Here is a 57088-nt window from a genome sequence, read left to right on the forward strand (position 1 = left end):
CCATCCGTTCGCCTGTGGCGAGCCGGAGCTCGACGACTGGCTCGCTCGGTTCGCGGGGCAGAGTGAGCGACGGGACAACGTCCGCACGACGCTGCTCCTCGACGAGCAGGCGGGACGCATCGCGGGGTACTACTCGATGCGGACGTTCGAGCTGTCGGCCGCCGACGCCTCGTCCGCGATCGGCCGCGCACGCCGCTACCCTGCGCCGGCAATGCTCCTCGCGCGGCTCGCGGTGGACGTCGATTACCAAGGGAACGGCGTGGGCCGCGTGCTCCTCTTCGACGCCCTGCAGAAGCTCGTCGACGCCGCAACCGCCATCGGGTTCGAGATCGTCGTCGTACATGCCCTCCACGAGGACGCAGCCTGCTTCTACCTGAAGCACGGATTCCGCCGCTTCCTCGATCACGACCTCAGCATGTTTCTCACCACTAAGGACCTTCGCGCGACGTTCGCTGCGGCCGATCCGAGTTGATCCGTACGTACCACGTGCGTACAGTGGATGTACGCCACGAGACCGCCACGTCACCCGACGCGTGACACGAGGAGCCACCATGCCTGCCGCAAACGTGCGGTCAGAGCGCCTGAACATGCGCCTGTCCCCGGAAGCGCTGACCACCATCCGCGAGGCCGCCGCCATGCAGCAACAGGACGTGTCCGCGTTCGTCCTGGGCGCCGCGATGGAACACGCTCGCGACGTCCTGCTCCGCGACCGCGTCATCCACCTCACGCCGCAAGAAATCGACCAGGTCGAAGCCGCCCTCGGCGAAGAGCCCCGGGTCGTGCCCGAGCTCGCGGCGCTCATCGCGGCGGTGCGGCGCGACGCGCCGCAGCACGGCACACAGAAGCTCGCGACGCACTGAGCGGCGCCGTCACGACGCGAAGGGCGGCCCCCAACCTGATCTGGGGCCGCCTTTCGTCGTCCACGGATCCGGTCGGCGGGTGGGGGTTCACGCAGCAAGTGCGAACAGAGCGCAGGCTCCCACCCGCCTGGCCGACCACCGCGACGAAGCCGCGCTCAGTCACACCGACGAGGGCACGACCGTCCGGCACTACGTGAAGCGCACCCACGTCGCCCCGGACCTGCGGGTCGTCATCGACCAGCTGATCTCGGCGGCGGGGTCGACGTCCACCGAGCACGAAACAGGTGAGTTTCCGGTGACCTCCACATGACGAAGGGCCCCACATCCGCATGACTCTGCGGGTGGGGCCCTTCGTGTGGCGGTAGCGGTGGGATTTGAACCCACGGTGGACTTTCACCCACACACGCTTTCGAGGCGTGCTCCTTAGGCCGCTCGGACACGCTACCTCGCCGGGATACCCGGCCCAGGAAGGATACCTGGTCACACCCCCGGACACCGAATCGGCCGGTCAGCCGGTCCTGCGCCGGGTCACTCACGCCTCGCTCGACACCCGCGCGGAGCCGGACCACCCGGCCCGCCCCACGCCGTCGGGCATCACCCGCCGCCGGACCGCGCGGGCATCGCGCACCCCGCCGCAGGGCACGGGCGTCACTTCCCGGCGAGCGCCTCGGCGAACAGCGGGGTGACGTTGTCGATCGCGTAGATCACGGCCGTGGGCGTGCCGAGCGAGAAGGCGTTGGAGAGGTCCTTGTCGTCGAACACGACGTAGCGGCCGTCGGCGACGGACGGCACGGTCTGGAAGATCGGGAGGGCCTCGACGTCGGCGGCGGTGAAGCCGATGGGCTGGATGACGGTGAGGTCGGCGTCGAGCAGGTCGACGTTCTCGGTGCCGAGGGTGGCGGAGAACTCCTCGCCGGCGGCCTCGTCGATCTCGGGCTTGGTGTCGAACCCGAGGCCCTGCATGAACTCGCCGCGACTGGACGTCGAGACGTAGGCGCCGAAGCCCTCGGCCCAGTAGGACCCGATGACGGCGGTCTTGCCCGCGAGCTCGGGGTGCTCGTCGCGCGCGGCGGCGAACGCGTCGTCGACCTCGGCGAGCAGCTCGTCGCCGGCCTCGCTGCGCCCGAGAGCGGCGGCGATCATGCCGACCTGGTCCTCCATAGGCGTGAGGTACGCCTCGCCGCCCTCGGGGATCGCGACGGTCGGGGCGATCTCGGAGAGCCGCTGGTACCGCTCGGGGTCGCCGGACGACTTCACGTCGAGGATGACGTCGGGGTCGAGCACGGCGATCTGCTCGTACGACGGCTCGAGGGTGCCGATGATCTCGGGCGACTCGTCGTACGCGTCGGCGAGCCACGGGCCGACGCCGTCGCCGCCGAACGCGAGCCAGTCGCTCGCGCCGACGGGCTGGACGCCGAGCGCGAGGGCGGTCTCGGCGTCGCCCCACCCGAGCGCGACGACACGCTCCGGCTCCTCGGGGATCTCGACGTCGCCGAACGCGGTGGGGATGGTCACCGGGAAGGTGTCCGCGGCGCCGTCGGTGGTCGCGCTGCCGGACGGCGTGGGGTCGCCGGAGCCGTCGCCGGACGAGCACGCGGCGAGCGCGAGGACGGCGAGCGCGGACACGGCCGCGAGCGCGCGGCGGGGACGAGTGGGGCTGGTGCGGTGCATGGGACTCCTCAGTCCTCGAAGATCTGGCCGACGGGCTCGCGCTTCTCCGCCTGGAAGCGGTCCTCCGCGCGGCCGTAGGCCCAGTAGCCGGAGAGCGACAGGTCGGTGCGCGGCACGCCGCGCTCGGTGAAGACGCGGCGCAGGGCCTTCATGGCCCCGCGCTCGCCGTGCGCGAAGACGTGGACGCGGCCCTCGCGCCACGGGAGGTCGGCGACGGCGTCGGGCAGGAGCGTCGTCGTCCCGGCGGGCGCGTCGCCGCGCAGCACCCAGGTGACCTCGACGCCGTCGGGCGCCTCGAGCGGCAGGCGGTCCGCCTCGGTCCCGACCTCGAGCACGGCGTGCCCGAAGGCGTCGCGCGGCATGGCCTCGAGCGCGGCGGCGATCGCGGGGAGCGCGGAGTCGTCGCCGGCGAGCAGGTGCCAGTCGGCGGCCGGGTCGGGCAGGTACCCGCCGCCGGGGCCGGAGAGGACGAGGCGGTCGCCGGGCTTCGCGCGCGCGGCCCACGGCCCGGCGAGGCCCTCGTCGCCGTGCACGACGAAGTCGATCGCGAGCCGCTGCGCCGCCTCGTCGACCCAGCGCACGGTGTACGTGCGGGTGACGGGCACGTCCTCGGGCGCGAGCGTGTCGCGCAGCGCCGCGACGTCGTAGGGCGGCTCGAGCCCGAGCTCGGGCTTGGCGAAGTAGATCTTGACGTACTTGTCGGTGTGCTCGTTCGTCGTGAACGCGGCGAACCCGTCGCCCCCGGCCACGACGCGCACGAGGTGCGGGGAGAGCCACGCGGTCTCGAGGACCTCGAGGACCGTCTGGGGGCGGGCGCGCCGCGGGGCGGGCGCGGTGGTGGTCGACATGACAACCTCTCGTCGGTGACTTAGGTGAGGCTAACATCACCGCCTGGGCGCGGCGGTCGTGACGCCGGTCACCACCCTGCGGAGCAGCGCGAGTCGCGCGCTCGTGGGGCCCGAGGGAACTCATACACGCACCCTGTGCCCTCCACAGCGGCCGCACAGGCTCGCCCGGCGGAATGGGGACGTCCTCGACCACGGCGCCCAGCGCCCCGGCACCCGGAGGCCTCGTGTCCCAGCCCGTCCTGTACCTCGTCGACCTCGTCGCGGTCACCGTCCTCGCGTTCGGCCTCTACTTCCCCCGGCACCGCCGCCGCGACCTCGTCGTCGCGTACCTCGGCGTCAACGTGGGGGTGCTCGCGGTCGCGGCGACGCTCGCGACGAGCAGCGTCGGCGCCGGGCTGGGGCTCGGGCTCTTCGGCGTCCTGTCGATCATCCGCCTCCGCTCGACCGAGCTCTCGCAGACCGAGGTCGCCTACTACTTCGCGGCCCTCGCGCTGGGTCTCCTCGGCGGCCTCGGTGCGGCCACCGGCTGGCTGTCCCTCGCCGGCATGGCGCTCGTCGTCGGGGTGATGGCCGTCGTCGACCACCCGCGCGTCCTGCGCCGCGCGCAGAGCCAGACCGTCGTCGTCGACCGCGCCCTCGCCGACCCGACCGAGCTCACGCGCTACCTGGAAGGGCTGCTCGGCGCCGAGGTCCGCGGGGTGAGCGTGCAGCGGCTCGACCTCGTCAACGACACGACCTGGGTCGACGTCCGCTGGACCGCCCCACGGACGCCGCGCCGGGGCGCGCGCCCCGCCCGTCCCGCCGTCCTGCCCGACGCCGTCCCCCGCCCGCGGCCGACGCCGCGCCGCTCCGCGTGGCCGCCACGGCCCCGGACGGTCTGCCCGCCCGGACGGTGCGCGCATGAGCCCGCAGACCCTCCCGGCCGACGACCACGTGCGCGCCGCCCTGCACCCGCTCGCCGGGGTGGACCTCGACGAGCTCGTCGGGACCGCCGCGCTGCTGACCCGGGTCGACCGGAAGTACGTCCTGCCTGTGGACGACGCGGTCGCCGTGCTCGACGCCCTCGCCCGCACGACCGCCGCGCGCGTCCTGGAGATCGACGGCGCGCGCAGCGCGGCCTACGAGTCGGTCTACTTCGACACGCCCGACCTCGCGTCGTTCCGCCTCACGGCGACGCGCCGCCGTCGGCGGTTCAAGGTCCGCACGCGCACGTACCTCGACTCCGGGACGAGCTTCCTCGAGGTCAAGACGCGCGCCGCGCGCGGCACGACGCTCAAGCAGCGCGTCGCGCACGACTGCCCGACGGCGCTCGACGGCGGGCAGGAGTTCGTCCACCGGACGCTCGCCGCCGAGGGCATCGACGGCGTGTCGGAGCACGCGCTGGCACCCGGCCTCGTGTCGCGGTACCGCCGCACGACGCTCCTGCTCCCCCGGCCCGACGGCGCCGCGCGCGCCACCGTCGACACCGGGCTCACGTGGGAGCTCGACCGGCCCGACGGCGCCCGGCCCCTCTCCCGGCCCGTCGCCCACCTGGCGGTCGTCGAGACGAAGGGCGGCTCGACGCCGTCGGACCTCGACCGGCTGCTGTGGCGGCACGGCCACCGCCCCGAGCGGATCTCGAAGTACGGCACCGGGCTGGCGCTGCTGCGCCCCGACCTGCCCGACGGCCCCTGGCGGCGCGTGATCCGCCGCCACCTCACCCCCTCCCCGGGCGGCACGACGTCCGGCCGGACTCCCGCCCACCACCTCGCCCGAAACCCCGCCCGCACCCCCGGGCACGACGACAGGAGCCTGTGATGCGCATCCGACGACCCCTCACGTACCTCACCGCGGCCGCGGCGGCCGCCCTCCTCGCCGGCTGCTCGGTCCTGGGCAGCGACGCCGCCACGGACGACACGTCCGCGAGCGCGAGCACCACAACCTCGACCGCCGCGTCCGACGCCGTCGCCGGCCTCACCCCCGAGGAGGCGCGCGCCGACAACACCGAGGTGACGATGGACGACGCCGACCTCGCGGTCGACGAGGCGTCGGCGACGACCGTCGCGCTCGACGGCGGCACCGCCACCGTGGACGGCGACGGCGTGGCCGTCGACGGCGCGACCGTCACCGTGACCGCCCCCGGCACGTACGTGCTGAGCGGCACGCTGGAGGGCCAGGTCGTGGTCGACACCGCCGAGGACGGGCTCGTCCAGCTCGTGCTCGACGACGCCGACATCACCTCCCCGACCAACGCCGCCGTGAACGTGCAGGACGCGGAGAAGGTCGCGGTGGTCCTCGCCGACGGCTCGACGAACAGCCTCACCGACGCCGAGGAGCCCTCCGAGCTGGACGCCGACGGCGAGCCCGACGGCGCGCTGTTCTCGACGGCCGACCTCGTGATCGGCGGCGACGGCGCGCTCACCGTCACGTCGCACGCGGACGACGGCATCGTCTCGAAGGACGGCCTCGTCGTGGCGGGCGGCGACCTGACCGTCGACGCGGGCGACGACGGCCTGCGCGGCAAGGACTACCTCGTCGTCACGGGCGGGACGCTCGACGTCACCGCCGCGCAGGACGGGCTGAAGTCCACCGAGGACGGCGACGCGGCCCTCGGGTTCGTCGACGTGCGGGGCGGCGACGTCACCGTCACGTCGGGCGACGACGGCGTGCAGGCGGTGACGGACGCCGTCGTCTCCGGCGGCACCCTGACCGTCACCGCGGCCGGCGGTGCGGGCGCCGACGTGAGCGAGGACGCCTCCGCGAAGGGCCTCAAGGGCGACGTGGGCGTCGTGGTCGGCGACGACGCGACGGTCACCGTCGACGCCGCCGACGACGCGCTGCACTCGGACGGCGCCGTGTCCGTCTCGGGCGGGAGCGTCGAGCTGTCGTCCGGCGACGACGGCGTGCACGCCGACGGCGACGTCACCGTCTCCGGCGGCGACCTCACGGTCACGACGTCCGTCGAGGGCATCGAGGGCGCGACCCTCACGATCTCCGGTGGTGACGTCGACGTGACGGCGAGCGACGACGGCCTCAACGCGACGGTCGGGTCGACGACGGGCACCGGCGAGGGCGACGCGGCATCAGGCGACGCAGCCGCGGGCGGCTCGGCAGCAGGCGGCTCGGCAGCAGGCGGCTCGGCGGCGGGCGGCTCGGCCGACGGCTCGGCCGACGGCTCGATGCCGGAGGCGCCGGACGGTGCACCGGGCGGCACGACGGGCGGCACCCCACCGGAGATGCCGGCGGACGGCGAGATGCCCGAGCCCCCGCAGGGCGGCGACCTGCCCGACGGTGTCGAGCCCCCCGACGGCGCCGACCTGCCGCAGGGCGGCCCCGGCGGTGGGGCGGGCGGCATGGCGGGCGGCGGCATGGACGCCGACGATGGCTCGTCGCTGACGATCTCCGGCGGCACGCTCACGATCGACGCCGGCGGCGACGGGATCGACTCGAACGGGTCGCTCACGGTCACGGGCGGCGAGACGGTCGTCCAGGGCCCGACGAACGACGGCAACGGCGCGCTCGACGTGAACGGCACGTTCGCCGTCTCCGGCGGCTCGCTCGTCGCGGCGGGCAGCGCGGGGATGGTCGTCGTGCCGGCCACGGACTCCGAGCAGGGTTGGCTCGCCGCCGACGTCTCTGCGAGCGCCGGCGACACCGTCACCGTCACGGCGGCCGACGGCACCGTCGTCGCCGAGCTCACCGTCACGAAGGCGACGGCGAACGTCGTCGTCTCCTCCCCCGACGTGACGACCGGTGAGACCTACACGGTGACCGCCCCGTCCGGCTCGGTGACCGCCGTCGCGGGCGAGTGGACCGGCGGCGGCATGGGGGGCCGCCCCACCCGCCCGGGCACGCAGGACGGCACCACAACCCCGGACGGCACGGGCCAAGACGGCACCACGGGCCAGGACGAGACCACCGAGTCCTGACCGCGCGTCGTCCGGCCCGGGATCCCAGCCCGAGCGCCCTGCCGAGGTAGAGCCCCGGTCCCGCGAGGTAGAGCCGTGGTTCCCCGACGTACAGCTGAAGTCACGCGAAGTAGAGCCGAGGTCATCCGAGAGAGACCCGCGGTCGGGCACCGGCAGGAGCGCGCCAAGGATCTTCCCCACTCCGGTCCGTGCGGCCACCTGGTCGCGAGGAGCCCTTGCCGTGCTCGTGCCGCGTCCTCGCGTTGGAGCACCGTCGTGCCCGACGGCGGTCGGTCGCCCGCGGCGAGGGCGCCTCAGCCGGCCATCAGCGAGGCGGCACCACCATCCAGACCCGACCCGCGCCGTCGGGCACAAGACCACGGCTCTACCTCACAGAACCACGGCTCTACCTCGCGTGGACCACGCCTCTACCTCGCCGAACCACGCCCCTACCTCGTCCAACCACGGCTCCACCTCGCGGGACCACGGCTCTACCTCGCCCAACCACGGCTCTACCTCGCGGGGCCTCGGGTCTCCCTCGGGGTGACCAGGGCTACCACGGCGGGCCGGGGTTCTGCCCCCGCTCTCGTCGTACCGTGGGAGACGTGCCCACCGACCCGACCGCACCGTCCCCGACCGACCCGGCCGACCCGACGACCGCCTCCCCCGCGCACGTGGCGACGTCGGCCGCCGACCTGCCGTCCGCCGTCCCGACCCTGTCGTCGCGGCTCGCGTGGCGGCCGAGCCAGCCACCGGCGGGCGCGGAACCGGCGCCGCGGACGGGAACGGTCGAGGACGCGGTGGAGCTGCTGCGCGGGCTGCGGGTCACGGCGCTCACGGGCGCGGGCGTGTCGACGGACTCGGGGATCCCGGACTACCGCGGCCCGGACTCGCCGCCGCGCAACCCGATGACGTACCAGCAGTTCGTGCAGGACGAGGCGTTCCGCCGCCACTACTGGGCGCGCAACCACGTCGGGTGGCAGCACGTGCACCGCACGCACCCGAACGCGGGCCACCGGGCGCTGGCGCGACTGGAGGACGCGGGCGTGCTCGTCGGGCTCGTCACGCAGAACGTGGACCTGCTGCACGAGGACGCGGGCAGCCGCAACGTCATCGACCTGCACGGCCGCTACGACCGCGTGATCTGTCTGCAGTGCGGGCGCGTCATCTCGCGCGAGCACCTGGCCGAGCGCCTGACCGCCCTCAACCCGGGGTTCCTGGAGAGCATCGGTGACGTCGGCGACGTGGAGATCGCGCCGGACGCGGACGCCGTGATCGAGCAGACGTCGCACTTCCGGCCCGCACCGTGCGAGTTCTGCGGCGGGGTCCTCAAGCCGGAGATCGTGTACTTCGGGGAGAACGTGCCGCGCGAACGGGTCGACCGTGCGTTCGCGATGGTCGACGAGGGCGACGCGCTCCTCGTCGCCGGGTCGTCGCTCACGGTGCTGAGCGGGCTGCGGTTCGTGCGGCACGCGGCGAAGGACGGCAAGCCGGTCGTCATCGTCAACCGCGGATGGACGCGCGGCGACCCGCTCGCGACGCTCAAGATCGAGGCCGGCACCACGGAGACCCTCACCGCCCTCGCCGAGGCGCTCGCGCGCTGAGGCCACCGACCCAGCGGTGGGGAGGAAGGACGGCGCCGGGTCGTGGCGGGCCTGGCGGGAGGCGCCGAGGAACGAGGCGTCGGATGGTAGACCCGGCGCCGCCCTTCCTCCCCACCGCGACCGCGACGACAGGGGGTGCGCTCAGCGCTGCGCGCCGAAGAAGTCGCGGAGCAGCCGTGCGCACTCGTCCTCGCGCACGCCGCCGACGACCTCGACGGCGTGGTTCGCGCGCTGGTCGCGCACGAGGTCCCACACCGAGCCGGTCGCGCCGGCCTTCGGGTCCCACGCCCCGAGCACGAGCCGCTCGACGCGCGCCAGCACGAGCGCGCCCGCGCACATGACGCACGGCTCGAGCGTGACGACGAGCGTGCAGCCCTCGAGGCGCCACTCCCCCCACGTCGCGGCGGCCTGGCGCAGCGCGAGCACCTCGGCGTGCGCGGTCGGGTCGCCCGTCTCCTCGCGCCGGTTGCGTCCCACGCCGAGCAGCCGCCCGTCCGGCCCGACGACGACCGCCCCCACGGGCACGTCGGCGCTCGCGAGCGCGTGGGTCGCCTCGTGCAGCGCGAGGCCCATGAGGGCGTCCCACGTCCGGCGGCGCCCCGCGACCGTGGCGGGCGGGAACGCGCCCTCCGTGGCAGGGATCGCGAGCCCGCGCGGCACGGTGCCCGACGCCGTCCCCTCCTCCGGGTGCGCGAGGTCGCCCCGGTGCGCGAGGTCGCCCCGGTGCGCGGGGTCGCCCGAGCGGGCGGGGCCGCCCGGGTGGGCCGGCTCGCCGGGGTGGGCGACGTCGTCGGGCACGGGACCTCCGGTCGGTAGGTGCGGGCCGCACCAGGCTAGCGACCGGGCGCCACCCCGTGCGCGGACCGGTTACCGGCCGGTACGGCGGACGGCCAGCGGTCCGATACCGTTGTCACCATGCGCCTGCACGTCGCCGACCACCCGCTCGTGGCCCACAAGCTGACCGTCCTGCGGAACAAGGAGACGACGTCCTCGACGTTCCGGCTCCTCGTCGACGAGCTGGTCACCCTCCTCGCCTACGAGGCGACGCGGGACGTACGCGTCGAGCCGCACGAGATCGAGACGCCCGTGACCAGGACGGTCGGCGTCCGGCTCGCGGAGCCGCGCCCCCTCGTGGTGCCGATCCTGCGCGCGGGCCTCGGCATGCTCGAGGGCATGACGCGGCTCCTGCCCACGGCCGAGGTCGGGTTCCTCGGGATGCAGCGCGACGAGGAGACGCTCGAGGCGGTCACGTACGCGAACCGCCTCCCCGACGACCTCACGGGCCGGCACGTCTTCCTGCTCGACCCGATGCTCGCGACCGGCGGCACGCTCGTCGCGGCGATCGACTACGTCTTCGCGCGCGGGGCGCGCGACGTCACCGCCGTGTGCCTGCTCGCCGCGCCGGAGGGCATCCAGGTGCTCGAGAAGGCGGTCGGCGAGCGCGTCGACGTCCAGCTCGTGGTCGCCGCGGTCGACGAGCGCCTCGACGAGAAGGCGTACATCGTGCCCGGCCTGGGCGACGCGGGCGACCGCCTGTACGGCGTCGTCTGACCCTCCCACCTGCACGAACACCCGCCGGGACGCCCCGGCGCCCGCTCGGCACGCCCGGAACGCGAGATCGCCGCGGTCCGCATGCTGAGAACTTCCACGGCTCCTCTTGGCGTGCCGTGCGCTCCGCTGCCATGCTCGCTCCCGTGAGCACCTCGACCCGTCCCGTCAGCGCGCCGTCCGGCGTGCTCCCGGGCGCGGTCGTGTGCGTCTGTTGTCAGGCCTGAACCCTCTCCCGCACCTCGGTTCAGCCCTCGACCCCTGCCGACCCGCCGGACTCCCGGCGTCGCCGTCGGCCCGACGCACCCGGAGCCACCCATGACGCTCACCGCTACCCGCCCCGCCCGCCGCACGCCGTCGGCCCGCGTCCCCGCCGCCCGGGCGACGACGCCGCGCCCCACCGCCCCGCGGCCCGCCCCCGCACCCCGCGCGGCGGCGCCCGAGCCCGCCGCCCCGCGGCGCAACCCCGGCTTCGTGCTCTACGTCGGCGTCGACGCCGCGCCGGGCGAGCAGCCGCAGGCGCAGCTCGTCGAGCTCGCCGAGGCCCTGGGCGAGCTCGCGCGCGACTGGCTGCCGAGCGCCGAGACGTACACGGCGCTCGCCCTCGCGGAGCCCACGACCGCGACGACGTCGCCCGTCCAGGACATCGCCGCGTTCCGCGAGCGGCTCGCGACCCTCTCGCCCGTGCCGCGCGTCGTCATCGACCCCGCGGGGCGCACGGTCACCGTGGAGGGCCGCTCGGCGCGCCTGACGTTCCGCGAGCTCGAGCTGCTGTCGTATCTCGCGCGCACGGCGCACCGCGTCGTGACGCGCGCCGAGCTGCTGGAGACCGTGTGGGCCGACCACGAGATCGCGAGCGGCAGCCGCACCATCGACGTCCACGTGCGACGCCTGCGCGAGAAGCTCGGGCTGGAGCACGTCATCACCACGGTCCGCGGGCTCGGCTACCGGTTCGACCCGCAGACCCCCGTCGTCCTCGGCGGCTCGGGGGACGCCGCCTGAGGACCGCGCTGCCGGGCCGCGGTCGACGTGGGGGTACGTGGGGGACCACGCGCCCGGCAGCGCAACCCCCTCCTGTGACGGCCCTCGCACGCCGCCCGCTCGCCGGGCGCGGACGCGCGTGCGGCGATACGTTCGGCCCATGCGCACAGTCATCGCGGGAGGTCACGGCCAGGTGGGCCGTCGCCTGGCCCGGACGCTGGTGGAGCGCGGGGACGACGTCGTCGCCTTCGTGCGGTCCGCCGCGCAGATCACGGATCTCACGGAGCTCGGCGCGCACGTCGCGCTGGTCGACCTCGAGAAGGACGACGCCGTCGCGGTGTCGTTCGAGCTCGAGGGCGCGGACGCCGTCGTGTTCGCCGCGGGCGCCGGGCCCGGCAGCGGGGCGCCGCGCAAGGACGCGGTCGACCGCGCGGGCGCGGCCCTCCTCGCCGACGCCGCCGAGCGCGCCGGGGTGGGGCGATACGTCCTCGTCTCGTCGCGCGGCGTCGAGGCGGCCCGTGCCGACGAGCGCCCCGACGGCGTCGACGACGTGTTCTGGGCCTACCTGCGGGCGAAGGCCGCTGCGGAGGACGACCTGCGCGCCCGCACGGACCTGCAGTGGACGATCGTCCGGCCCGGCCGTCTCACCGACGACCCGGGCGTCGGGCTCGTGGCCCTCGCCCCCGTGGGCGACGGCGACAAGCCGCGCGGCAAGCGGCGCAAGCCCGGCGCCGCCGTCGGCGAGCGGTCCGACGTGACGCGCGACGACGTCGCGCTCGTGCTCGCGGCGGTGCTCCACGAGCCCCGCTCGGCCGGACTCGTGCTCGACCTCGTGGGCGGCGACCGCCCCGTCGAGGACGCGCTCGCCGACGTCCTGCCCTGACCGCCCGGCCCGGCGACGGACGTCGGGTGCGTCAGCCCGCGCAGCGGGCCTCGCGCTGCCAGATCACCCCGAGCGGGTCACGGTCGGGCCGGATGAGGACGTTCGCGATCCGCGCCGTGTAGTTCCAGCCGCCGTAGGACACCTCGTCGCCGAAGCCGTACCACTCGTCGACCTCCCACGCGGCGTAGCACGCGGGCGCCGCGCTGAAGGGGTCGACCACGAGCTGCTCGGACCACGATCCCGCGTGCAGCACGTACTTCGCCCCGGACCCGGAGGCCTCGCCCAGCGCCACCGTGCGGCGCTCGCCGGCCGCGAGGTCCCACTGCCCCTTCGCCTGCCCGGTGACCCGGAAGGTCAGCGGGACGTTGGAGCCCGCGTTGTCGAGGAGCACGGACACCGTGCGGAACGAGTCACCACGCTTCGCGTCGTAGTACGGGTCACCGAGGACGAGGCTCCCGCCGGGCGCCACGACCGCGCAGTCGAGCGCGTCGAACCGGGCCGTCACCGTCTCCGCGAACGGGGTGCCGAGGACCGTGCGCGAGAGCTCGAACGTGACCGCACCGGACCGCACCGCGAGGGCGCCCGCGGGCAGGTCGACGCTCGCGCTCGCACCCGGCGCGACCTCGCCGAGGTCGCGCGTGCCGAACGGGGTGCGGACGACGACGCGGGTCGGCTCGTCGGCGTCGTTCCGCAGACCGGTCGTGAGCACCACCCCGCCCCCGCCGGGCGCGCACTGCGTCGTCGCCGTGAGGGTCGCCGCCCAGTCGGGCACGTACGCCGCGCCCCGGTAGGTCGCCGCGAGGGTGGAGTCCTGGAAGCCCTTCCCGAGCACCCAGCGGTACTGGCGGAAGGTCACCTTCCCGGCCTTGACGTCGAGCTTCCCCGTGTCGATCGTGAAGGTCGCCGTCTCCCCCGGCTTGATGCCGCTCACCGGGGCGGAGTCCCCGAGCGCGCCGCCGAGCATCCGGGCGTCGAGCGTCTCCCCCGTGTCGTTCGTCAGGGTGCCGACGAGCCGGATCGAGCCGTCCTGCCAGCGCGCCTCGACCGTCGCCGTGCGCGCCCACGACGGCGCGTAGGTCGTCGCGGCGTACGACGCGGTCACCGTGCTCCCCGCCAGGCCGGGGGCGTGAACCCGCTCGACCGCGAACGTGGCCGTCCCGGCCGGGACGTCGCGCAGGCGGGTGTCGACGGCGAGCGTCGCGGTCGCGCCCGGGGCGACCTCCACGGGCGCGGCGACGCCGTACGGCGTCGTCATCGTGACCCGCAGCGTCGTCGCCCGGTACGGGTTGTGGAACGTCCCGCGCACGACCGTCGAGCCGGCGCCCGCACCGTCCGGCACGACCCACGTGGCCGTCGCCGACGCGGAGCCGTCCGCGACGGACCAGTCGAAGCAGTCGACGCCCGGGATCTCGTGGCTCGCGAGGGCCGCGCCGTCGGCCAGCACGTCGAGCGTCAGCGACGCCTCCCCGACACCGCCGGGCACGTCGACGACGGCGTCCCGGCCGCCGTCGACCGTCCGCGTCAGGTCGTCGCGACCGGCGACGGTGAACACCACGGGGACGGTCGAGCGCGTGTTGTCGTAACGCAGCGCGACCGGGGCGGACGACCGCTCGGTCGCCGGGTCGAGCACGCACGCCCCGACGGTCGGCGCGTCCACCGCGGGCGCGTGCCGCACGGCGTCGTACGCGGCGGTCACGACGTGCGCCCGGCCCGAGCCGTCGAGCCGGGAGACGCGGAACGCGACCTCGCCCGCGGCGACCTGCCGGGAACCGGTGTCGAGGGTCAGCACGGCCTCCGCGCCGGGTGCGACGTCGACCGCGCGCGTCGTGCCGAGCTCTCCGCCGTCCAGGGCCACGCGCAGCGTCGCCGCCGCGTGGTCGTTGCGGAACGTCCCGCTCACCACGACGGAGCCGCCGCCCTCGGTGGGCGCCCACTCCGCGGTCGCCGAGCCCTCGACGTCCCACGCGAAGCAGTCGACCGCGCCGACCGTGCGGGAGACGAGCGCGTCGCCGTCGGCCAGCAGCGCGTACGTCGCAGGCGCGGCTCCCGCCGGGGGAAGGTCGACCTCGGCACGAGCCCGCGCCGGGACCGTCTGCGCGAGGCCCGGGTGCCCGTCGACCGAGAACTCGACCGGGAGGGTCGAGGCCGAGTTGTCGAAGGTCAGCGTCGCGGCGGCGGACGACGTGTCCGTCTCGGGGTCGAACACGCACTGCGCGACCGCCGGTTCCGGGACGACCGGCGCGATCGTCTGGCCGTCGAGGGCGAGCGCGACGTCGCTCGGCGGCCGCGAGACGACCGCCTCGCCGCCCGGTCCGACGAGCAGCCGCTCCTGCGAGAGCACGAGCATGCTCGCGGGCACCGCGGGCGCATTGACGTCGACGACCAGCGAGGCGCTCTCACCGACGCTCGTGCGCGCGGGGAGGTCGGCCGCGTGCCACGCGGGCGTGTCGGGCGCGGCGAGGCCGACCGTGACGGGCGCGCCCGTCCGGTTCGCGACGTCGGCGGTGTACCGCACCGTGCCGTCCGCGTTCTCCGCGCGGACCTGGACGCCGTCGGCCCCGAGCCACGCGAGCGGCACCGCCGCGCTCAGGGTGCGGCTCGCCGTGACCGCCTGGTCGTCGGCTCCGGCCCGCACCTCGACGGGGACGTCGGCGGGGAGCACGCGGAGCGCGCCGTCGTCGCGCTGCTGGACCTCGGGCACGAACGCACCGTTCGCGCGCAGCTCGACCGCCAGCTCGACCGACCGTCCCGCGGACGCACCCCGGGCCGGCGCGGGCAGCACGGTGTCGCTCGCGCACTCGAGCGCGGCGCCCCGCGCCGGGGTGGTGCAGGTCCAGCCGTCGTCGACAGGTCGGAGGGACAGCCCCTTCGGCAGCTCGGGCACGGTGAAGCGGACGCCCTGGGCATCACGGTCGCCGGTGTTGGCGGCCGTGAGCGTGAGCGTCGCGGACCCGGGGTTCGCCGCGAGCGTCACGCGCTCGTCGTCGAGCCGGACCTCCGCGCCGACGTACTTCAGCGGCGGCGGCGTGAGGTTGCGCTCCACCGTGCGCAGGCCCTCCGCCTTCACGCGCGCAGGGAACTCGTAGACGCCGCCGCCCCGGGCCGTGACCGTGACGACGAGGTCGCGCGCCTCGCCGGGCGCGAGCACGCCCACCGCGCACGCGAGCGTCCCGCCCGCAGCGGCAGGCCCGCACGGGAGCGCAGCCGTGCGCAGCACGGGCGCGACCGACGCGCCGCGCGCGACGACCGACGACGTGACGGCCTCGACGCCGGCCGGCAGGTCGATCTCGACCGTGACGTTCTGCGCCGCCCTCCCGCCCGAGTTCGACACCGTCAGGCGCACGTCGGCGGGCTTGCGCGCCTCCATCTCGATGCCGGTCCCGAGCGCGACGTCGAGCGCGGCCGGAGCCGGCTCCGGCGGCGGGTCGACGGGCGTCGGCTCGCCGGTCCCCGGGTCGACGGGGGTCGAGCCGCCGGGAGCCGGGTCGGTGGGCGTCGAGCCGACCGGGCTCGTCCCGCCGGGCGCGCCCGCATCCGCGGGCGGAGCCGTCGTCGCGTCGGGGGTGGCGGGGTCCGTCGGCGCCGGCGGGATGTTGGTGGGGGACGTCGGGTCCGTCGTGGGGTCGGGCGTCGGGGCGGTCGTGCCCGAGCTCGGCGAGGGCGACGGAGACGGAGAGGGGGACGAGCCGGACGGCGTCGGGGACGACTGCGAGGTCGGTGACGGCGTGGGCTCGGGAGTGAAGGCTCCGAGCGCGCCCGCGACGCCCAGCCCGGCGACCGCGAGCACGCCCACGGTGACCGCCGCCGCGGCGATCGGCGCGGACGCGACCAGCGCGAGCAGGCCTCCGGCCCCGGCCGCGGCCAGGGCGCCGCCGCCCGCCGCCGCACCGCCGACGGCCGCCGCTCCGCCCACCGCAGCAGCCCCGGCACCCGCGCCCGCACCGGCCGCGCCTCCGGCGACGCTGCCCGCGGCGCCGACGGCTCCCGCCGCCGCGCCGGCCCCGCCGATCACGCCGGTCCCGGCGGCGCCCGCGCCGGCGCCGCCGCCGACGCCCGCACCAGCCCCGGCACCGGTCGCCGCACCGGACCCGCCCGCCGCACCGGACCCGCCGGCAGCACCCGAACCGCCCGCCGCACCGGACCCACCGGCGCCCGATCCTCCGGCGCTCGACCCGCCGGCGCTCGACCCGCCAGCGCCGCCCGACCCACCGGCGCCCGAGCTGCTCGCCGTCCCGCTGCCGGACGCGCCCTGGAGGGCGGCCGCGACCCCGCCGGCGACCGTCGCGCCGCCCGTGGTGGGCAGCGCCGTCCCGACGAGACCGAGCGCGCCCACGCCGAGCACGAGCGGGGCGATGACGGCGCGCATGCCGTGGGAGACGTCGCCCAGCTCGAGCACGAGCCCGCGGCAGTCGTCGCAGCCCTCGAGGTGCGACTCGACGCGCGCCGTCTCGCGCTTGGCGAGGCCCCCGCGCACGTACGACCCGAGGAGCGCGTTGACCGTGCGGCACTCCTCGGCGGGCACGGACGTGAGGTGCTGCTGGAGGTACGCCTGGCGCAGCCCCTCGCGGGCGCGGTACGCGAGCGCGGAGACGCCGTTCGCGGTGAGGCCCAGCAGCGGGGCGATCTCGGCCGGGGACAGGTTCTCGACCTCGGTGTACCAGAGCACGGCACGCCACCGCTCCGGCAGGTCCTGGTAGGCGCGCGTGACGGTCGAGCGCTCGAAGCCCTCGAGCGTCGGGTCCTCCGTCGAGGCCATCGGGCCGAACGCGGACTCGAACGTGCGCTCGTCGTCGGTCGGCTGCGTGCGCCGGGCCCCGCTGACGAGGTCGTACGACAGACGGCGCACGACCGTGAAGAGGTAGGCGCGGAACGTGACGTCCGGGCCGCCGCCGTTCTGCAGCACGGAGAGCGTGCGGGCGAACGCGTCGGACACGACGTCGTCGGCGTCGGCGCTCGAGCGGACGTACTGGCGCGCGACCGTGCGGGCGGCCCCGGCGTGCCGCTCGTAGAGCACCCCGTAGGCGCTCGTGTCCCCTGCACGTACGGCGGTGATGAGCTCGGCGTCGCTGAACGCCTCGCTGTCCACCCGTTGTGCCTGCGTCATCGTCACCCGCCCCGGAGACCGCCCCGAACCGAGGCTACGGTGGCCATAGTAGACGCCCGTCCATCTCACGGGCAGAGGGTTCCCGCCACCGGAGCGCTGACGGCGGTGCTTTCTGGCTTTCGTCCCGTTTCACCCGGGACGTGAGGTCCTGGAAACTTCTCGCCGTTCCCGCGTCATGGACCGCTCGCCCGCACGTCTCATCTACATGGACCACCTCCCGGGGTACGCCGTGCCCGCGACCGACGCCGTGCGCGAGCGGTGGCGGCGCGCGAGCGCCGACAGCGTCTGGCTACGGCCGGGCGACTGGTACCACCCTGCCGTCGACGCGCTCGTCGAGGCGTTGTGCGAGGAGCGGGACGCGACGCCCGCCGCCGAGCGGCTCGGCCGCGTCCGCGCGGAGGCCGGGGTCGGGATCGGCGAGGCCATCGACGACGTCGTCTGCCTGTACCGCGCCCACGACCGCGAACCGGTCGTCGACCTGGTCCGCGGCGTGGCGGTCGGCTGGTCCGAGGGGTACGAGGCCAGCCCTGTGACACCCGAGGTCCTGGACCCGGAGTCCGGCCTCGCGACGACCCAGTACCTGGTGCACCGGCTCCGCGAGACGTACGGCGCGGCCGAGCGCGCGGGCCTGGACGCGACCCAGACCCACGGGCTGCTCGTCGTCGACGTCGCGCTCGACGACCTGACGGGCTGGCAGCGGTTCGCGCGGTCGGCGGCGATGGGCCGCGCGCTCACCCACACGTTCGGCGAGGGCCACCCCATGGCCTCGATCGGCAACGGGCTCTTCGTCGTGCTCGGCGAGCGGGACGCCGACGACGCCATGGTGCGCACCGTGCTCCGCCACAACATCGAGCGCACCGGTCTCGCGCTGGGCGTGACGGCGATCCTGCGCCGACCACCGCGCGTCTGGCTCGAACCCCTCCCCCGCACCCACACGGCGGCCGTCCAGCTCCTCGACACGCTCCAGCGCTGACACGACGACGCCCCGTCCCACGCGGGCGAGCACGTGGTCCGGGGCGTCCGGGGGCGTCTGCGGCCGGCAGGTGACCGACCGCCCGCGAGCAAGGCGGCGACCGCGCGTCAGCGCGGCGTGAAGGTGAGGCAGTCGGCGCGGTCCTCGCCGGACGCACCCGCCCCGACGCGGATCGACGGCGCGGAGCACTCGAGCGAGGCGTTGTGGACGCACTCCGTGCGCTGGCAGGCCCCGACGTGCGCGAGCACCTTCTCCAGCCCGCCCTTCGTGCCCAGCGGGATGAACGTCGCGCACTCGGCGTCGCCCGTGTGACCGGCGATGGTCACGGCGCCCGCGTGGCACCCGTGGTCGTGGTTGTAGCCGCAGCCGTCGATGGAACACTCGACGACCTGGGGCATCTCCGTGAGGCTGCTCATCGCGATCTCCTGTCTCCGAGGACCCGCCGTGGGTCGGTCTCCGCGTTCCACGGTATTCCCGGAATTCCTCGGTGTATAGCAAGGAAGGCCTTGCTAAGAAATGCAGGAATGCGCCGCAATTAGCGCACGGCATTCTTGCGGAAATGCCGCGCCGCAGGTCAGTTGTCGGTGCCGTCGGCCCGGGGCCGCCAGATGACGAGCGCGCGCGCCTCGCCGTGCTCGACGAGCGTCTCGCGCAGGGCCTCCTCGACCCCGCGCCGCACGCTGCGCCCGCGCGGCACGACGACGACGTCGCCGCTCGCCGCGGCGGCGAACACGCGGCCGCCCGGCTCGACGCGCGCCGAGAGCGCCTCGATGCGCCGCTCGAGCCGCTCGACCTGGGACTCGAGGGCGAGGATCCGCTGGATGCCCGCGAGGTTGATGCCCTCGTCGTGGCTGAGGCGCTGCACCTCAAGCAGCTTCGCGACGTCGCGCAGCGAGTACCGCCGCCCCCGGCCCGCGGTGCGGCGGGGCACCACGAGGCCGAGGCGGTCGTACTGGCGCAGCGTCTGCGGGTGCATGCCCGCGAGCGCGGCGGCCTGCGAGATAACGAGGACGGGCGCGTCCTGGTCGACGTCGGGCGTCACGTCCGGACCCGTCCGGGCGTCGTCCGTGCGGTACGCGGTCATCCGGGCCTCCTTCCCGAGCCGGCGCTCCGGGCGCCGGTCACTCCGCGGCCTGGCGGACCAGGTCGGCGCGCACGTCCTGGCCGGCGGTCTCGGCGGCGAACGTCTCGACGGCCTCGCGCGCGGCCTTCGAGAGCTTCTGCGGCACGGCGACCTGGACCGTGACGAGCAGGTCGCCGGTCGACTTCGCGGTCTTCACGCCGCGGCCGCGGACGCGCAGCGTGCGCCCGGAGGGCGTGCCGGCCGGCACCTTGACCTTGACGGTCGAGCCGTCGAGCGTCGGGACGGCGATGGTGGCGCCGAGCGCGGCCTCGGGGAACGTCACCGGGACCGTGATCCGCAGGTTGTCGCCGTCGAGCGAGAACACCGGGTGCGGGGTGACGTGCACGGTGACGACGAGGTCGCCGTCGGGCCCGCCGGCCGTGCCGGGGCGGCCCTTGCCGCGCAGCCGGATCTTCTGGCCGTCGCGGACGCCCGGCGGGATGCGCGTCGTGACCGTGCGGCCGTCGACGGTGAACGTCACGGTCGACCCCTCGACCGCCTGCCGGAACGGCAGGGTCGTGGCGGCCGCGAGGTCGGCGCCCGCACGGGGGCGGGGGCCGCCGAACTGCTGGCCCGCCGCGCCGCCGCCGAACATCGAGCCGAGGATGTCCTCGAACCCGCCCGCGCCCTGGCCGCCGGTCGAGTAGCGCACCCGGGTGCCGCCCGGGCCCCCGCCGCCGCCGAACATGCCGCCGAAGACGTCCTCGAAGCCCGCTCCCCCGGCACCGCCGGGGCCCGCGGAGAAGCGCGCGCCGCCGCCCGCCATCGCCCGGATCGCGTCGTACTGCTCGCGCTCCTTGGGGTCCGACAGCACGGCGTACGCCTCGCCGATCTCCTTGAACTTGGCCTCGGCGCTCGCGTCACCCTGGTTCTGGTCAGGGTGGTACTTGCGGGCGAGCTTGCGGTAGGCCTTCTTGATCGCGGCGTCGTCGGCGTCCTTGGGGACGCCGAGCGCGGCGTAGAAGTCCTTCTCCATCCAGTCCTGTCCGGTCACGGCGCCTCCCTCCTGTCGGTGGTCGTGGTCCTGGTCCTTCGTTCCGTGGCTGCTGCCGGTGGGTCTGCTGCTGGTGATCCTCGCGTGCCCGACGGCGGAGCGCACCTCCGCGCGGGAGGTGCGCCCGCGCCGTCGGGCACGAGGAAGGGGTGGCTACTGCGGGCCGACGACCGAGACGCGCGCGGCGCGCACGACCCGGTCCCCGATCCGGTAGCCCGGCTCGATGACGAGGTTCACCGTGGTGGCGGTGGCCTCGGGGTCGGGCTGGTGCATGAGCGCCTCGTGGACGGTGGGGTCGAACTCGTCCCCGACCGCGCCGTAGCGCTCGATCCCGAACTTCTCGAGCGACGCGTCGAGCTTGTCGGCGATGGCCGCGAACGGCCCCGTCAGCTCGCCGTGCTGCCGCGCGCGGTCGATGTCGTCGAGGACCGGGAGGAGCGCGGTGAGCACGTCCTCGACCCCCTTCGTGCGCGCGGCCTCCTGGTCGCGCAGCGACCGGTTGCGGTAGTTCGTGAAGCTGGCCCGCTCGCGCTGGAGCGCGTCGAGGTGCTCCGCGGCCTCGGCCTTCGCCGCGAGGACCGCGGCGTCGACCCCGGCCTCGTCGGACGGCTCGAAGTCGAGGCCCGCGAGCGGGTCCGTCTCCGCGTCGTCGCCCGCGGAGCCGCCGGCCTCGCCCTCGGGGCGGGGCCGACCGCTCTCCGGGTCGACCTTGCGTTTGTCCGTGAAGTGGAAGGGCTTGTCGTCGGAGCCCTGGCCGGGCTCGCGCCCGGCCTGCTCCTCGGGGCCCTGCGGGTCGGTCGGTCCGTCGGCCGTCACTTGCGCTCGTCCTCCTCGTCCACGATCTCGGCGTCGACGACGTCCTCGTCCGGGGCGGACGTCGCGCCCGCCGCGGCGGTGGCGTCGTCCTGCGCGGCACCGGGGTTGCCGGCGGCCTGCTCCTGCTCGGCCGAGGCGTAGAGCGCCTGGCCGATCTTCTGCGAGGACGCGACGAGCTTCTCGTGCGCGGTCTTCACGGCGTCGGCGTCCTCGCCCTCGAGCGCGGACTTGACCGACGCGATGTCGGCCTCGACCTCGGTGACGACGTCGGCGGGGAGCTTCTCCTTGTTCTCGGAGACGAGCTTCTCGGTCGAGTAGACGAACGCCTCGGCCTGGTTGCGGGTCTCCGCGTCCTCGCGACGCTTCTTGTCCTCGGCCGCGTGCTCCTCGGCCTCCTTGACCATGCGGTCGATGTCCTCCTTGGGCAGCGCCGAGCCGCCCGTGATGGTCATCTTCTGCTCCTTGCCGGTGCCGCGGTCCTTCGCGCCGACGTGGACGATGCCGTTCGCGTCGATGTCGAAGGTGACCTCGATCTGCGGCACGCCGCGCGGGGCCGGCGCGATGCCGGTCAGCTCGAAGGTGCCGAGCGGCTTGTTGTCGCGCGCGAACTCGCGCTCGCCCTGGAACACCTGGATGAGCACCGACGGCTGGTTGTCCTCGGCCGTCGAGAAGATCTCGCTGCGCTTGGTCGGGATGGCCGTGTTGCGCTCGATGAGCTTGGTCATCACACCGCCCTTGGTCTCGATGCCGAGGGACAGCGGGGTCACGTCGATGAGCAGGACGTCCTTGCGGTCACCGGAGATGACGCCGGCCTGCAGGGCCGCGCCGACGGCGACGACCTCGTCCGGGTTGACGCCCTTGTTCGGCTCCTTGCCGCCCGTGAGCTCCTTGACGACGTCGGTCACGGCCGGCATGCGGGTGGAGCCACCCACGAGCACGACGTGGTCGATGTCGGAGACGGAGACGCCCGCGTCGGAGATGACCTTGTGGAACGGGGCCTTCGTCCGGTCGAGGAGGTCCTGCGTCATCTGCTGGAACTGGGCGCGCGTGAGCTTCTCGTCCAGGTGGATGGGGCCGTTCTCGCTCATCGAGAGGTACTGCATCGAGATGGTGGTGCTCGTCGCGGACGAGAGCTCCTTCTTCGCCTGCTCGGCGGCCTCGCGCAGACGCTGGAGCGCGATCTTGTCCTTCGACAGGTCGACGCCCGAGCTGTTCTTCACCTGCTTGATGAGGTGCTCGACGATGCGGTTGTCCCAGTCGTCGCCACCGAGGCGGTTGTCGCCCGAGGTCGCGCGGACCTGGATCGTGGAGAAGTCGTCCTCGTCCTTGCCGACCTCGAGGAGCGAGACGTCGAACGTGCCGCCGCCCAGGTCGAAGACGAGGATGAGCTCGTCCTCCTTGCCCTTCTCCAGGCCGTAGGCGAGCGCGGCCGCGGTGGGCTCGTTGACGATGCGGGTCACGTTGAGGCCCGCGATCTGCCCGGCGTCCTTGGTCGCCTGGCGCTCGGCGTCGTTGAAGTACGCCGGGACGGTGACGACCGCGTCCGTGACGGGCTCGCCCAGGTACTCCTCGGCGTCGCGCTTGAGCTTGCCCAGGATGCGCGCGGAGATCTCCTGCGCGGTGTACTTCTTGTCGTCGATCTCCACCGACCAGTCGGTGCCCATGTGGCGCTTCACCGAGCTGATGGTGCGGTCGACGTTCGTGACCGCCTGGCGCTTGGCGACCTCGCCGACGAGGACCTCGCCGGTCTTGGAGAAGGCGACCACCGACGGCGTCGTGCGCGACCCCTCGGCGTTCGCGATGACCGTGGGCTCTCCGCCCTCGAGGACGGCGACCACCGAGTTGGTGGTGCCGAGGTCGATCCCGACTGCTCGTGCCATGTGTGTGCCTCCGTCGTTCTGGGTGCCCGACGGCGCTGCTGCGCCTCGGCACACCGGGTTGAGTCTGCTTCACTCAAGGTAGATCCGTGGTCGGTGCTCGCGCAACCTCACCCGGCTCAACTTGAGTCCATCAGGCTCAACCTTCACGCGACCCGCACTATTCCCCGCTCGCGGCCGCCCGGGACCGCGCCTGCTGGCGCGCGCGTTGCTCCGCGTAGCCCTCCTGCCAGTCGGCGGCGAGAGCCATGTCGCGGCGGCGGACCTCGTCGACCGCCAGCTCGACGGGGAAGCCCCAGGTGTCGGCGAGCACGAACAGGTGGTCGCCCGTGACGGTCGTGCCCCGGAGCCTCTCGAGCTCTCGGAGCCCTCGGTGCACCGTGCGTCGGAAGCGCGACTCCTCGTCCCGCAGCACGCCGCTCAGCTCCTCGTGCTGCTCGACCAGGTTCGGGTAGGCGTCGCGGTAGGACTCGGCCACGACGGCGACGAGGTCGTCGACGAACCGGTCCTCCAGCCCGAGCCGGAGCGCGTGCACCACGGCCCGGCGCACGAGCCGCCGCAGCACGTACCCGTGCGCCTTGTTGCTCGGCCGCACGCCGTCGGCGGCGAGGAACGTCGCGGCGCGCACGTGGTCCGCGATCACACGGAACGGGCGCGGGTCGTCCTCGTAGGTGCGACCGCTCAGGTCCTCGAGCCGGTCGACCAGGGGGCGCAGCAGGCTCACGTCGAACACGTCGGGGGTCGCCGTCGCGGCGGCGGCGATGCGCTCCAGCCCGCCCCCGAAGTCGATGCTCGGCTCGTCGAGGAGGACGAAGCCCTCGCTCGTGCGGCGGTAGCGCATGAACACCTGGTTGCCGATCTCGACGAACCGTCCTCCCTCGCTCGCCGGATGGGGCTCCCCGGAAGACGGGTCGTGGAGCTCCGGGCCGAGGTCGTAGAAGACCTCCGAGTCCGGCCCGCAGGGGTCGCCCACGGGCGTGCCCTCCAGGCCACCTCCCCGGCTCCACCAGTTCTCCTCGGCGTCGTAGAGGAAGACCCGGCCGCCGCGCATGCCGTCGCGGTCCCCGTCCGCACGCGACCCCACGTCCACGACCGACGCCTCGATGCCGTGCTCGGCGAACACCGTGACCCAGGCCTGGACCGCCGCGTCGTCCCGGAGGATCCCGTGCTCCGCCGAGCCGCGGAAGCACGTGACGTAGAGGCGCGCGAGGTCGACGCCGACGAGCGCGAGGAAGTCGACGAACCACCGGACCTGCCGCTCGACGTCGGCCGACCCGAGGCTCCAGTTGCCCAGCATCTCGAAGAAGGTCGTGTGCCGTCGGTCGCCGACCTCGTCGATGTCCTGCGACCGCAGGCACGGCTGCGAGTCGACCAGGAGCCGCCCGGCGGCGTGCGGGCGCACGCCGAGCAGGTAGGGCATCAGCGGCTGCATGCCCGCGCCCGTGAACAGGGTCGTCGGGTCCTCGCGCAGGACGAGGGGCGCTCGCTCGATCACGGCGGGCCCCCGGGCGGCGAAGAAGTCGAGGTAGGCCGAGCGGATCTCCTGGGCGTCCATCCGTCGACCCCAGGGACCGGCACCACCGACTTCCAGGGCAATCCCCGCAGCCCCGGCGAGGACGACCGCGCCCCGCCACGGTGGGGGGCACCGGGGCGGGGCGGGCAGGGTGGCGCGGGGCGGCGGGTGGGGCACACCGGGGCGGGGTGGCTCGACGGGAGCCGCGCCGCCCCTCGCTCAGATGAGCTCGACGCCGTCGGCCTGCGGCCCGCGGTCGCTCTGCCGGATCTTGAACCGGACCCGGTCACCCTCCTCGAGCTCCTCCCCGCCGCGCACGACGGACACGTGCACGAACAGGTCCTCGCCGCCGGCGTCGGGCGTGATGAAGCCGAAGCCGCGGTCCGCGTCGTACCGCGCGACCGTGCCCTCGCCGCCGCGCACGCGACCACCGGACGCCGGACGACCGCGGTCCGAGCCCGGGCGGCCACGGTCGGCGCCCGGTCGGCCGCGGTCCGGACCCGGGCGCCCGGAGCCGCCCACGAGCTGCACGTTCCGGGCGTTCGGCCCCTTGTCGCCCTCGACGACGTCGTAGGTCACGCGCGCGCCCTCGGCGAGCTCGGTGAGCCCGCGGCCCAGAGCGCTGACGTGCACGAACACGTCGTCGCCGCCGCCGTCGGGAGCGACGAAGCCGAAGCCCTTGACGTCGTCGTACCAGGACACGGTGCCGTCGGCACCGTCCGCCGCGGGCTGCGCGGCCTGCGCGCCGAGCGGCAGCAGGTGGTCCGCCTGCGGGCCCTTCTCGCCCTCGACGACGAGGAACGCCACGCGCTGCCCCTCCGTGACGACGCCGCCCCCGACGATGGCCGAGCTGTGCAGGAAGATCTCGTCGCTGCGTCCGTCGGGCGTGACGAAGCCGTAGCCCTTGGCCGGCTCGTACCAGACGACGGTGCCGAGCACGCCCAGGGGCGCGTCGGCAGCGCGGTCGCCCGTCACGCGGACGCGTCGCGCCTGCGGGCCGCGGTCGCCGGTGCCCATCTCGAACTCGACGACCTGCCCCTCGCGGAGCTGCTTCGGGCCGTCGTCACCGACGATCTCGGACGCGTGCACGAACAGGTCCTCGGCCTCGTTCCCGAGGTCGATGAAGCCGAACCCTCGGTCGGCGTCGAACCATCGGACTGTTCCCTGGGGCACCTAGGACTCCTTGCATCGACAGACAGTGCTGCTCCTAGTGTCCCCGACGCCGCCGCGCCCCGGCGCCGCGGGACCGCTCGGCCGGCCTCAGCGGCCGGTGCCCGACGCGCCGGCACCCGGCTCCGTGCCCGGGTCGTCGACGTCGTCGCCGCTCCAGCTCCGCTCGTCGCCCGGGTCGACGTCGGTCGGAACCTCGGGGTCCTTCGGCATCGAGTCGTTGGCGAGCGCGGGGAACGCGCCCGCGGTGCCGATGTCCGGCTCGCCGCGGACCGGTTCCTGCTCGTCCCGCCGGTCCTGCTCGTCGCCGGTGCCCCGGCGGTCCTGTGGCTGCGACGCGGTCATGAGCGGGCCCTCCTGGTCTCCGGCCCGGCCGCCTGGTCGACCGGGCGCACTCTCTCGACCGTACGTCGCCCCGCCGGGCTCACCACCCGGGCCGCGGGCTACGGCGCCGCCGCGGGGACGACGGGCTTCCCCTCGTCCGCCGGGTCGTCCGTCCCGTCGACCACCGGGTCCTGCTCGACCGCCGAGTCCTGCTCGACCCCCGGGTCCGCGTCCGGCGCGGCGGGCGCGGCGGCGGCGGCCGCACGACGGCGGCGCACCACGAGCACGACCGCACCGGCGAGCGCCGCGACGACGAGCAGCACGGCACCGATCCCGACCCACGGCGCGACGGCGGCGCGCGACGACGCGTCGTCGGCCGCGGCGGCGGCCTCGTCGAGGCGCCCGGCGTCGAGCGCGGCGCGTGCCTCGGCGGTCGAGCCGTCGACGTCCAGCAGGAGGCGGCCGAGGTCGGCGAACGGCCCGCCGCCGGTGCTCGCGGCGACGGCGTCGCCGACCGTCCCGACGACCTCGACCGTGCGCGGCAGCACGGTCGCGAGCGCGGCGTACTCCTCGGCGGTGCGGGCGCTCTCGTACTGCGTGCGCACGGCGGCCGGGTCGGGCAGGCCCGCGTCGTCGGCGGCCTGCTGGACCTGGCCGGCGGCCGCAGCGGCGTCGGGCCCGATCGCCTCCCGGGCCGCGTCGGCGTCCGCGAACGCCCAGTCCGTCATCGCGGTGCGCAGCCCCGCGGGCGGGAGCCACTGGCCGTCGGCCGCGTCGAGGGCGACGTAGGCCTCCCTGGCCGGGCCCCGCGCGTCGAGCAGGGCGGTCTCGTCGGCGTCGGCGACCCACGTGCGGTAGGCCGCCTGGGCGTCGGCGACCTCGCCGCGCACCTCGACGAGGTCGAGGAAGCGACGCCCGTCGGTCAGGCCCGGACGGCCCGGCTCGCCGGGGGCGTCGTAGGCGCTCTCCCCCGCGTACGCGGCGGCGACGAGCGACCCGAGCGCCTCGTCGTCGAGCCCGCCGACGAGCGCGGAGACGGCCGTCCACGCGGCGGCGTACGCGTACTCCTCGGTGGCGTCGGCGCCGTCCTGCACGTCGACGTCCGCCCAGGCGACGAGCGGGAGCGCCTCGGCCGCGTCGCGCGCGGGGGCCGGGAACGTCTCGGTCGGGCCGCCCGTCTGCGCCGCGACGCGCTCCCCCACGACCTCGGCCAGGCCCTCGGACACCCACCGGTCCGCGAACCGGTCCCCGGCGAGCCACGCGTGCGAGAGCTCGTGGAAGAGCAGCCCGGCGTCGAGGTCCTCGGGGATGACGATCTCGCCGGAGCCGCGGTCGAACCACGCGTACCCCAGCACCTCGGGCGACACGTCCTCGCGGATGCGCTCGAGGTTCCCCGGCCACGGCATCCCGACGACGCGCTCGAGCGTGGGCAGCCCGGCGGCGACCTGCTCCGCGACGAAGGCGCTCCACTCGGCGTCGCCCGGGAAGCTCTCGAGCACGAGCTCCGTCCCCGCCGCGTCGACCGTCGTCGTGTCGACCTGCGCCGGGTCCCGGAGCGAGACGAACGACCACGTGCCGAGGTCGTCGGTGCTCTCCGTCGCGCGGTGCGTCCGGGTCGTGCCCTCGAGGATCGGGGTGAACCCGTCCCACGTGCTGTCGAAGTCCATCGACGTCGGGGTGACGATCTCGACGGTGACCTGCCCCGGGTCGCCGGCCGCGCTGACGGCGAACGTCGCGTACCCGGGCCCGACGCGCGTGTACCCCTCCGAGCGGATCGGCTCGCCCGGGATCGTGTAGGCCCACTCCACGGTCCGCTCGCGCCCGTAGTTGAGGGGCGAGAACGAGACCCGTGCGGCGCTCGTGGCCGGGTCCTCCGTCGGCTCCAGCGTGACGGGGAGGGTGGCGCCGCCGCTCGTCGCGGTGACGTCCGTCGCCCCCGCCGGCACGGGGATGCCGTAGGCGTCCCAGTAGTAGAAGTACTGGCCGCTGTCGGGCTGCTCGTTGCGCAGCGTCGTCGTCACCCGGACCCGGACCGGGCCGGTGCCGTCCACCTCGTAGCGGACGTGCGACGTCTCCGACAGCCCGTCACCCGGGTCCGCGCTCGCGACCCCCGGCGCCCCCACCACGACCGCGCCCGCGAGCACCCCCACGAGCACCGCGCGCGACGCCGTCCGCCCCGCGCACCGCCCGTCGCCGGACCCTCCTGAGACCACCCCTGCACCGCCGTCCTCGCCGAAGCGCACAGCCCGTCGCCCCCCGCTCGTCGGGACCGGTCGACGACGACCGGAACGGGACACCGGCGGGAACTGTACCGGCTCCCGGGGACGCTCCGGACCACGCCCCGGGGCGGGTGGCGGACACCTCGTGGACACCTGGTCCTGGCACGCTGTGCGGGTGACCACCGCACCCGGCCAGCCGTCGCTCGCCCGCCGCCTCGGCACGACGGACGCCGTCGTGGTCGGGCTCGCGTCCATGGTCGGCGCGGGCGTGTTCTCGGCGTTCGCCCCGGCGGCGGCCGCGGCGGGGACGGGCCTGCTCGTCGGCCTCGCCCTGGCCGCCGTCGTGGCGTACGCGAACGCGACGTCGTCGGCCCAGCTCGCCGCGCAGCACCCGACGTCCGGCGGCACGTACGTGTACGGGCGCGAGCACCTCGGCCCCTGGTGGGGCTACGTCGCGGGGTGGGGCTTCGTCGTCGGGAAGACGGCGAGCTGCGCCGCCATGGCGCTCGTCCTCGCCGCGTACGCCGCACCGCCCGGGTGGGAGCGTCCCGTCGCCGCCGCGGCGGTCGTCGTGCTCACCGCGGTCGGCTACCGCGGCGTGACGCGCACGGCCCGCCTCGCGCGCGGGATCGTCGCGGTCGCGCTGCTCGCGATCGCGACGGCGGTCGTCGCGAGCCTCGCGGGGACGACGCCGCAGTGGTCCGCCGTCCTCGACGCCGACGGCGCGCACGGCGGCTGGTACGGCGTCCTCCAGGCCGCGGGGCTGCTGTTCTTCGCGTTCGCCGGCTACGCGCGCGTCGCGACGCTCGGCGAGGAGGTGCGCGACCCGCGCCGCACCATCCCGCGCGCGGTCCTCGTGTCGCTCGGGACCGTCGTCGTGCTCTACGCCGTCGTGGCGGTCACGCTCCTCGCCGTGCTCGGGCCCGTCCGGCTCGCGACGTCCGCCGCGCCGCTCGCCGACGCCGTCGCGGCCGGGTCGTGGGCGTGGGCGGGACCGGTCGTCAGCGTCGGCGCGGTCGCCGCGAGCGCCGGCGCGCTCCTCGCCCTCCTGGCCGGGGTGAGCCGCACGGGGCTCGCGATGGCCCGCACCGGCGACCTGCCGGGCTGGTTCGCCGCAGTGCACCCCGTGCACCGGGTGCCGCACCGCGCGGAGCTCGCGGTCGGGGCGGCGGTCGTGCTGCTCGTGCTCACGACGGACCTGCGCGGCGCGATCGGGTTCTCGTCGTTCGGGGTGCTCGTCTACTACCTCGTCGCGAACCTCTCGGCGCTGCGCCAGACCGCGCCGCACCGCCTCTACCCGCGCGTGCTCCCGCTGCTCGGCGCGCTCGGGTGCGTCGCGCTGGTCGTCACCCTGCCCGTCCCGAGCGTGGTCGCGGGGCTCGTCGTGCTCGCGGTCGGCGTCGCGCTGCGGGCCGTGCGCGTCCGGTCGTAGCCGCGGGTCAGGACGCCTCGGGCTCGGGCTCCGGGGGCGCGCCCGTGGCGTCGTCGGACTCGACGACGCGTGACGACTCGCCCTCCTCACCCGCGGGCGGCAGGCCGCGCTCGTCGGGCGCGTAGTAGCGGCCGGTGTAGCGGGGGCGCAGGAAGTTCTCGGTCGTCAGCACGGCGTCGACCTCCTCGGCCGTGAGCAGGCCGCGCGCGACCACGACGTCGCGCACGGAGGCCCCGGTCCGGGCGGCCTCCGCGCCCACGAGGTCGCCGTTGCGGTGGCCGATGATCTCGTTGAGGTACGTGACGATGCCGATGGAGTCGAGCACGTGGCGGCGGCAGACCTCGACGTTCGCCGTGATGCCCGTGACGCACTTGGTGCGCAGCGCGACGCACGCGTTGGTCAGCAGGTGCAGCGACTCGAACATCGACTGCGCGAGCCCGGGCTCCATGACGTTGAGCTGGAGCTGCCCGGCCTCGGCGGCGTGCGTGATCGTCACGTCGTTGCCCATGACCTTGAAGCAGACCTGGTTGACGACCTCGGGGATGACGGGGTTCACCTTGGCGGGCATGATCGACGACCCGGCCTGGAGCTCGGGCAGGTTGATCTCGCCGAGGCCCGCGCGCGGCCCCGACGACAGCAGCCGCAGGTCGTTGCAGATCTTCGACAGCTTGGCCGCGAGCCGCTTGAGCGCGGAGTGGACGGCGAGGTAGGCGCCGTTGTCGTAGGTCGCCTCGACGAGGTTCTCGGCCGGGACGGTGTGCAGGCCGCTCACCTCGGCGAGCCGGCGCGTCGCGACCTTCGGGTAGCCGGGCGGGGTGTTCAGCCCGGTGCCGATCGCGGTCGCGCCGAGGTTGACCTCGAGCAGCAGCTCGCCCGCGACCTCGAGCCGGCGGATCTCCTCGCCGACGTTGACGGCGAACCCGGCGAACTCCTGGCCGAGGCTCATGGGGACCGCGTCCTGGAGCTGGGTGCGCCCCATCTTCAGGACGTCGGCGAACTCGGACGCCTTCTCGTCGAACGCGCGCTCGAGCCGCCGCACCTCGTCCTGGAGCCGCGCGACGAGCTCGTGGACCGCGAGGCGGAAACCCGTGGGGTAGGCGTCGTTCGTGGACTGCGAGCGGTTGACGTGGTCGTTGGGGTTGATGACGTCGTAGCGGCCCTTCTCGAACCCGGCGAGCTCGAGCGCGAGGTTCGCGACGACCTCGTTGGTGTTCATGTTGACGCTCGTCCCGGCGCCGCCCTGGAACACGTCGACCGGGAACTGGTCGAGGCACCGCCCGTCGCGCAGGATCGCGTCGCACGCGGCGACGATCGCGTCGGCGACGTCGCGCTGGATGGTGCGCAGCTCACGGTTCGCGAGCGCAGACGCCTTCTTGACCATCACCATGCCGCGCACCATCTCGGGGACGTCGCTCACGGTCGTCCCCGAGATGCGGAAGTTCTCCATGGCGCGGACCGTGTGGACGCCGTAGTAGGCGTCCGCCGGGACCTCCTTCGGTCCCAGCAGGTCCACCTCGGTGCGTGTCCGTTCGCTCGACATGCCCCGACCGTAGCCCGGCCGCACGCTCCCGCACGCCCGGGCGACGCGTCACGCCACCGGCTCGTACACGAACCGCTCGACGCGCACGACGGACGCGCTCGGGCGGCCCTCGCTCGTCGCGTGCACGCCGAGCCAGAGCCCGAGGAACCCGCCCGCGGCGGCGCTGTCGAGCGTGCGCCCGTCGACCGTCGCGACGTCCACGACCGGCCCGTCGGCGGGCCCGGCGACGAGCCCGTAGTCCTGCCCGCGCACGCGCAGCCCGACGACGACCGGCTCCCCGGGGGCGGCGGTCACCGTCGTCTCCCCGACCACCGCGTCGGTGCCGCCGCGCCGGTGCACGGCGACGACGCGCCGCTCGTCGCCCGGGCCGCCGTCGACGAGGAGCCGCACGTGGTCGTCCTCGGACTGGCGCACGACGACGCCCGCGCGCTCCCCCGCCGCAGCCGGGACCTGCACGGTGACCGTCACGTCGACGTCGCGGTGCTGCTGGCGCACGCCGAGGAACGCGGGCGCGCCCGGCTCGGCGAGCGTCGTCGGGCGCACCGGGAGGTCCCAGCCCTCGCCCGCCGGGGTGGCGACGTCGCGCGGCAGGGCGCGCACCGCCGTCCAGCGCGGGTCGTCCGGGCGGACGACGCCGCTCGCCCCGCCCTGGACCGCCGTCCGGGGCGCCGGGCTCGCGAACGGGACCTCGACGGCGTCGGGCACGCGGCCCTCGCCGGGCGCGAGGACGGGCCAGCCGTCCTCCCACACGACGGGGACGAGGAACGTCTCGCGGCCGAGCGGGTAGTGGTAGCCGCCGTAGACGCGCATCGCGAGCAGCACGGCCCACCACGAGCCGTCGGGCGCCTCGACGAGGTCGGCGTGGCCCACACCGACGACGTCCACCCCGCGCCCGAGGTGCCGGTGCGTGAGCACGGGGTTGGCCTTGTTGCCCTCGTACGGCCCCGTGACCGACGACGCGCGCGCGACGGACACCGCGTGGTGGAAGTCCGTCCCGCCCTCGGCCGCGAGCAGGTAGTACGTGCCGTCGACCTTGTACAGGTGCGGACCCTCGGCCCACACGGCGCCGCGCACGGCCCCCGTCCACACGACGTGCTCGGGGCCCACGAGCGTGCACGTCGCGGGATCGAGCTCGCGCACCCACACCTCGGTCTGGTGGAACCACTCCGGCTCGGGCGCGAGACGCGTGCCGTGCAGCCAGACGCGGCCGTCGTCGTCGAAGAAGATCGACGGGTCGATCCCCGCGACCCGCTCGCCGTCCTCGTCGCGCAGCCACACCGGGTCGGACCACGGCCCGGCCGGGTCGGTCGCCGTCATGACGAAGTTCCCGCCGCGGGTGTCGTCGTCCGGGTCCACGAGCGTGCACACGAGCCAGAACGTGCCGTCGTGGTGGCGCAGCGTCGGGGCGAACAGGCCGCCCGACGACCGGATGCCGTCGTAGTCGAGCTGCCCCGACCGGTCGACGACGTCCCCCACGTGCTCCCACGTCGCGAGGTCGCGGCTGCGCAGCACCGGCAGGCCGGGCAGGTACTCGAACGTCGAGGTGACGAGGTAGAAGTCGTCACCGACGCGGCACACCGACGGGTCGGGGTGGCACCCGGGCAGCACCGGGTTCTGGACGCGCGTCATGCGCGCTCCCCCGCCTCGACGCGCGCGGACACCTCGACGGCGACGAGCCGCTCGTCCGCGGCCGTGACCTCGTGCAGGGGGCCGGTGACGGCCAGGGTCGCGCGCGCGGTCGCCGCGCCCGGCACCACGTGCCGCGCGGCCGGCGCGGACTCGTTGACGATCGCGCCGCCGGTCGTGGACCCGAGGTCGCCCGCTCCGGGGGCGGAGTCGACGGCCGCCGCGTGCGCGCCGACCCACACCTCGACGTCGCCCGGCTCGACCACGCGCACGAGGCGGCGGTCGGAGAACGCGAGGCGCGTCGTCGGGACGCGGAACGTCACGCGGCGCGACTCACCCGGAGCGAGGTCGACGCGCGCGTACCCGAGGAGCTGCGCGACGGGCCGCGGCACGGAGCCCACGACGTCGCGCGCGTACAGCTGCACGACGTCCGCCCCGACCACCGCGCCCGTGTTGGTCACGGTGACCGCGGCGCGGAACGTCCCGCCCGCCGCCACGGCCGCGTCGACCTCGAGGTCCGCGTACGCGAACTGCGTGTACGACAGCCCGAACCCGAACGGCCGCACCGGCGTCGGGTCGGTGGACGTCACGTCGGACGGCCCGCCGAGCACCGGGTGGAGGTAGGAGTAGGGCTGCGCGCCGCCCGCGCGGGGCAGCGACACGGGCAGGCGCCCCGACGGGTTCACCGCGCCGACCAGCACGTCCGCGACGGCGCGCCCGCCCTCCTCGCCGGGGAAGAAGCCCTGCACGACGGCGGCCGGGACGCCGCCGCGCGACGACCCCGCGTCGAGGGCCCAGCCGATCGCGTAGGGGCGGCCGGTGAGCAGCACGAGCACGACCGGCGTGCCCGTCGCGACGACCTCCTCGACGAGCCGTCGCTGCACGCCGGGCAGCTCGAGCGACTCGACGTCGTTGCCCTCGCCGACGGTGCCGCGCCCGAACAGCCCGGCCTCGTCGCCCACGACGACGACCGCGACGTCCGCGTCCCGCGCGGCGTCGACCGCGGCCGGGATCTCGGTGACGTCGTCGCCCTCGACCGCGCACCCGCGCACGTACGTGACGTCGGTGCCCGCCCCGGCGAGCGCGTCGCGCAGCGACTCGAGCACCGTCGGCAGCTCGATGCCCGCCGGGGTGCCCGGGTGGTGCGCGAGCACGTGGTTGACGAACGAGTAGCAGCCCATGAGCGCCTCGGCCGAGTCGGCGTCCGGGCCGACGACGGCGACGCGCCGCGGGGCGGCCGACGCGCCGTCGGCCCCGGGCCGCACGAGCGGGAGCACGCCGTCGTTCGCGAGCAGCACGAGCGACTCCTGCGCGAGGCGGCGCGCGGTCGCGCGCTGGCGCGGGGTGTCGAGGTCGACGGCGGTCGGCGGCTCGTCGGCGTAGGCGCCGGGGTCGAGCAGGCCGAGCTCCTCCTTCTGGGTGAGCAGGCGCAGCACGGCGCGGTCGACCCACGCCTCGTCGAGCGCTCCCGACCGCACGCGCTCGGCGAGCGGCGCGAGGTAGGCGTCGCCCGTCGGCAGCTCGACGTCCAGGCCGGCCCGGAGCGCCTGCGCCGCCGCCTCCCCGCGGTCGGCCGCGACGCGGTGCATCACCTCGAGGAACGCGACGCCGAAGTAGTCGGCGACGACGACGCCGTCGAACCCCCAGCGCTCGCGCAGCACCTCGGTGAGGTGCTCGGTGCTCGCGTGCAGCGGCACGCCGTCGACGTCGACGTACGACGCCATGACGGACCGGGCGCCGCCGTCGCGCACCGCCATCTCGAACGGCGGGAGGTAGACGTCGGCGAGCTCGCGCGGCCCCGCGCTCACGGGCGCGTGGTTGCGCCCCGCGTGGGAGCCCGAGTACCCGACGAAGTGCTTGAGCGTCGCGTGCACGCCCGCGTCCTGGAGGCCGCGCACGTACGCCGTGCCGACCGTGCCCACGAGGTACGGGTCCTCGCCGACGCACTCGTCGACGCGGCCCCAGCGCGGGTCGCGCACGACGTCGAGCACGGGCGCGAGGCCCTGGTGGACGCCGAGCGTGCGCATCGACTCCCCCACCTCGCGCGCCATCTCCTCGACGAGGTCCGGGTCGAACGACGCGCCCCACGCGAGCGGCGTCGGGTACGTCGCGGCCTGCCACGCGGCGAGACCCGTGAGGCACTCCTCGTGCACGATCGCCGGGATCCCCAGCCGTGTCCCGGTCCGCAGCCGCCGCTGCTCCGCCCACAGCCACGCCGCCCGCTCCGCCGGGTCGACGGGGCGCGTGCCGTACACGCGCGTGTAGTGCCCGATCCCGTGCTGCGTGATCTCCGCGAGCCGGCCGCCGTCGGCCTGGCCGGCCGTCATCTCCGACTGCATCGGGGCGACGGTGCCGTTCTGGTCGAGCCAGTAGCCGACGAGCTGCGCGAGCTTCTCGTCGAGGGTCATGCGCGCGTGGAGCGCGCGCACGCGCTCGGAGACCGTGGGCATCTGCGGGGGTGCGGGGCGCGGGGTCGGCGCGGGGTCGGTGCCCGGGATCGGGCTGCCGAGGGGTGCCGTCGGGACGGCAGGGACGACGTCGGTCACGGGACCGTTCTCCTTCGGTGGTGGCCCCGTCCCGCGCGCGGCGCGGGACGGGGCAGGGTGCGGACGGGCGCGGTCAGCCCTTCACGGCGCCGGTGAGGCCCCCGACGATGCGCCGCTCGAACAGCGAGAAGAAGACGAGCGCGGGGATCATCGACAGGGAGGTGAAGGCGAGCACGCGGGCGGTGTCCACGGAGTACTGCGACGCGAACGCCTGCACGCCCAGCGGGAGCGTGTACGACGTCTCGTCGTTGAGGATGAAGAGCGGGAGCATGTAGCTGTTCCAGCTCGCGACGAACGCGAGGATCCCCACGGTGATGACGCCCGGCAGGGACAGCGGCACGACCATCCGGAAGAAGAAGCCGAGGCGGCTCGCGCCGTCGATCGACGCGGCCTCCTCGATCTCGCGCGGGATGGCGCGCAGGAACGGCACGAGGATGATGACGGTCGTCGGGAGGGCGAACGCGATCTGCGGGAGCACGAGGCCGCCCACGGAGTTCATCAGCCCGAGCGAGCGGATCATGATGTACAGCGGCGTGATCGCGACCGTCATGGGGAACATCAGGCCCGCCGCGAACAGCGCGTAGAGCGCCCCGCGCCCCACGAACGAGTAGCGGGCGATGACGTAGCTCGCCATGAGGCCGAGCACCACGACGCCGAGCGTCGTGAGGAGCGCCGCGACGAGCGAGTTCCCGAGCTGCTGCCAGAACAGCGAGCTCGACAGGACCTCGACGTAGTTGACGACCTGCCACGGGTCGGGCAGGCCCGACGGGTCGGCCGTGATCTGCGCGTTGGTGCGGAACCCGCCGACGACGATGTACGCGATCGGCGCGAGGCACACGCCCACGAGCAGCCACGCGACCACGTAGGTCAGCGGGCCGCCCCGGCCGATGCCGGAGCCGCGGGGCTCCTTCGGGGTCTTGACGCCGGCGGGACGCTCGGGCGCGGGTACGGCGGTGACGCTGGCCATCACTTCTTCCCTTCCGTGATCGCGCCCTCGGTGTCACGGCGCAGGACGTACCGCTGGTACACGAGCGCCACGGCGAGGGAGATGAGGAACAGCACGACCGCGACCGCGCTGCCGTACCCGTAGTTCCCCGCGTTGCGGCCGTTCGCGACCATGTACGTCGCCATGGTCGACGTGCCGGCCGTCGAGGCCACGTACTGGCCCCAGATGATGTAGACGAGGTCGAACAGCTGGAGCGAGCCGATGATCGACAGGAACGCCCAGATGCGGACCGTCGGGCCCAGCAGCGGGAGCGTGACGTAGCGCTGCGCCTTCCAGTAGGACGCGCCGTCGATCGCGGCGGCCTCGCCCAGCTCGTCGGGGATGCCCTGGAGGCCCGCGAGGAAGAGGATCACGGCGAAGCCGATGTACTTCCACGTGATGATGAGCAGCAGGGTCCAGATCGCGACGTCGGGGTCGGCGAGCCAGTCGACCGCGAGGAACCCGAGGCCGATCTTCTCCAGCAGGTCGTTCACGGCGCCGGTCGTCGAGAGCATGAGGCTGAACCCCGTGCCGACGATCACCTCGGACACCACGTACGGCACGAACACCAGCACGCGGACCACCGAGCGGCCGCGCATGCGCCGGTTGAGCATGAGCGCGACGACCACCGCGACCGGGCCCTGGAGCACGAGCGACATGAGCACGATGAACCCGTTGTGCCGCAGCGCCGCGAGGAACTCGGGGTCGCGGAAGATCGTGAGGTAGTTCTCGAACCCCACGAAGTCCGTCGGCGGGCCGAAGCCCTTCCACTTGAAGAACCCGTAGTACGCCGCCATCAGCACGGGCACGATGACGAACGTGAGGAAGACGACGAGCGCCGGCCCGGCGAGCACCGCGATCTCGGCTCGCTGGCCCCAGCGGCCGCGGCGCGGGCGGCGGGCCCGCGCCGCGGCGGCCGGGGGCGGCCCCGCCACGGCGCCGGCGCCGCCCCCGGCCCGGTCCTCGGGCGTCGTCGTGCTCGGCGAGGTCTCGCCCTGGGACACGGTCATGGCTCCGGTTACTCCTTGGCCGCTGCGGCGTTCGTCGTGTCGACGATGTCCTGCGGCGTGCCCTTGCCGGCGAGCAGGTTGACCACGGAGGTGTTGAGCGCGTTGCCGACGTTCTGCCCGAACAGCGTGTCCAGCCAGACGGTGACGTACGGCGCCTCGTTGTAGGCCTCGAGGATCGAGACGAGCGCGGGCTCCGTCACGACGCCCTGCGCCTCCTTGCTCGCGGGCAGGGTGTGGAACGCGGTGGCGTACGCCTCCTGCGACTCCTTCGACATGATGAAGTTGAGGAACTCCGCGCACTCGGCGGGGGCCTGGGCCGAGCAGGAGAACCCGTCGACGCCGCCCATCATGGCGCCGGGCTCGCCGTCACCGCCCTCGACGGCCGGGAACGGGAACCACTGCAGGTCCGCGAGCGGCTTCTCGTCCGGCGTGAGCGACGCGATGACGCCGGGGTTCCACGCGCCCATGAGCTCCATCGCGGCCTGGTGGTTGGCGATGAGGCCCGCGGACGAGCCCGCCCCCTGCTGCGCGGAGGTCGTGAGGTAGCCCTGGTTGAAGGGCTCGGTCTCGGCGAACGCCTGGAGGTCCTCGCCGGCCTTGAGCCAGCACGGGTCGTCGAAGCTGCGCTCGCTCGCCGCCGTGTTGATGGTGTCCTGCGAGCACTCGCGCAGCGCGAAGAAGTAGTACCAGTGCGCGGCCGGCCACGCGTCCTTCGCACCGAGCGCGATCGGCGCGACGCCTGCGGTCTTGAGCTGGTCGACGACGCCCTCGAGCTCGCCGATCGTCGTCGGGTTCGCCGTCACGCCGGCCTGCTCGAACAGGTCCTCGCTGTAGTAGACGCCGCCCGGGAGGATCGAGACCGGCATCCCGTAGACCTTGCCGTCGACCGTGAAGGCGCTGAGCGCCGCGTCGCCCACGGCCTCGCGCGTGGTGTCGTCGATCGCGTCGGTGAGGTCCATCGCCTGGCCGGCCTCCACGACGTCGGCCAGCTTGCCGCCGCCGCGCGCCATGAAGATGTCGGGCGCGTCGCCCGAGTTGAGGGCCGTCTGGAGCTTGCCGTCCATGTCCTCGTTCTGGATGGCCTGGATCTCGATCGTGACGCCGGGGTTCGCCTCCTCGAACGCCGCGACCGTCTCCTCCCAGTAGGCCTTGCCCTCACCGGTCGTGGAGTTGTGCCAGAAGGTCATCGAGACCGAGCCGTCGTCCGAGCCGGAGTCGCCTCCGCCTCCGCAGGCCGTGAGCACGAGCGTGCCCGCCAGGGCGACGGCGGTCGCCGTCAGGAGCTTCCGAGACTTCATCGTTCCGTCCTCTTCGTCGAGTCGCACCGGGGCGCACGCTGCCTCGAGCGCGCCGGGCCGCCACCGCTGTGGGGCCGCCGGTAGCGACTCTGGCAGGCGCGACCGGGTCGTGTCAATCGATATCGATAACGTTTTACACACGACGTGGCGCGGGCCTCCGGACGCCCTCGCCAGGGGCTACTGTCATCCCCATGCGCTCCACGGGAAGAGTCACGATCGGCGACGTCGCGCGCACCGCCGGCGTCTCCGTCGCGACCGTCTCCAAGGTGATCAACGGTCGCTACGGCGTCGCGCCCGAGACCTCCCGCCACGTCCAGCAGGTCATCGACGACCTCGGGTACGAGTCGTCGATCGTCGCGAGGAGCCTGCGGAGCAGCAAGACCAACGTCATCGGGATCCTCGTCGCCGAGTTCGAGCCGTTCTCGACCGAGCTGCTCAAGGGCATCTCCGAGGCCGTCGACGGAACCGGGTACGAGCTCCTCGCCTACTCCGGCGGCCTGCGCCGCGACGACCGCGTCGGCTGGGAGCAGCGCTCCCTGTCCCGCCTCGGCGGCACCCTCATCGACGGCGCCATCCTCGTCACGCCCACCGTCGTCGCGCGCGGCAGCTCGATCCCCGTCGTCGCCGTCGACCCGCACCGCGGCCCGTCCGACCCCCCGACCGTCGACTCCGACAACCTCGCCGGCGGCCGCACCGCGACGCAGCACCTCCTCGACCTCGGCCACCGCCGCATCGGCTTCCTCGCGGGCCGCCCCGACCTCGAGTCCGCGCGCCTGCGCGAGCAGGGGTACCGCGAGGCGCTCGCCGACGCCGGCATCGCCTTCGACCCCGAGCTCGTGCGCGTCGGCGGCTACCGCCCCGACCTGGCCGACTCCCCCGCGCACGAGCTCCTCTCGCTCCCCGAGCGCCCCACCGCGATCTTCGCCGCCAACGACCTCTCCGCGATCCGCACCATGGAGGTCGCCGCCGAGCTCGGCCTCCGCGTGCCCGACGACATCTCCGTCATCGGCTTCGACAACGTGCCCGAGTCCGCGCTCACCACGCCGCCCCTGACGACCGTCGACCAGCCCATCCACCGCATGGGCACCGAGGCCCTGCGCCTCATCGTCGACCTCGTCGAGGGCCGGACGCGCGACCCCCACGTCCGCCTCCCCACGACCCTCGTCGTCCGCGGCACCACCCGCGCCGTCTGACCCATCGGCCCGCAGGACGGCGCCGCCGTCGCGCGGGGTAGAGCCGAGGTCACACCCGACGCCGCGGGCTCACCTGTCGAAGGGCGGGCCGACCAGGCCATCCGGGCAGCCCGAGCAGGCGGTTCCGGCGCGTCCGTCGGCCAGGACGCGCCCGATCCACCTGCTCGACGCGACGGGGGGCGGGCTATGTCCGGCGACCACGGGTCTACCTCGGGGGACCACGGCTCTCCCTCGGCGGGGCGGCGGCGTTGGAATCCTGGGCGCCTCGCCGTCGTTATGTCACCAGTACCACTGTCGACAGACCTTGAGGAGGTCAGGTGGCCCGCCTCGCACGCCGCGTCCAGGTCGAGAACGACTTCGGCGAGATCATGCACTACGACCGTCACACCGGCGGCGGCTTCGTGTCGCCCCACGCCCGCGTCCCCGAGTCCGTGCCCGTCGGGTGGGGCACCTACGTCGAGAAGGGCGCCGTGGTGGGCCACGGCTGCCGGCTCGGCGACGGCACCTGGATCGACCGGGACGTCGTCCTCGGCCGCGACGTCCGCGTCGGCGACAACGTCCGCATCGCCCCCGAGGCGCGCGTCGGCGACCGTGCCCGGGTGGGCAGCGGCGCGCGCGTCGGACGCCGGGTGCTCGTGGAGGCCGGCGCCGTCGTCCCGCCGGACGAGATCGTGCCCGACGACGCGACCGTCCGCCGCCGGGGCGGCCTGCGCTCCGGGTACGACGTCGCGGCGTAGCCCACCCCCGTCCGCCGCGCGGCGCGACCGCCCCCGCGCGGCGCGCCGGGCGGACGCCTTCCCGCGTCGCCCGCCGGGTGCGTAGCCTTACCGCCCGTGACCTTCCCGCCGCACGGCCCGGCCGTCCCCCCGCCCCAGCAGCCGCCGCACCCGCTGGGTCCGGCGGGAGCCGCCGTCCCGCTCGACCCGCGCGCCGTGCTCGAGGGCCGACCGCCGGGCCGCGCGCGCGTCGGCGTCATCGTGACGATCGCCGTCGCGAGCCTGTGCCTGCTCGTGGGCCTCGTGCTCGCGGCGCTGTCCGGGGTGGGCACGTTCACGGTCGGGCTGCTGCTCGCGCTCGTGCCGCTGGGCATCTGGGTGCCGGTCGTGCTCGCGCTCGACCGCCTCGAGCCCGAGCCGCCGAGCGCGCTCGTCGTCGCGTTCCTGTGGGGCGCGGGGATCGCGACGCTCGTCGCGGGGATCCTCAACACGCTCGGCCTGGAGCTGCTCACCGCGCCGCTGTTCGGCGAGGAGGTCGGCTGGTACGTCGTCGCGTCGTTCGGGGCGCCGTTCGTGGAGGAGATCCTCAAGGGCGCGGTGCTGTTCGGGATGCTCTGGTTCCGGCGCCACGAGATCGACGGCTGGACCGACGGCGTGATCTACGCCGCGATGGTCGCCCTCGGGTTCGCGGCGGTCGAGAACGTCACGTACTTCATCATGGCCGCGCAGGACGGCACGCTCGGCCCGACGTTCGTGCTGCGCGCGATCGTCACCCCCCTGCTGCACCCGCTGTGCACGGCGCTCACGGGCCTCGGCGTCGCGAGCGCGGCCACGAGCCCGCCCGGGCCGCGCCGCGTGCTCGCGCCGCTCGGCGGTCTCGCCGCGGCCATCGCCCTGCACATGCTGTGGAACGCCTCGACCGGCTTCGGCCCGCTCGCGCTCGGGGTCGCGTACCTCGCCGGGCTCGGGGTGCTGGTCACGCTGGTCGTCCTGCTCGTCCGGGACCGACGCCGCACGGTCGCGACGATCCAGCGCCAGCTCGTGCCGTACGTCCCGACGGGCCTCGTCACGCCCGCCGACCTCGCGATGCTGTCGACGCTCGCCGCGCGCCGTCAGGCGCGCGACTGGGCGCGTCGCACCGGTGGCGCGGGGGCCGCGCACGCGATGCGCGACTACCAGCAGGCCGCGACCGAGCTCGCGCTGCTCCACGACCGGGTCGAGCGCGGCGCCGTCGAGGCGTGGCGCGTCGAGGGGCAGCGGCGCGCGCTGCTGCAGCTCATGCTCACGGCGCGCCAGGCGTTCCTCGTGCGGGCCCCGCAGCCTCCGCCGGCCCCGTGGTCGCCGGGCGCGCCGTCGGGGTTCACGTCCGGCGCGTGGGCGCCGGGACCGGGCCTGCGGTAGCGGGCCGCTCGCCGCGTCGCGGGGGCGTGCGGATGACGAGCACCGCGTCGACGGGCGCCCCGTCGAGCGCCCGGTAGGAGTGCTCGGCGTCCGACACCCAGCGCAGCTCGTCGCCCACGGTCACCACGGCCTCCGCGCCGCGGCGCCCCGCGCGCACGCGACCGGCCGTCACGAGCAGGTGCTCGACGACGCCCGGCCCGTGCGGCGGCGACGTGCGGTCCGCGGAGGGCTCGAGGTGCAGGTGGTAGACCTCGACGGCGGTGCCGTCGGGCAGGTGGTGGGCGTCGAGGAGGCGGGCCCGGACGCCCTCGGACGACACCTCCGAGCCCGGTCGCTCGGCGAGGAGCGTCGCGAGCGGGACGCCGAGCGCCCCGGCGAGCGCGTAGAGCGTCGCGAGCGTGGGGTTGCGCGCGCCGTGCTCGATCTCGGAGAGCGAGCCCTTCCCGACGCCCGCCGCCGCCGCGAGCGCCGACAGCGACAGCCCGCGCTCGGCCCGCAGCGCCCGAATCTGGGCGGCGACCGCGGCGAGCGTCTCGTCCCCGCGGCGGTCCGACGGCGCGGGGGCACCACCGCCGCCCGGGCCGTCGTCCGGCCCTGCGCTCGCCCCCGCGCTCGCTCCTGCGCCCGTTCCTGTGCCCGCTCTCGCGCTCGCCTGCGCTCCCCCGTCGCTCACGCGCGGCAGCCTACCGGCCGTGACCCAGGCCACTCTGGTAGCGTTCCGCAAACAGAACGGCTCGGCACGTCCGTTGGAGCAGCATGGAACCCGACCCGGAGCGCCTGCGCCCCGTCCTCGCCGGGCTCGTCACGGCCCTCGTCGGCTTCACGAGCTCGTTCGCCGTCGTGCTCGCCGGCCTGCGCGCCGTCGGCGCCACGCCCGACCAGGCCGCGTCCGGGCTCCTCGCCCTGTGCGTGACGCAGGCCGTCGGCATCCTCTGGCTGACGACGCGCCACCGCACCCCGCTCACGCTCGCCTGGTCCACGCCCGGGGCCGCGCTGCTCGTCAGCACGGGCGCGGTCGCGGGCGGCTGGCCCGCCGCGGTCGGCGCGTTCTGCGTCGTCGGCGGGCTCGTGCTGCTCACCGCGCTCTGGCCGCGCCTCGGCGACCTCGTCGCCGCGATCCCCACCCCGATCGCCCAGGCGATGCTCGCGGGCGTGCTGCTCACGCTGTGCCTCGCGCCCGTCCGCGCGTTCGTCACGACGCCGTTGCTCGTCGCGCCCGTCGTGCTCACGTGGCTCGTGCTGCTGCGGGTCGCGCCGCGCTGGGCCGCGCCGGCGGCGCTCGCGGTCACGCTCGCGATCGTCGGGTACGAGGCCGTGGGGAGCGGCACCCTCGCCTGGGCCGACGCCGTCCCCCGCCTCGACCTCACCGTCCCGACGCTGTCGTGGCAGGCGGTCGTCGGGCTCGCCGTGCCGCTCTACGTCGTGACGATGGCGTCGCAGAACGTCCCCGGCGTCGCGGTCATGTCCTCGTTCGGGTACCGCGTGCCGTGGCGCGAGACCATGACCGTGACCGGCCTCGCGACGCTCGCGGGCGCCACCGCGGGCGGGCACGCGATCAACCTCGCGGCGATCTCCGCCGCGCTCGCCGCGGGCCCCGAGGCGCACCCCGACCCCCGACGGCGCTGGGTCGCCGCCCACACCGCGGGCTGGGCCTACCTCGTGCTCGCCGTCGGCTCGGCCGGCCTCGCCGCGCTGGTCGCGGCCGCACCCGACGGGCTCGTCGAGGCGGCCGCCGGGCTCGCGCTCGTCGGGACGCTCGGCGCCGCCGTCGCGGGCGCGGTCGCCGAGCCGCGGGGCCGCGAGGCGGCCGTCGTGACGTTCCTCGTCGCCGCGAGCGGGACGGTCGTCGCGGGCATCGGCGCTGCCTTCTGGGCCGTGCTCGCGGGCCTCGCCGTCCACGCGGTCCTCACGCTGCGCCGTCGGGCGCCCACCCCGGAGTAGAGCCCCGGTAGCCCCAGGTAGAGCCCCGGTAGCGCGAGGTAGAGGCGTGGTCGTGACCACGCCTCTACCTCGGCGGACCGGGGCTCTACCTCGGCGGGACGACGGCGGGCGCGGGCTCGTCCGTCGGGTGCGGCCCGAGGACGGGCAGGTTGTCGCGGAAGACGTTCGTCGGGTCCACGCGGCGCTTGACCTCGCGCAGCCGCTCCAGGGTCGCGGGCGGGAACGCGTCCGTCACGCGCTCGGTGCGCAGGTCGGTGTCGAAGCTGAGGTACATCCCGTCGAACACGTCGGCGAGCGCGTCCCAGCGCGCGTCGAGACGAGACCGGCTCGCCCCCATCGCGACGACCGAGAAGTTCGCGGACCGGTGCGCGTACGCCGTCGCGTCGGCGGGCACGTCCGACGCCGCACCGCCCGTCGAGCGGATCTGGAAGAAGTACGTGTCCCCGCTCGCGACGAGGCCCGCGAGCCGTGCCGACGCCTCGGGCGTGAGGTGCTCCAGCAGGCCTGACCGCGACACAGGCTCCCCCTGTCCGCCGTGCGGGCCGGGCGGGGGCGCGGACACGACGGCGTCGTACGGCACGATCTGCGCCGTCGCCCGGGCGAGCAGCGGGGAGATCGCCGCGAACGGCTGGAGCCGCGCGAGGACGGTTTCCGGGTCGTCGGAGTCGACCATCGTCATGGACTGCGCGACGAGGGGCTGCCCCGGCCGCGGCCGCCCCACGATGAGGAAGCTCGTCGTGTCCCGCGGCGAGGCCTCCACCGTGGCACCCCAGCGCTCGAGGAACCCGGCGAGGTCCGACGCGTCGTGCACCATCTGCGCGAATCCCACCGCGGACACCTCGTCCGCGACGAGCTCGAACGACGAGACGATCCCGACCTGCGCCCCGGCGCCGCGCACGGCCCAGAACAGGTCCGTGTTCTCGTCGTCGCTCGCGCGCACGACCGAGCCGTCCGCGAGGACGACCTCGACCGCGCGCACGTGGTCGATCGTCAGGCCGTGCGCCCGGCCGAGGAAGCCGATGCCGCCCGCGGTCGCGAGACCGCCCACCCCGACGCCGCCGGAGTCGCCCGACGTGATCGCCCAGCCGCGCGGGGCGAGCGCCGCCGCGACGCCGCCCCACCGCGCGCCGGGGCCGACGCGCACGAGGCGCGCGGCGTCGTCGAGCACCTCCACCTGGTCGAGCGCGGCGAGGTCGAGGACGATCCCGCCGTCGTTCGTCGAGCGCCCGCTGATCCCGTGCCCGCCCGAGCGGACGGACAGCGGCACCCGGCGCGTCACCGGCTGGGCGCGCGCGAAGGCGAGCGCCTCGACGACCTCCGCGGTGTCGCGCGGGCGCAGCACGAGGCCCGGCGAGCCGCCGCGCAGGTAGTTCGAGCGCACGCCCGCGTATGCGGCGTCGCCCGGCTCGACGGCGCGCTCCGCGAGCGAGGCGGGGACGTCGTCGTACGCGATGCCGTCGCGACGCGCCGACCGCACGGCGAGCGGCACGACGCGCGACGTGTCGGTGCCCCGCTCCGCGCGCGCGGCGTCGACGGCGTCGCGCAGGGCGGGAGCGACCTCGTCCGCGAACCGGCGGGTGCTGCGCTCGTCGTCGGTCGCGAGGATCAGCGTGGAGACGCCCTCGTCGAGGACGAGCGGCAGGAGCCGCTCGACCCAGGCCTCGGGCGGCCCGGAGAGGTCGGGGGCGCCCCCGAGGCCGGACGCTCCGGCGTCCGCCTCGAACGTGCCCGACACGTTGAGCAGCCGCGTCACCTCGCGCGGGTCGCGCCCGACGGCGGCCGCCGCCTCGTCGATGCGCGCGTTGCCCGCGCGCAGCCCGTCGAGGCCCACGCGGCCCAGCGACGGGAGCCACCCGTCGGCCTTCTCCCCCACGAGGCGCAGCATCCGGGGGCCGAGCGCGCCCAGCCACAACGGGATGCGGCGCGTCGTCCCCGGGCCGGGCGTCGCGCCGTCGAGCCGGTGGTGCCGGCCGGGGACGAACAGCTCGCCGTCGCCGTCCTCGCCCCAGATCGCCCGGATGACCTCGATCGCCTCGGCGAGCGCGTCGACGGACTCCCCCGGCGTGAGCCGGCGCGTGCCCATCGCCTCCATCGCGTCCCAGAAGGCCCCCGCCCGAGGGCGAGCTCGACGCGCCCGTCGGAGAGCAGGTCGAGGCTCGCCGCCGCGCGCGCCAGGACGGCGGGCGGGCGCATCGGGACGTTGACGACGTCGGGCGCGACGTGGATGCGCTCCGTCGCGGACGCGACGTACGACAGCAGGGTCCACGTGTCGAGGAAGCGCGGCTGGTACGGGTGGTCCTGGAACGTCACGAGGTCGTAGCCGGCGTCCTCCGCGACGCGCGCGAGCCCGACCGTCGCCTCCGGGTCCTGCGCCGACGGCGTGACGAACGTGCCGAACCGGAGCGGGTGGCCGTAGTCGGTCATGCGCGGGCCCCGCCGTCGGTCGGTGCGACCGGTGCCGCGCCGTCGGTCGTGCCGCGCGCCGCCGCGACGAGCTCGCGCGCCGCGGGCGCGACCTCCTGGCCCACGACGGCGAGCGTCGTCGGGTCGTCGCCGCCGACGATCCAGGTGGACACGCCGTGCTCGAGCGTCACCTCGGCGACCTGCTCGGCCCACTGCCGGGGCGACCCCTGGAGGAACCCGGCGCCGCCGTCGGCGGTGAACCGGCCGCCGACGTTGAGCAGACGGCGCACCGCGCTCGGGTCGCGGCCCGCCTCCTGGGCGGCGGCGTCGATCGTCGCGTTGCCCTGCGCGAGCGCCTCGAAGCTCTGCAGGTACGCGAGCGACGGGAGCCAGCCGTCGGCCTGCGCGCCGACGAGGCGCAGCATGCGGGGCTTGAGCGCCCCGACCCAGATCTCGACGTCGTGCGCGGGGGCGGGGCCCCGCTTGGCGCCGTCGACGTGGTGGTACGTGCCGCCCACCTCCAGGCGTTCGCGCGTCGTCGTGTCCCACAGCCCGCGGATGACGTCGATGCCCTCGGAGAGCGCGTCGACGGACTGCCCCGGCGTGAGGCGCTCGCCGCCCATCGCGACGATCGGGTCCCAGAACCCTCCCGCGCCGAGGCCGAGCTCGACGCGCCCGCCCGACAGCCGGTCGAGGCTCGCGACGGCGCGCGCCAGCACGGCCGGCGGGCGCAGCGGCAGGTTGAGCACGTTGCCCGCGAGGCGGATGCGCTCGGTGCGCGCCGCGACCCACGACAGCAGGGTCCAGGTGTCGAGGAACGCCGCCTGGTACGGGTGGTCCTGGAAGGTCACGAGGTCCAGGCCGACCTCCTCGGACAGCTGCGCGAGCGCGACCGCCTGCTGGGGCGCCGCGGCGGTGGGCGTGACGAAGGACCCGAAGCGCAGGTCGTGGCCGTAGTCGGGCATGGCTCCTCGCGATCTCAAGATACGTTGTTGCGCAGAACATATCGAGAACAGATAGGTGGTGCAACCGCATTCCCGCGGTACCCTGAGCGGATGAGCACGAGCGCGACGACCGCCGCACCCACCGGCCCGGCCGAGCTCCCCGGCCGCCTCGAGGACCTCGGCTGGCACCTCGGCGTCCTGCTGCGCGCCTACCGCGCGACCGTCGAGCAGGCGCTCGACGACGTCCCGCACGGCACGCGCGGCTACCAGGTCCTCGTGACCGTGGCGCAGGGCGACCACCCCACGCAGGTCGCGCTCGCCGAGCACCACGGCATCGACCGCACCGTCATGACGTACCTCGTCGACGACCTCGTCGCGTCCGGCCTCGTCGAGCGGCAGCAGAACCCCGCGGACCGGCGCGCGCGCCGCGTCGTCGCGACGCCCGAGGGCCGCCGTCGTCTCGCCGGGTGGGCCGCCGCCGTGCACGACGCCGAGGAGGAGCTCCTCGACATGCTCTCCCCCGACGAGCGCGGCACCTTCCGGACCCTCATGCGCCGCGTCGCGTGCGACCTCCGGGACATCGACGCGGGCACCGACCCGTGCGCCGTCGCCGAGCACACCCTCCGCGGCACCACCACCCCGCCGAGGTAGAGGCAAGGTCACCCGAGATAGAGGCAGGGTCCGCCGAGGTAGAGCCGTGGTGCGCCGAGGTAGAGCCGTGGTGCGCCTCGCGCGCAACCACGGCTCTACCTCGCGTGACCGAGGCTCTACCTCGCGTGACCTGGGCTCTACCTCGCGGGGGCGGGGCCTACCTCGGGAGGGGGTCCGCGGCGGTCGGTGACGCGTCGGCGTCGGCGAGGGCGGCGTCGGTGCCCTCGGGGTCCCGGCCGCGCAGGGGGTAGAGCCAGAAGCACACGAAGGCCAGGGCGGCGATGAGGACGGGGACGCCGCCGAGCAGGAGGCGCACGCCCGTCGCGACGCTCTCCGGCTGCACGACGTCGCCCGTTCCCTCGACGTACCCGCTCGCGGAGAGCACGGCCGCGACGAGGACGGCCTGCACGATCACGGACCCGCGCACGACGAACCCGTTGGCCCCGAAGTACATGCCCTCGCGGCGCAGGCCGGTGCGGCGCTCGTCGTCGTCGATGACCTGCGCGAGCGCGACCTCGAGCACCTGCATGAGCCCGGCCACGCCCACGCCGACGGCCAGGCCCGCGAGCGCGGCGCCCAGCACGGTGGTCGGCACGAGGTAGAGGCACGTCGCGAGCCCGTACACGGCGACGACCCACAGCATCGTGGAGCGCGGGCCGATGCGGCGCACGACCCACGACCACCCGACGATCGCCGGGATGGCGGCGACGAAGATCGGCGCGAGGAGGAACGTCGCGTCGGCCTCCGCCCCGCCGAGCACGTAGCGCACGTAGAACGGCACGGCGGCGAGCACGATCGCGGTGGTGCTCTGCAGCAGCAGCGACCCGAGCACGTAGGTGACGAACGCTCGGTTCGCGAACGTGTAGCGCAGCTGGGCGCCGAGCCCGACGGCGGCCTCGCGCTCGCGCACCGCCGCGACGTCGACGGGGCGCTCGACCATGCCGGCGAGGGACCACGCGAAGAACGCGAGACTCACGACGGCGAGGAGCAGCGCCATCCACGTCCACCCGAGCGTCCCGTACAGCAGCGGGGCGCCGGCGGTGCCGAGGATCATGCCGACGAGGCCGAAGATCTGGCGCGGCGCGTTCCCGCGGGCGCGCTCCGCCGTCGTGCGGAAGATCTCGGGGAACAGCGCGGAGACGTTGAGCACGACGACGACGTACGCGACGTCGTACACGGCCACGACGACGAGGAACCACACGACGAGCCCGGTGGGGCTCAGCGCGGGCGGCATCCACACGAGCGCGAACGCGACGACGAGCGGCACGACGCCCAGCCCGATCCACGGCACGCGACGGCCCCAGCGGGTGCGCCGCCGGTCGGAGGCCGCGCCGACGAGCGGGTTGAGCACCGCGTTGAGGACGCCGTGCGCGACCATGGCGCCCGCGACCCAGCCGGCGGGCACGCCGAGGTGGTCGACGTAGAAGTAGACGACGAACGCGGAGAACGTCTGGAGCAGCAGGTTCGCGGGGAACGCGGACGCGCCGTAGGCGACGGTCTGCGCGCGCGTGGCCGCGCCGACGAGGCGGCGGTCGCGCACGCGGGCGAGCAGCCCCCCGCTCGGCACCGTGCCCGACGGCGTCCCGGACGGCGCGCTCATCGCTCGCCCCGCTGGACCGCGCGCAGGTCGCGCCAGCCGACGCGGACGAGGCCCTCCTCGGCGACCACGGCCGCGACGGCCGGGTCGGCGAGGAGGCGGTGCTCGAACCCGCGCTTCGGCGCGGCGTAGTCGGCGACGTCGCCGAGCTCGTCGTCGTCGAGCATGGGGTGCAGGTAGATCTCGGTGACGCCGGCCGGCACGCGGCGCAGCAGGTCGAGGAAGCCGTCGCGGACGTCCTCGTAGCCCTCCGCGTCGTCCGTGCCCTCGCCCGCGAGCTCGAACGGGTGCGTCCACAGGCGGTCGACGAGCACGACGCCGAGCGCGTCGGCCGCCGCGGTCGCCTCGTCGAGGAGCGGCTGGAAGTCGCCGGGCGGCAGGAGCATCCCGTCGGTCGTGCGCGGCAGGCGGAACGGCAGCCCGTGCCGGGCCGCTAGCTCGAACACCTGCGGCAGGAACGAGCGTCCCGTCTCGAGCCCGTAGACCGAGCCCATGTGGTTGTCCAGGTGCGAGACGTCGACCCCGGCGGCGAGCGCGGCGTCGAGCTGCGCCGCGAGCTCGGCCGCGACGTCCTCGGCGCGTGCCTGCTGCTCGACGGCGCGGACGTCGCGCGGGAAGTACCCCGCGGCGTCGACGAGCGACGTCCCGGCACCCGTGAGGGGCCGCCACCGGTAGCGCGTCCACTCGCTCGTGAGCACGAGGTGGACGCCGACGTCGACGGGGTGGGCCGCGGCGAACGCGAGCGCGTCCGGCGCCCAGCCGCACGGCACCATGACGGTCGCGGAGTCGAGGTGCCCCGCGAGGAGCAGCTCCGAGATCGCGCGGTTCGCGGCCCGGCACATGCCGTAGTCGTCGGCGTTGAGGATCACGGCGCGCGCGTCGTCCGCGAGGCCCAGCCGGGACACCAGGTCCGACGGCGGGCCGCCCGGCTCGGTCACGACGCGGCCTCCGCGCGCTCGTCGTCGGCGTCGCCGCCCTCGCCCGGCGCGGAGTGGGCCGCGGCGGCGCGGAACACCTCGTCGCGCAGCGCGTCGCTCGCGGACCGGGCCGCACCCACGACGACGGCGTCGCTCGTGAGCTCGGACGGGACGACCCGCACGGGCAGCACGGCCAGCTTCTCGCCGAGGAACCGCTGCACGCGCTCGGCGATCGGCGGGCGTGCGGCGTGGTTGGTGAGCACGAAGAGCTCCGGCTCGACGACGAGCGCGACCGCCGCCGCCACGACGCCGATGCGCTCCGCGACCTCGTCGAGCACGTCGCACGACGCGCCGTCGCCGTGCTCGGCGCGGTCCACGAGGTCCTTGACGGCGATGTCGTCCGGGAGGCCGTTCTCCTTCGCGATGGCCGCGATCGACGACGCCCCGAGCGTCTCCGAGCCGAGCGACCGGCCGGGGTGCGGAAGGAAGGACACCTCGCCCGCGCCGCCCGCCGCGCCGCGGTGCAGGCGACCGTCGAGGACGAGTCCGGCCCCGAAGCCGTCGCCGAGCCCCAGCACGACGAAGGTCCGGACCCCCGCCGCGACGCCGTCGCGCTGCTCCGCGAGCGCCGCGAGGTTGAGGTCGTTCTCGAGCGTCACCGGGCAGCCGAGCGCGTCGACGAGCGCGTCGTGGAGGTCCGTGCCGCCCTTCTCGAAGCCCGGCACCCGGCGGATCGTCGCGTGGTCCGGGCTGACGATCGACGGCACCGCCGCGACGGCGCGCGTCACCTCGACGCGCGCGCCCTCGGGCAGCCGGGCCTCGACGTCGGTCACGCACGCGCGGGCCAGCTCGGCGGCGGCGCGGGCGCGCGCCGTCGGGGTCGGCCTGACGTCGCGCCGCTCGGCGCGGGCACGGATCGCTCCCGTGACGTCGACGAGCGCGACCCGCACGCGGTCGCGCGCGACGTCGATCCCCAGCCCGAACGCGTAGTCCGGGTCGACCCGGTACAGCGTCGCGGCCGGGCCGCGACGGTCCCGGTCGAGCCCTGCCTCCGTGACGACGCCCGTCGCCTCGAGCGCGCGCAGGGTCTGCGCGACGGTCGTCTTCGACAGGCCGGTCGCCGCGACGACGTCGGGTCGGGCGACCTGCGCGCCGGTACCGAGGACGTCGAGCACGGCGCGCGCGTTGAGGGTGCGCAGGAGGGCGGGGGTTCCGGCGGGAGTGGTGTCCATCTGGTCTCCGTCGAGCAGTGGGTGGTCGAGCAGACATGTCCGGGCCGAGCAGGTAGGGCGGGAAGTTCCCTACCCGCCGGAGACTAACCGCGCTGCCTGTGGTTGTCGACGGCGGCCCCGCGCTCCCACCCTGTACCGTGACGTGGTGATCCGCCGAGCCCTCGCCCGCGCCTTCTGGGCGACCAGCCGGTGGCGGCTGCGCTCGCAGCCGTACGACACGAGCCGGCCCACGCTCCTCGTCGGCGCCCCGCACACGTCGAACTGGGACTTCGTGCTCATGCTCGCGATCGCGTGGAGCACCGGCATCCACGTGCGCTGGCTGGGCAAGCACACGCTGTTCGCCGGTCCCGCGGGCCCGGTCATGCGCGCGCTGGGCGGCATCCCCGTCGACCGGCGCGACCCGAGCCGGGTCGTGGCGGACGTCGTCGGCCGCCTCCAGGCGGGCGAGGTCTTCTCGCTCGTCGTCACGCCCGAGGGCACGCGCGGCGCCGGGTCGTACTGGAAGTCGGGCTTCTACCGGATCGCGCGCGAGGCGCACCTGCCGGTCACGCTCGGCTACGTGGACCGCACCACGATGACGACGGGCCTCGGCCCGACGATCGACCTCACCGGTGACGTCCGCGCCGACATGGACGTCGTGCGCGCGTTCTACGCCGACAAGTCCGGCCTCCGGCCCGCGCTGCGCACCGAGCCGCGGCTGCGCGAGGAGGACGCGCCCGCCTGACGGGCCGCGACCCCGGCACGCGCTCTCGCACGCGCCCCCACGCCGGGTCCTTGGGGCGTCCAGCACCCTCGTTCTCGGGCGCTCGTCCAGGTCGGGCCACCGTCTCGTCCGGCGTCCCGGCGCCCTACGTAGTCCCCACACTTTTCACCCGCCGGACGGATGCCCGAGGCACCTCGCGAGGGGGTCCCGCACCCCGGTCCAGCCGCACGAAGACGCCCTCCGCAGGACGTCGCGTACGGGACATCCCGTACTCCGGAGCGGCCCTGCGTAGGCGTTGGAGCCTCGTCCTCCACCTGCTTACGGTCCCCCTCGTCACGGTCGACGGTGCGGGCTCCGCACGACGTCGGCCCTCCCCGACCTAGGAAGCGAGTCCCCCGATGAAGCGACTCCGCGCGGCGCTCCTCGCCGCCGTCGTGGGCGCGACCGCGATCATCGCCCCGATCGCGATCGCCCCCAGCGCCTCGGCGCACGGCTGGATCACCTCTCCCCCCAGCCGGCAGGACAACTGCGCGAAGGGCACCACGTCCTTCGACTGCGGTTCCATCAAGTACGAGCCGCAGTCCGTCGAGGCCCCCAAGGGCTCGATGAAGTGCTCCGGCGGCAGCGGCTACGCGATCCTCGACGACGCGAGCAAGCCCTGGCCCCGCACGACCACGGGCCGCGACGTGACGTTCCAGTGGAACCTCACGGCGAACCACGCCACGAGCGTGTGGGAGTACTTCGTCGACGGCCAGCTCTTCGCGACGTTCGACGGCGGCGGCGTCCAGCCCCCCAAGAACATCTCGCACACCCTCAAGGGCCTGCCGCTCGGCAACCACACGATCCTCGCGCGCTGGAACGTGTCGAACACGGTCAACGCGTTCTACAACTGCGTCGACCTGACCGTCACGGCCGACGGCACCAACCCCGGCGGCGGCACGCCCGAGCCGGGCACCCCGGGCGGCGGCACCCCCGGCGGCGGCACGCCGGGCACCTGCGCGGACCCGGCGTGGGCCGCGACGTCGACCTACACGGGCGGCGCGAAGGTCTCCTACGCGGGCAACGTGTACGAGGCGAAGTGGTGGACGCAGAACAACGTCCCGGGCTCCGAGGCATGGGGTCCGTGGAAGCTGATCGGCGCCTGCTGACCTGCTGAACCCCGCGACGGCGGGTGGTCTCGTCCGACGGGCGGGACCACCCGCCGTCGTGCGTAGCCGACCCGGCGACGAGGGCGCGCCCGGCGCGCGTACGCGGAAGCACGTACGGGCTTTGCCCAATTGTCCGGCTCTCCGCCCGTTTCGTAGCGTCGAGGTGCCCGATCCGAGAAGCGGCCCGCGAGGAAGCGCGCCGCAGGACCCATGCACCACCGGATGGAGAGCGAGACATCTCATGCGAAGACTGAGAGCGGTACTCCTGGCAGCCGTCGTCGGCGCGGTCGCGATCATCGCGCCCGTGGCCGTCGCGCCGAGCGCGAGCGCCCACGGCTGGATCACGTCGCCGCCGAGCCGGCAGGACCACTGCGCGAAGGGCACGACGTCCTTCGACTGCGGCTCGATCAAGTACGAGCCCCAGTCCGTCGAGGCGCCCAAGGGCTCGATGCAGTGTTCGGGCGGCAGCGGCTTCAGCATCCTCGACGACTCGAGCAAGCCCTGGCCCCGCACGCAGACCGGCACGTCGGTCACGTTCCAGTGGAAGCTCACCGCGGCGCACAACACGAGCACGTGGGAGTACTTCGTCGACGGCGTGCTGTTCAAGACGTTCAACCAGAACGGCGCGCAGCCGCCCAGCAACATCTCCCACACACTGACGGGCCTGCCCGAGGGCAACCACACGATCCTCGCGCGCTGGAACGTGTCGAACACGGTCAACGCGTTCTACAACTGCGTCGACCTGAAGATCGGCAGCGGCGGGACCGACCCGGGCAACCCCGGGAACCCCGGCAACCCCGGGAACCCGGGCAACCCCGGCACGTGCACGGCTCCGGCGTGGTCGGCGAGCGCCGCCTACGTCGGCGGGGCGAACGTCTCCTACTCCGGCCGCAACTACCAGGCCAAGTGGTGGACGACGGGCGAGAACCCGTCGCAGAGCGGCCAGTGGGGCGTCTGGAAGGACCTCGGAGCCTGCTGACCTGCTGATCCCGGGAGCGATCCCGACAGCACTTCCGACGGCCGGCGGACGCGTGCCCGCACGCGACCGCCGGCCGTCCTGCCCGTCAGGCGGGCTGGGCTCGCGGGGCGCGGTCTCCCCGGTCGGCGGCAGGGGGAGGTCAGCCCCGGCCCCGCAGCCGGTCGAGGTCGCGGCGCTCGCGCTTCGTGGGGCGCCCGGCACCGCGGTCGCGGACCGCGACGCGCACGGTGAGCTCGCGCGGCGGCGGGGGTGGGCTCTGGTCGTCGACGGCCGTCGCGGCGAGGGTCGCGGACACCCGCTTCACGAGCACCTTCTCGACGACGAGGATCCGCTCGACCGGACCGCCCCGCACGACGACGCGGTCCTTGACCTTCACGCTCGTCGCGGGCTTCGCGCGCTCGCCGTTGACGCGCACGTGCCCCGCCTTCACGGCGGCCGTCGCCTGCGAGCGGCTCTTGAACACGCGGACGGCCCACAGCCAGCTGTCGACGCGCGCGCTCGTCGCCTCGGTCGTCACCACCCTCCGAGCCTACGAGACCGCGCAGGGCGTGGTGCCGGCGGGGTCGCCGCACCCCGGCAGACCGCCGTCGGCGTGCGAGGTCCGGGCGCCCGTGCCACGGTGGTGTCAGGTCATTCGGGGCAAGAGTCCTTTTGGCCGGATCTGTCCCTACGGGAAACGGAGCGTGACATGGGCATCATCGGCTGGATCCTCATCGGCCTCATCATGGGTGCCATCGCCCGCGCGATCGTGCCGGGCAAGCAGAAGGGCGGCTGGATCGTCACCCTCCTGCTGGGCATCGTGGGCGCCCTGCTCGGCGGCTTCATCGCCTCGGCGGTGTTCGGCACCGACGTCAACGAGGAGTTCTTCGACCTCGGCACGTGGGGCTTCGCGCTCATCGGCTCCATCATCGTGGTGTTCATCTGGTCCTGGTTCACCAACCGCAAGCGCGCCTGACGGCGTCGGCCGCACCGGCGGCCCGCTTCCCCGGACGGCCCGGTCCCCTCAGGGGGACCGGGCCGTCCGTGCGTCCCGGGCGTATTGCCGTGGACGCGCCGCCCGTGCGCCGGACACGCTGGACCCATGAGCGCCGTCGCCCCTCCCGTCCCGGACGTCTCCCTCCCGCGCGGGTACGCGCTCGTCGAGGCCCCGCACCCCGCGTCGCTCGACGCGCCCGAGGCGTGGGCCTACCTCGCCGTCGCGGACGTCGGCCGCGAGCACGAGCTCGAGGTGCACGGCTACGACGACCTCGCGCTGCCGCCCCGCGAGATCCTCACGGGCATGGCCCACCAGGAGTACTCCACGAAGCGCCGGTTCGTCGTCGTGCGCTCCGCCGCGGCGGCCTCGTGGCACGAGCAGGGCGTCCCGCCCGCGGTGGGGGACGTCGTCGCGCACCTCTTCGTGACCCGCCCCGTCACGAGCAACGAGCACCTGGGCGAGTCCTACGCCGTCGTGCGTCCCGCCGAGCGCGGCCGCGGCATCGGGGGCGCGCTGCTCGCGCTCGGCGAGCGCCTGAACCTGGACGCGGGGCGCACCGTGCTCTTCTCGGACACGAACCACGGCGAGGAGCCGCCGCCCGGTCCCGGCGCGCTCGAGGCCACGACGGGCGCCGGCCGGGTTCCCGCGGACGCGCCCGGACCGCGCTTCCTGCGTGCCCACGGGTACGTGCTCGAGCAGGTCGAGCGGCACTCGGTGCTCGACCTCCCGGTCGCGCCCGCGGTCCTCGACGCGCACCGCGAGGACGCCCGGGCCGCCGCGGGCGGCGACTACCGCCTGCACTCCTGGACCGACGAGGTCCCGGAGGCCTGGGCCGACCAGGTGGCGGTCCTCTTCACGCGCATGAGCACCGACGCGCCGACGGGCGGCGTCGACTACGGCGAGGACCCGTGGGACGCGCGGCGCGTGCGGACGTGGGTGCAGCAGCAGGCGGAGAACGACGACGCGTTCCTCGTGTGCGCCGCGGAGCACGTGCCGTCGGGCACGCTCGCGGCGTTCACCGTGCTCGTCCACCCGCGCGGCCGCGAGGACTTCGCGATCCAGGAGGACACGCTCGTGCTGCGCGAGCACCGCGGGCGCCGCCTCGGGATGCTCGTCAAGGTCGCCAACCTCGACGCGCTCGCTGCGCAGCGCCCCGGCGCCCGGCGCGTCCACACGTGGAACGCGCAGGAGAACGACCACATGCTCGCGATCAACGTCGCCCTCGGCTTCCGCCCCGCGGGCGTGTGGGCCGCGTGGCAGCGCCGGACGACCCCGGAGGACGCCGAGTGAGCGCACGACCGACCACCCCCACGACCCGCGACGGGCGCGTGCGCATCGAGCCCGTCCCCGGCCGCCTCGACGCGCCCGACGCGTGGGCCGTCCACGGCACGGTCCGGGTGGGCGACGCGATCGACCGCGCGATCCACGGCCACACCGACCTCGCGCTCGACGCCG

Annotated in this window: 48 protein-coding genes, 1 tRNA gene and 2 pseudogenes (2 of these 51 only partly in view); 23 read left to right on the forward strand and 28 right to left on the reverse strand. The window is 75.0% G+C overall.

The features are described 5' to 3' along the window. From BJP59_RS14835 to BJP59_RS14845, 3 genes are all read left to right on the forward strand, one after another. A protein-coding gene (locus BJP59_RS14835; protein ID WP_194521300.1) for a GNAT family N-acetyltransferase crosses the window boundary here: on the forward strand, positions 1-472 show its 3' portion. The gene continues 41 nt to the left of window position 1, outside the view; the window shows 472 of its 513 coding nt (coding positions 42-513); the start codon falls outside the window, past its left edge; its stop codon occupies positions 470-472. A gap of 79 nt (positions 473-551) precedes the next feature. Next, a complete protein-coding gene (locus tag BJP59_RS14840; RefSeq protein ID WP_086149809.1) occupies positions 552-860 on the forward strand; it encodes a type II toxin-antitoxin system TacA family antitoxin in 309 nt (102 codons plus the stop codon). Between the two features lie 79 nt (positions 861-939). After that, positions 940-1170, forward strand: a complete 231-nt coding sequence (locus BJP59_RS14845; protein WP_194521301.1) for a hypothetical protein — start codon at positions 940-942, stop codon at positions 1168-1170. A 46-nt stretch (positions 1171-1216) separates the two neighbouring features. Here the strand turns inward: BJP59_RS14845 and BJP59_RS14850 are convergent. The 3 genes from BJP59_RS14850 to BJP59_RS14860 form a co-directional block, all read right to left on the reverse strand. Beyond that, positions 1217-1306: transfer RNA gene (locus BJP59_RS14850), tRNA-Ser, on the reverse strand. A 202-nt stretch (positions 1307-1508) separates the two neighbouring features. After that, positions 1509-2531 (reverse strand): iron-siderophore ABC transporter substrate-binding protein, encoded by a 1023-nt coding sequence (locus BJP59_RS14855; protein WP_194521302.1) that lies wholly within the window; start codon positions 2529-2531, stop codon positions 1509-1511. Positions 2532-2539: 8 nt separating this feature from the next. Beyond that, complete coding sequence (locus tag BJP59_RS14860) at positions 2540-3379, reverse strand: siderophore-interacting protein (protein ID WP_194521303.1); 840 nt, start codon at positions 3377-3379, stop codon at positions 2540-2542. 173 nt (positions 3380-3552) lie between these two features. Here BJP59_RS14860 and BJP59_RS14865 point away from each other — a divergent pair. The 4 genes and pseudogenes from BJP59_RS14865 to BJP59_RS14880 form a co-directional block, all read left to right on the forward strand. Beyond that, positions 3553-4074: pseudogene (locus tag BJP59_RS14865) on the forward strand (DUF4956 domain-containing protein); the annotation flags it as partial. Positions 4075-4279: 205 nt separating this feature from the next. Beyond that, positions 4280-5176: a polyphosphate polymerase domain-containing protein gene (locus BJP59_RS14870; protein ID WP_194523082.1), complete on the forward strand. Its 897-nt coding sequence runs from the start codon at positions 4280-4282 to the stop codon at positions 5174-5176. Then, positions 5176-7287, forward strand: coding sequence for a carbohydrate-binding domain-containing protein (locus BJP59_RS14875; protein WP_194523083.1), 2112 nt, complete (start codon positions 5176-5178; stop codon positions 7285-7287). The genes BJP59_RS14870 and BJP59_RS14875 overlap by 1 nt, the downstream gene beginning before the upstream one ends. Positions 7288-8066: 779 nt before the next feature. Next, positions 8067-8870, forward strand: coding sequence for an NAD-dependent protein deacetylase (locus tag BJP59_RS14880; RefSeq protein ID WP_228485446.1), 804 nt, complete (start codon positions 8067-8069; stop codon positions 8868-8870). A gap of 141 nt (positions 8871-9011) precedes the next feature. Here BJP59_RS14880 and BJP59_RS14885 read toward each other — a convergent pair whose 3' ends face one another. Then, positions 9012-9443 carry a nucleoside deaminase gene (locus tag BJP59_RS14885; protein ID WP_074804208.1) on the reverse strand — a complete coding sequence of 144 codons (432 nt, stop codon included), beginning with the start codon at positions 9441-9443 and terminating at the stop codon, positions 9012-9014. A 342-nt stretch (positions 9444-9785) separates the two neighbouring features. On the opposite strand from BJP59_RS14885, the gene upp reads away from it, so the two are divergent. The 3 genes from upp (at position 9786) to BJP59_RS14900 (ending at position 12282) form a co-directional block, all read left to right on the forward strand. After that, on the forward strand, positions 9786-10421 hold the full coding sequence (upp, locus tag BJP59_RS14890) for a uracil phosphoribosyltransferase (RefSeq protein ID WP_021482058.1): 636 nt from the start codon (positions 9786-9788) through the stop codon (positions 10419-10421). A gap of 315 nt (positions 10422-10736) precedes the next feature. Beyond that, the gene (locus tag BJP59_RS14895) at positions 10737-11420 is read left to right on the forward strand and encodes a winged helix-turn-helix domain-containing protein (RefSeq protein WP_194521304.1); all 684 of its coding nucleotides are present in this window, start codon (positions 10737-10739) and stop codon (positions 11418-11420) included. Between the two features lie 139 nt (positions 11421-11559). Continuing rightward, positions 11560-12282, forward strand: coding sequence for an NAD(P)-binding oxidoreductase (locus tag BJP59_RS14900; protein WP_034651883.1), 723 nt, complete (start codon positions 11560-11562; stop codon positions 12280-12282). Between the two features lie 31 nt (positions 12283-12313). Here the strand turns inward: BJP59_RS14900 and BJP59_RS14905 are convergent, their stop codons facing one another. Then, a complete protein-coding gene (locus tag BJP59_RS14905; protein WP_194521305.1) occupies positions 12314-17368 on the reverse strand; it encodes a sigma-70 family RNA polymerase sigma factor in 5055 nt (1684 codons plus the stop codon). Positions 17369-17561: 193 nt separating this feature from the next. Between BJP59_RS14905 and BJP59_RS14910 the strand changes: the two genes are divergently transcribed. Further along, entirely contained in the window at positions 17562-18359 is a 798-nt protein-coding gene (locus tag BJP59_RS14910) for a hypothetical protein (protein ID WP_021482762.1), read from the forward strand. A gap of 107 nt (positions 18360-18466) precedes the next feature. Here BJP59_RS14910 and BJP59_RS14915 read toward each other — a convergent pair whose 3' ends face one another. From BJP59_RS14915 to BJP59_RS14955, 9 genes are all read right to left on the reverse strand, one after another. Further along, a complete protein-coding gene (locus BJP59_RS14915) occupies positions 18467-18775 on the reverse strand; it encodes a DUF1540 domain-containing protein (protein ID WP_021482763.1) in 309 nt (102 codons plus the stop codon). 158 nt (positions 18776-18933) lie between these two features. Next, on the reverse strand, positions 18934-19443 hold the full coding sequence (locus BJP59_RS14920) for a heat shock protein transcriptional repressor HspR (RefSeq protein ID WP_083384591.1): 510 nt from the start codon (positions 19441-19443) through the stop codon (positions 18934-18936). A 37-nt stretch (positions 19444-19480) separates the two neighbouring features. Beyond that, positions 19481-20476: a DnaJ C-terminal domain-containing protein gene (locus BJP59_RS14925; RefSeq protein ID WP_114552964.1), complete on the reverse strand. Its 996-nt coding sequence runs from the start codon at positions 20474-20476 to the stop codon at positions 19481-19483. Positions 20477-20629: 153 nt separating this feature from the next. Further along, positions 20630-21292, reverse strand: coding sequence for a nucleotide exchange factor GrpE (gene grpE / locus BJP59_RS14930; protein WP_194521306.1), 663 nt, complete (start codon positions 21290-21292; stop codon positions 20630-20632). After that, positions 21289-23172, reverse strand: a complete 1884-nt coding sequence (gene dnaK / locus BJP59_RS14935; protein WP_021479837.1) for a molecular chaperone DnaK — start codon at positions 23170-23172, stop codon at positions 21289-21291. The genes grpE and dnaK overlap by 4 nt, the downstream gene beginning before the upstream one ends. Positions 23173-23329: 157 nt before the next feature. Further along, on the reverse strand, positions 23330-24724 hold the full coding sequence (locus BJP59_RS14940) for an alanine--tRNA ligase-related protein (RefSeq protein ID WP_194521307.1): 1395 nt from the start codon (positions 24722-24724) through the stop codon (positions 23330-23332). Between the two features lie 177 nt (positions 24725-24901). Further along, a complete protein-coding gene (locus tag BJP59_RS20250; RefSeq protein WP_175009302.1) occupies positions 24902-25855 on the reverse strand; it encodes a cold-shock protein in 954 nt (317 codons plus the stop codon). Positions 25856-25942: 87 nt separating this feature from the next. Then, positions 25943-26197 carry a hypothetical protein gene (locus BJP59_RS14950; protein ID WP_194521308.1) on the reverse strand — a complete coding sequence of 85 codons (255 nt, stop codon included), beginning with the start codon at positions 26195-26197 and terminating at the stop codon, positions 25943-25945. A 98-nt stretch (positions 26198-26295) separates the two neighbouring features. Then, positions 26296-28389, reverse strand: coding sequence for a hypothetical protein (locus BJP59_RS14955; protein WP_194521309.1), 2094 nt, complete (start codon positions 28387-28389; stop codon positions 26296-26298). 259 nt (positions 28390-28648) lie between these two features. Between BJP59_RS14955 and BJP59_RS14960 the strand changes: the two genes are divergently transcribed. Further along, on the forward strand, positions 28649-29827 hold the full coding sequence (locus BJP59_RS14960; protein WP_194523085.1) for an APC family permease: 1179 nt from the start codon (positions 28649-28651) through the stop codon (positions 29825-29827). Between the two features lie 7 nt (positions 29828-29834). On the opposite strand, the gene aspA is transcribed toward BJP59_RS14960, so the two are convergent. From aspA to BJP59_RS14990, 6 genes are all read right to left on the reverse strand, one after another. Further along, positions 29835-31367, reverse strand: a complete 1533-nt coding sequence (gene aspA / locus BJP59_RS14965) for an aspartate ammonia-lyase (protein ID WP_021483266.1) — start codon at positions 31365-31367, stop codon at positions 29835-29837. Positions 31368-31415: 48 nt separating this feature from the next. Continuing rightward, positions 31416-32996 (reverse strand): glycoside hydrolase family 43 protein, encoded by a 1581-nt coding sequence (locus BJP59_RS14970; RefSeq protein ID WP_194521310.1) that lies wholly within the window; start codon positions 32994-32996, stop codon positions 31416-31418. After that, positions 32993-35443 (reverse strand): glycoside hydrolase family 3 N-terminal domain-containing protein, encoded by a 2451-nt coding sequence (locus tag BJP59_RS14975; RefSeq protein ID WP_194523086.1) that lies wholly within the window; start codon positions 35441-35443, stop codon positions 32993-32995. The genes BJP59_RS14970 and BJP59_RS14975 overlap by 4 nt, the downstream gene beginning before the upstream one ends. A gap of 169 nt (positions 35444-35612) precedes the next feature. After that, positions 35613-36506: a carbohydrate ABC transporter permease gene (locus tag BJP59_RS14980; protein ID WP_194521311.1), complete on the reverse strand. Its 894-nt coding sequence runs from the start codon at positions 36504-36506 to the stop codon at positions 35613-35615. Then, on the reverse strand, positions 36506-37534 hold the full coding sequence (locus tag BJP59_RS14985) for a carbohydrate ABC transporter permease (RefSeq protein WP_074803268.1): 1029 nt from the start codon (positions 37532-37534) through the stop codon (positions 36506-36508). Before BJP59_RS14985 ends, BJP59_RS14980 begins: the two co-directional genes overlap by 1 nt. An 8-nt stretch (positions 37535-37542) precedes the next feature. Then, the gene (locus BJP59_RS14990) at positions 37543-38832 is read right to left on the reverse strand and encodes an ABC transporter substrate-binding protein (protein WP_021482632.1); all 1290 of its coding nucleotides are present in this window, start codon (positions 38830-38832) and stop codon (positions 37543-37545) included. 191 nt (positions 38833-39023) lie between these two features. On the opposite strand from BJP59_RS14990, the gene BJP59_RS14995 reads away from it, so the two are divergent. From BJP59_RS14995 to BJP59_RS15005, 3 genes are all read left to right on the forward strand, one after another. Continuing rightward, entirely contained in the window at positions 39024-40025 is a 1002-nt protein-coding gene (locus BJP59_RS14995; RefSeq protein ID WP_194521312.1) for a LacI family DNA-binding transcriptional regulator, read from the forward strand. 317 nt (positions 40026-40342) lie between these two features. Beyond that, positions 40343-40762, forward strand: coding sequence for a hypothetical protein (locus tag BJP59_RS15000; RefSeq protein WP_034652356.1), 420 nt, complete (start codon positions 40343-40345; stop codon positions 40760-40762). Positions 40763-40858: 96 nt separating this feature from the next. Then, positions 40859-42142, forward strand: coding sequence for a PrsW family intramembrane metalloprotease (locus BJP59_RS15005; protein ID WP_228485085.1), 1284 nt, complete (start codon positions 40859-40861; stop codon positions 42140-42142). Here the strand turns inward: BJP59_RS15005 and BJP59_RS15010 are convergent. After that, positions 42102-42815, reverse strand: a complete 714-nt coding sequence (locus BJP59_RS15010) for a helix-turn-helix domain-containing protein (protein ID WP_228485086.1) — start codon at positions 42813-42815, stop codon at positions 42102-42104. The genes BJP59_RS15005 and BJP59_RS15010 overlap by 41 nt on opposite strands. Positions 42816-42898: 83 nt before the next feature. Between BJP59_RS15010 and BJP59_RS15015 the strand changes: the two genes are divergently transcribed. Beyond that, a complete protein-coding gene (locus tag BJP59_RS15015) occupies positions 42899-44083 on the forward strand; it encodes a benzoate/H(+) symporter BenE family transporter (protein ID WP_194521313.1) in 1185 nt (394 codons plus the stop codon). A gap of 85 nt (positions 44084-44168) precedes the next feature. Here the strand turns inward: BJP59_RS15015 and BJP59_RS20430 are convergent, their stop codons facing one another. The 3 genes and pseudogenes from BJP59_RS20430 to BJP59_RS15025 form a co-directional block, all read right to left on the reverse strand. Continuing rightward, positions 44169-44897 carry a BBE domain-containing protein gene (locus tag BJP59_RS20430; protein WP_442861550.1) on the reverse strand — a complete coding sequence of 243 codons (729 nt, stop codon included), beginning with the start codon at positions 44895-44897 and terminating at the stop codon, positions 44169-44171. 174 nt (positions 44898-45071) lie between these two features. Next, positions 45072-46507 (reverse strand): annotated as a pseudogene (locus BJP59_RS20435) (LLM class flavin-dependent oxidoreductase); the annotation flags it as partial. Continuing rightward, positions 46504-47451, reverse strand: coding sequence for an LLM class flavin-dependent oxidoreductase (locus BJP59_RS15025; RefSeq protein WP_194521314.1), 948 nt, complete (start codon positions 47449-47451; stop codon positions 46504-46506). The pseudogene BJP59_RS20435 and the gene BJP59_RS15025, both read right to left, overlap by 4 nt. A 90-nt stretch (positions 47452-47541) precedes the next feature. On the opposite strand from BJP59_RS15025, the gene BJP59_RS15030 reads away from it, so the two are divergent. Continuing rightward, positions 47542-48081, forward strand: coding sequence for a MarR family winged helix-turn-helix transcriptional regulator (locus BJP59_RS15030; protein ID WP_194521315.1), 540 nt, complete (start codon positions 47542-47544; stop codon positions 48079-48081). A 157-nt stretch (positions 48082-48238) separates the two neighbouring features. Here BJP59_RS15030 and BJP59_RS15035 read toward each other — a convergent pair whose 3' ends face one another. From BJP59_RS15035 to BJP59_RS15045, 3 genes are read right to left on the reverse strand one after another with little or no spacing between them, the layout of a single operon-like run. Further along, on the reverse strand, positions 48239-49681 hold the full coding sequence (locus BJP59_RS15035; protein WP_194521316.1) for an MFS transporter: 1443 nt from the start codon (positions 49679-49681) through the stop codon (positions 48239-48241). Then, the gene (locus BJP59_RS15040; RefSeq protein ID WP_051027910.1) at positions 49678-50616 is read right to left on the reverse strand and encodes a ChbG/HpnK family deacetylase; all 939 of its coding nucleotides are present in this window, start codon (positions 50614-50616) and stop codon (positions 49678-49680) included. Before BJP59_RS15040 ends, BJP59_RS15035 begins: the two co-directional genes overlap by 4 nt. Further along, on the reverse strand, positions 50613-51827 hold the full coding sequence (locus tag BJP59_RS15045) for an ROK family transcriptional regulator (protein WP_085387251.1): 1215 nt from the start codon (positions 51825-51827) through the stop codon (positions 50613-50615). Before BJP59_RS15045 ends, BJP59_RS15040 begins: the two co-directional genes overlap by 4 nt. Positions 51828-51969: 142 nt before the next feature. Between BJP59_RS15045 and BJP59_RS15050 the strand changes: the two genes are divergently transcribed. The 3 genes from BJP59_RS15050 (at position 51970) to BJP59_RS15060 (ending at position 54657) form a co-directional block, all read left to right on the forward strand. Continuing rightward, positions 51970-52551 (forward strand): 1-acyl-sn-glycerol-3-phosphate acyltransferase, encoded by a 582-nt coding sequence (locus BJP59_RS15050; RefSeq protein WP_082774840.1) that lies wholly within the window; start codon positions 51970-51972, stop codon positions 52549-52551. 377 nt (positions 52552-52928) lie between these two features. After that, positions 52929-53678, forward strand: coding sequence for a lytic polysaccharide monooxygenase (locus BJP59_RS15055; RefSeq protein WP_043653453.1), 750 nt, complete (start codon positions 52929-52931; stop codon positions 53676-53678). Positions 53679-53919: 241 nt separating this feature from the next. Continuing rightward, positions 53920-54657 carry a lytic polysaccharide monooxygenase gene (locus BJP59_RS15060; protein ID WP_021483737.1) on the forward strand — a complete coding sequence of 246 codons (738 nt, stop codon included), beginning with the start codon at positions 53920-53922 and terminating at the stop codon, positions 54655-54657. A gap of 139 nt (positions 54658-54796) precedes the next feature. Here the strand turns inward: BJP59_RS15060 and BJP59_RS15065 are convergent, their stop codons facing one another. Beyond that, positions 54797-55174: an RNA-binding S4 domain-containing protein gene (locus BJP59_RS15065; RefSeq protein WP_034651673.1), complete on the reverse strand. Its 378-nt coding sequence runs from the start codon at positions 55172-55174 to the stop codon at positions 54797-54799. 171 nt (positions 55175-55345) lie between these two features. On the opposite strand from BJP59_RS15065, the gene BJP59_RS15070 reads away from it, so the two are divergent. From BJP59_RS15070 to BJP59_RS15080, 3 genes are all read left to right on the forward strand, one after another. Then, entirely contained in the window at positions 55346-55612 is a 267-nt protein-coding gene (locus tag BJP59_RS15070) for a GlsB/YeaQ/YmgE family stress response membrane protein (RefSeq protein ID WP_009865881.1), read from the forward strand. 126 nt (positions 55613-55738) lie between these two features. Beyond that, entirely contained in the window at positions 55739-56923 is a 1185-nt protein-coding gene (locus tag BJP59_RS15075; RefSeq protein WP_194521317.1) for a GNAT family N-acetyltransferase, read from the forward strand. After that, a protein-coding gene (locus BJP59_RS15080; RefSeq protein WP_194521318.1) for a GNAT family N-acetyltransferase crosses the window boundary here: on the forward strand, positions 56920-57088 show its start. 995 nt of this gene lie beyond the right edge of the window; the window shows 169 of its 1164 coding nt (coding positions 1-169); the start codon lies at positions 56920-56922; its stop codon lies off the right edge, out of view. Before BJP59_RS15075 ends, BJP59_RS15080 begins: the two co-directional genes overlap by 4 nt.

The organism is Cellulosimicrobium sp. JZ28, from assembly GCF_015327065.1.
GTDB classification, from domain to species: domain Bacteria; phylum Actinomycetota; class Actinomycetes; order Actinomycetales; family Cellulomonadaceae; genus Cellulosimicrobium; species Cellulosimicrobium funkei.

Coding starts and splice junctions, on each gene's coding strand:
- BJP59_RS14860 (WP_194521303.1), bottom strand. CDS start 3,379: ATGTCGACCACCACCGCGCCCGCCCCGCGGCGCGCCCGCCCCCAGACG.
- BJP59_RS14950 (WP_194521308.1), bottom strand. CDS start 26,197: ATGACCGCGTCGCAGCCACAGGACCGCCGGGGCACCGGCGACGAGCAG.
- BJP59_RS14885 (WP_074804208.1), bottom strand. CDS start 9,443: ATGGGCCTCGCGCTGCACGAGGCGACCCACGCGCTCGCGAGCGCCGAC.
- BJP59_RS14895 (WP_194521304.1), top strand. CDS start 10,737: ATGACGCTCACCGCTACCCGCCCCGCCCGCCGCACGCCGTCGGCCCGC.
- BJP59_RS14995 (WP_194521312.1), top strand. CDS start 39,024: ATGCGCTCCACGGGAAGAGTCACGATCGGCGACGTCGCGCGCACCGCC.
- BJP59_RS15015 (WP_194521313.1), top strand. CDS start 42,899: ATGGAACCCGACCCGGAGCGCCTGCGCCCCGTCCTCGCCGGGCTCGTC.
- BJP59_RS15070 (WP_009865881.1), top strand. CDS start 55,346: ATGGGCATCATCGGCTGGATCCTCATCGGCCTCATCATGGGTGCCATC.
- BJP59_RS14870 (WP_194523082.1), top strand. CDS start 4,280: ATGAGCCCGCAGACCCTCCCGGCCGACGACCACGTGCGCGCCGCCCTG.
- BJP59_RS14840 (WP_086149809.1), top strand. CDS start 552: ATGCCTGCCGCAAACGTGCGGTCAGAGCGCCTGAACATGCGCCTGTCC.
- BJP59_RS15055 (WP_043653453.1), top strand. CDS start 52,929: ATGAAGCGACTCCGCGCGGCGCTCCTCGCCGCCGTCGTGGGCGCGACC.
- BJP59_RS14900 (WP_034651883.1), top strand. CDS start 11,560: ATGCGCACAGTCATCGCGGGAGGTCACGGCCAGGTGGGCCGTCGCCTG.
- BJP59_RS15030 (WP_194521315.1), top strand. CDS start 47,542: ATGAGCACGAGCGCGACGACCGCCGCACCCACCGGCCCGGCCGAGCTC.
- BJP59_RS14855 (WP_194521302.1), bottom strand. CDS start 2,531: ATGCACCGCACCAGCCCCACTCGTCCCCGCCGCGCGCTCGCGGCCGTG.
- BJP59_RS15075 (WP_194521317.1), top strand. CDS start 55,739: ATGAGCGCCGTCGCCCCTCCCGTCCCGGACGTCTCCCTCCCGCGCGGG.
- BJP59_RS15060 (WP_021483737.1), top strand. CDS start 53,920: ATGCGAAGACTGAGAGCGGTACTCCTGGCAGCCGTCGTCGGCGCGGTC.
- BJP59_RS14910 (WP_021482762.1), top strand. CDS start 17,562: ATGGACCGCTCGCCCGCACGTCTCATCTACATGGACCACCTCCCGGGG.
- upp (WP_021482058.1), top strand. CDS start 9,786: ATGCGCCTGCACGTCGCCGACCACCCGCTCGTGGCCCACAAGCTGACC.
- BJP59_RS15035 (WP_194521316.1), bottom strand. CDS start 49,681: ATGAGCGCGCCGTCCGGGACGCCGTCGGGCACGGTGCCGAGCGGGGGG.
- aspA (WP_021483266.1), bottom strand. CDS start 31,367: ATGTCGAGCGAACGGACACGCACCGAGGTGGACCTGCTGGGACCGAAG.
- BJP59_RS14920 (WP_083384591.1), bottom strand. CDS start 19,443: ATGACCGCGTACCGCACGGACGACGCCCGGACGGGTCCGGACGTGACG.
- BJP59_RS14980 (WP_194521311.1), bottom strand. CDS start 36,506: ATGGCCAGCGTCACCGCCGTACCCGCGCCCGAGCGTCCCGCCGGCGTC.
- BJP59_RS14990 (WP_021482632.1), bottom strand. CDS start 38,832: ATGAAGTCTCGGAAGCTCCTGACGGCGACCGCCGTCGCCCTGGCGGGC.
- BJP59_RS14975 (WP_194523086.1), bottom strand. CDS start 35,443: ATGCCCACGGTCTCCGAGCGCGTGCGCGCGCTCCACGCGCGCATGACC.
- BJP59_RS14915 (WP_021482763.1), bottom strand. CDS start 18,775: ATGAGCAGCCTCACGGAGATGCCCCAGGTCGTCGAGTGTTCCATCGAC.
- BJP59_RS14940 (WP_194521307.1), bottom strand. CDS start 24,724: ATGGACGCCCAGGAGATCCGCTCGGCCTACCTCGACTTCTTCGCCGCC.
- BJP59_RS14960 (WP_194523085.1), top strand. CDS start 28,649: ATGGTCGGCGCGGGCGTGTTCTCGGCGTTCGCCCCGGCGGCGGCCGCG.
- BJP59_RS14970 (WP_194521310.1), bottom strand. CDS start 32,996: ATGACGCGCGTCCAGAACCCGGTGCTGCCCGGGTGCCACCCCGACCCG.
- BJP59_RS14985 (WP_074803268.1), bottom strand. CDS start 37,534: ATGACCGTGTCCCAGGGCGAGACCTCGCCGAGCACGACGACGCCCGAG.
- dnaK (WP_021479837.1), bottom strand. CDS start 23,172: ATGGCACGAGCAGTCGGGATCGACCTCGGCACCACCAACTCGGTGGTC.
- BJP59_RS15045 (WP_085387251.1), bottom strand. CDS start 51,827: ATGGACACCACTCCCGCCGGAACCCCCGCCCTCCTGCGCACCCTCAAC.
- BJP59_RS20430 (WP_442861550.1), bottom strand. CDS start 44,897: ATGGTGCACGACGCGTCGGACCTCGCCGGGTTCCTCGAGCGCTGGGGT.
- BJP59_RS14875 (WP_194523083.1), top strand. CDS start 5,176: ATGCGCATCCGACGACCCCTCACGTACCTCACCGCGGCCGCGGCGGCC.
- BJP59_RS15025 (WP_194521314.1), bottom strand. CDS start 47,451: ATGCCCGACTACGGCCACGACCTGCGCTTCGGGTCCTTCGTCACGCCC.